The organism is Streptomyces sp. adm13(2018), assembly GCF_008042145.1.
GTDB lineage: Bacteria > Actinomycetota > Actinomycetes > Streptomycetales > Streptomycetaceae > Streptomyces.
In genome coordinates, this window is the sequence record NZ_RDBH01000080.1 from 33615 (window position 1) to 91285 (window position 57671).

40 protein-coding genes and 3 pseudogenes (1 of these 43 only partly in view) are annotated in these 57671 nt (G+C 73.1%); 23 read left to right on the forward strand and 20 right to left on the reverse strand.

Annotation, left to right across the window (positions count from 1 at the left end):
- The first annotated feature begins 83 nt into the window (after nucleotides 1-83).
- Nucleotides 84-1601: a fatty acyl-CoA synthetase gene (locus EAO70_RS06955; protein ID WP_148002130.1), complete on the forward strand. Its 1518-nt coding sequence runs from the start codon at nucleotides 84-86 to the stop codon at nucleotides 1599-1601.
- 118 nt (nucleotides 1602-1719) lie between these two features.
- Here EAO70_RS06955 and paaK read toward each other — a convergent pair whose 3' ends face one another.
- Nucleotides 1720-3009, reverse strand: a complete 1290-nt coding sequence (gene paaK, locus EAO70_RS06960; RefSeq protein ID WP_148002131.1) for a phenylacetate--CoA ligase PaaK — start codon at nucleotides 3007-3009, stop codon at nucleotides 1720-1722.
- Nucleotides 3010-3203: 194 nt separating this feature from the next.
- Between paaK and EAO70_RS06965 the strand changes: the two genes are divergently transcribed.
- On the forward strand, nucleotides 3204-4421 hold the full coding sequence (locus EAO70_RS06965; protein WP_148002132.1) for a cytochrome P450: 1218 nt from the start codon (nucleotides 3204-3206) through the stop codon (nucleotides 4419-4421).
- Nucleotides 4422-4529: 108 nt separating this feature from the next.
- Nucleotides 4530-5303 (forward strand): GNAT family N-acetyltransferase, encoded by a 774-nt coding sequence (locus EAO70_RS06970; RefSeq protein WP_187283768.1) that lies wholly within the window; start codon nucleotides 4530-4532, stop codon nucleotides 5301-5303.
- Between the two features lie 16 nt (nucleotides 5304-5319).
- Here EAO70_RS06970 and EAO70_RS06975 read toward each other — a convergent pair whose 3' ends face one another.
- Nucleotides 5320-6135 carry a pentapeptide repeat-containing protein gene (locus tag EAO70_RS06975; RefSeq protein ID WP_148002133.1) on the reverse strand — a complete coding sequence of 272 codons (816 nt, stop codon included), beginning with the start codon at nucleotides 6133-6135 and terminating at the stop codon, nucleotides 5320-5322.
- A gap of 101 nt (nucleotides 6136-6236) precedes the next feature.
- On the opposite strand from EAO70_RS06975, the pseudogene EAO70_RS06980 reads away from it, so the two are divergent.
- The 3 genes and pseudogenes from EAO70_RS06980 to EAO70_RS06990 form a co-directional block, all read left to right on the forward strand.
- Nucleotides 6237-6530, forward strand: a pseudogene (locus EAO70_RS06980) (alpha/beta fold hydrolase); the annotation flags it as partial.
- A gap of 131 nt (nucleotides 6531-6661) precedes the next feature.
- Nucleotides 6662-6820, forward strand: coding sequence for an alpha/beta fold hydrolase (locus EAO70_RS37700; RefSeq protein WP_187283769.1), 159 nt, complete (start codon nucleotides 6662-6664; stop codon nucleotides 6818-6820).
- 145 nt (nucleotides 6821-6965) lie between these two features.
- Nucleotides 6966-7379 carry a VOC family protein gene (locus EAO70_RS06990; protein WP_148002134.1) on the forward strand — a complete coding sequence of 138 codons (414 nt, stop codon included), beginning with the start codon at nucleotides 6966-6968 and terminating at the stop codon, nucleotides 7377-7379.
- Between the two features lie 89 nt (nucleotides 7380-7468).
- Here the strand turns inward: EAO70_RS06990 and EAO70_RS06995 are convergent, their stop codons facing one another.
- Nucleotides 7469-9106 (reverse strand): acyl-CoA synthetase, encoded by a 1638-nt coding sequence (locus EAO70_RS06995; RefSeq protein WP_148002135.1) that lies wholly within the window; start codon nucleotides 9104-9106, stop codon nucleotides 7469-7471.
- A 164-nt stretch (nucleotides 9107-9270) separates the two neighbouring features.
- On the opposite strand from EAO70_RS06995, the gene EAO70_RS07000 reads away from it, so the two are divergent.
- The 8 genes and pseudogenes from EAO70_RS07000 (at nucleotide 9271) to EAO70_RS07035 (ending at nucleotide 18114) form a co-directional block, all read left to right on the forward strand.
- Nucleotides 9271-10080: a crotonase/enoyl-CoA hydratase family protein gene (locus EAO70_RS07000; RefSeq protein WP_148002136.1), complete on the forward strand. Its 810-nt coding sequence runs from the start codon at nucleotides 9271-9273 to the stop codon at nucleotides 10078-10080.
- Between the two features lie 198 nt (nucleotides 10081-10278).
- Nucleotides 10279-10941: pseudogene (locus EAO70_RS07005) on the forward strand (Zn-ribbon domain-containing OB-fold protein); the annotation flags it as partial.
- A complete protein-coding gene (locus EAO70_RS07010) occupies nucleotides 10938-12005 on the forward strand; it encodes a thiolase domain-containing protein (RefSeq protein ID WP_148002137.1) in 1068 nt (355 codons plus the stop codon). The pseudogene EAO70_RS07005 and the gene EAO70_RS07010, both read left to right, overlap by 4 nt.
- Nucleotides 11998-13164: a thiolase domain-containing protein gene (locus tag EAO70_RS07015; RefSeq protein WP_148002138.1), complete on the forward strand. Its 1167-nt coding sequence runs from the start codon at nucleotides 11998-12000 to the stop codon at nucleotides 13162-13164. Before EAO70_RS07010 ends, EAO70_RS07015 begins: the two co-directional genes overlap by 8 nt.
- A 36-nt stretch (nucleotides 13165-13200) precedes the next feature.
- Complete coding sequence (locus EAO70_RS07020) at nucleotides 13201-13626, forward strand: ACT domain-containing protein (RefSeq protein WP_148002139.1); 426 nt, start codon at nucleotides 13201-13203, stop codon at nucleotides 13624-13626.
- A gap of 417 nt (nucleotides 13627-14043) precedes the next feature.
- Nucleotides 14044-17172: an ATP-binding protein gene (locus tag EAO70_RS07025; RefSeq protein WP_410091121.1), complete on the forward strand. Its 3129-nt coding sequence runs from the start codon at nucleotides 14044-14046 to the stop codon at nucleotides 17170-17172.
- Between the two features lie 56 nt (nucleotides 17173-17228).
- Nucleotides 17229-17729, forward strand: coding sequence for a hypothetical protein (locus tag EAO70_RS07030; RefSeq protein WP_033205852.1), 501 nt, complete (start codon nucleotides 17229-17231; stop codon nucleotides 17727-17729).
- Between the two features lie 19 nt (nucleotides 17730-17748).
- Nucleotides 17749-18114 carry an RNA-binding S4 domain-containing protein gene (locus EAO70_RS07035; protein ID WP_148002140.1) on the forward strand — a complete coding sequence of 122 codons (366 nt, stop codon included), beginning with the start codon at nucleotides 17749-17751 and terminating at the stop codon, nucleotides 18112-18114.
- A 53-nt stretch (nucleotides 18115-18167) separates the two neighbouring features.
- Here the strand turns inward: EAO70_RS07035 and EAO70_RS07040 are convergent, their stop codons facing one another.
- The 3 genes from EAO70_RS07040 to EAO70_RS07050 all read right to left on the reverse strand — a co-directional run bounded on the left by EAO70_RS07040 (nucleotide 18168) and on the right by EAO70_RS07050 (nucleotide 23959).
- A complete protein-coding gene (locus tag EAO70_RS07040; protein WP_148002141.1) occupies nucleotides 18168-20366 on the reverse strand; it encodes a terpene synthase family protein in 2199 nt (732 codons plus the stop codon).
- A 159-nt stretch (nucleotides 20367-20525) separates the two neighbouring features.
- Nucleotides 20526-22496 (reverse strand): N-acetylmuramoyl-L-alanine amidase, encoded by a 1971-nt coding sequence (locus EAO70_RS07045; protein ID WP_148002181.1) that lies wholly within the window; start codon nucleotides 22494-22496, stop codon nucleotides 20526-20528.
- 335 nt (nucleotides 22497-22831) lie between these two features.
- Nucleotides 22832-23959 carry an aminoglycoside phosphotransferase family protein gene (locus tag EAO70_RS07050; RefSeq protein ID WP_148002142.1) on the reverse strand — a complete coding sequence of 376 codons (1128 nt, stop codon included), beginning with the start codon at nucleotides 23957-23959 and terminating at the stop codon, nucleotides 22832-22834.
- Nucleotides 23960-24192: 233 nt separating this feature from the next.
- Between EAO70_RS07050 and EAO70_RS07055 the strand changes: the two genes are divergently transcribed.
- Nucleotides 24193-25686, forward strand: a complete 1494-nt coding sequence (locus EAO70_RS07055; protein WP_148002143.1) for a hypothetical protein — start codon at nucleotides 24193-24195, stop codon at nucleotides 25684-25686.
- A gap of 112 nt (nucleotides 25687-25798) precedes the next feature.
- Here the strand turns inward: EAO70_RS07055 and EAO70_RS07060 are convergent, their stop codons facing one another.
- The 5 genes from EAO70_RS07060 to EAO70_RS07080 all read right to left on the reverse strand — a co-directional run bounded on the left by EAO70_RS07060 (nucleotide 25799) and on the right by EAO70_RS07080 (nucleotide 40250).
- On the reverse strand, nucleotides 25799-27277 hold the full coding sequence (locus EAO70_RS07060) for a PP2C family protein-serine/threonine phosphatase (protein WP_148002144.1): 1479 nt from the start codon (nucleotides 27275-27277) through the stop codon (nucleotides 25799-25801).
- Nucleotides 27278-27497: 220 nt separating this feature from the next.
- Entirely contained in the window at nucleotides 27498-29699 is a 2202-nt protein-coding gene (locus EAO70_RS07065) for an AMP-binding protein (protein WP_148002145.1), read from the reverse strand.
- Nucleotides 29696-31267 carry a class I adenylate-forming enzyme family protein gene (locus tag EAO70_RS07070; RefSeq protein WP_261992714.1) on the reverse strand — a complete coding sequence of 524 codons (1572 nt, stop codon included), beginning with the start codon at nucleotides 31265-31267 and terminating at the stop codon, nucleotides 29696-29698. The genes EAO70_RS07065 and EAO70_RS07070 overlap by 4 nt, the downstream gene beginning before the upstream one ends.
- Nucleotides 31264-36930 (reverse strand): non-ribosomal peptide synthetase/MFS transporter, encoded by a 5667-nt coding sequence (locus EAO70_RS07075; RefSeq protein ID WP_148002146.1) that lies wholly within the window; start codon nucleotides 36928-36930, stop codon nucleotides 31264-31266. Before EAO70_RS07075 ends, EAO70_RS07070 begins: the two co-directional genes overlap by 4 nt.
- On the reverse strand, nucleotides 36927-40250 hold the full coding sequence (locus EAO70_RS07080) for a non-ribosomal peptide synthetase (RefSeq protein WP_148002147.1): 3324 nt from the start codon (nucleotides 40248-40250) through the stop codon (nucleotides 36927-36929). The genes EAO70_RS07075 and EAO70_RS07080 overlap by 4 nt, the downstream gene beginning before the upstream one ends.
- A gap of 549 nt (nucleotides 40251-40799) precedes the next feature.
- Between EAO70_RS07080 and EAO70_RS07085 the strand changes: the two genes are divergently transcribed.
- Entirely contained in the window at nucleotides 40800-41804 is a 1005-nt protein-coding gene (locus EAO70_RS07085) for a glycoside hydrolase family 19 protein (RefSeq protein ID WP_222723447.1), read from the forward strand.
- A 193-nt stretch (nucleotides 41805-41997) separates the two neighbouring features.
- Nucleotides 41998-42507 carry a hypothetical protein gene (locus tag EAO70_RS07090; protein ID WP_148002183.1) on the forward strand — a complete coding sequence of 170 codons (510 nt, stop codon included), beginning with the start codon at nucleotides 41998-42000 and terminating at the stop codon, nucleotides 42505-42507.
- 124 nt (nucleotides 42508-42631) lie between these two features.
- On the opposite strand, the gene EAO70_RS37705 is transcribed toward EAO70_RS07090, so the two are convergent.
- Nucleotides 42632-42853 (reverse strand): hypothetical protein, encoded by a 222-nt coding sequence (locus EAO70_RS37705; RefSeq protein ID WP_187283776.1) that lies wholly within the window; start codon nucleotides 42851-42853, stop codon nucleotides 42632-42634.
- Between the two features lie 114 nt (nucleotides 42854-42967).
- Between EAO70_RS37705 and EAO70_RS07095 the strand changes: the two genes are divergently transcribed.
- Nucleotides 42968-43237 (forward strand): hypothetical protein, encoded by a 270-nt coding sequence (locus EAO70_RS07095; RefSeq protein ID WP_222723444.1) that lies wholly within the window; start codon nucleotides 42968-42970, stop codon nucleotides 43235-43237.
- Nucleotides 43238-43593: 356 nt separating this feature from the next.
- On the opposite strand, the gene EAO70_RS07100 is transcribed toward EAO70_RS07095, so the two are convergent.
- Entirely contained in the window at nucleotides 43594-44739 is a 1146-nt protein-coding gene (locus EAO70_RS07100) for an SMI1/KNR4 family protein (protein WP_148002149.1), read from the reverse strand.
- Between the two features lie 499 nt (nucleotides 44740-45238).
- On the opposite strand from EAO70_RS07100, the gene EAO70_RS07105 reads away from it, so the two are divergent.
- Complete coding sequence (locus tag EAO70_RS07105) at nucleotides 45239-46039, forward strand: DUF4239 domain-containing protein (protein ID WP_148002150.1); 801 nt, start codon at nucleotides 45239-45241, stop codon at nucleotides 46037-46039.
- Between the two features lie 370 nt (nucleotides 46040-46409).
- Here EAO70_RS07105 and EAO70_RS07110 read toward each other — a convergent pair whose 3' ends face one another.
- Nucleotides 46410-46934: a peptidylprolyl isomerase gene (locus EAO70_RS07110; protein WP_261992723.1), complete on the reverse strand. Its 525-nt coding sequence runs from the start codon at nucleotides 46932-46934 to the stop codon at nucleotides 46410-46412.
- A 103-nt stretch (nucleotides 46935-47037) separates the two neighbouring features.
- Here EAO70_RS07110 and EAO70_RS38975 point away from each other — a divergent pair, with 103 nt between their 5' ends.
- Nucleotides 47038-47172, forward strand: coding sequence for a hypothetical protein (locus tag EAO70_RS38975; protein WP_261992726.1), 135 nt, complete (start codon nucleotides 47038-47040; stop codon nucleotides 47170-47172).
- A gap of 275 nt (nucleotides 47173-47447) precedes the next feature.
- Here EAO70_RS38975 and EAO70_RS07115 read toward each other — a convergent pair whose 3' ends face one another.
- The 4 genes from EAO70_RS07115 to uppS all read right to left on the reverse strand — a co-directional run bounded on the left by EAO70_RS07115 (nucleotide 47448) and on the right by uppS (nucleotide 52175).
- Nucleotides 47448-48722 carry an amidohydrolase gene (locus EAO70_RS07115; RefSeq protein WP_148002152.1) on the reverse strand — a complete coding sequence of 425 codons (1275 nt, stop codon included), beginning with the start codon at nucleotides 48720-48722 and terminating at the stop codon, nucleotides 47448-47450.
- Nucleotides 48723-49098: 376 nt separating this feature from the next.
- Entirely contained in the window at nucleotides 49099-49596 is a 498-nt protein-coding gene (locus EAO70_RS07125; RefSeq protein ID WP_148002154.1) for a YfbM family protein, read from the reverse strand.
- Nucleotides 49597-49878: 282 nt separating this feature from the next.
- Nucleotides 49879-51378 carry an oxygenase MpaB family protein gene (locus tag EAO70_RS07130; RefSeq protein WP_148002184.1) on the reverse strand — a complete coding sequence of 500 codons (1500 nt, stop codon included), beginning with the start codon at nucleotides 51376-51378 and terminating at the stop codon, nucleotides 49879-49881.
- Between the two features lie 11 nt (nucleotides 51379-51389).
- A complete protein-coding gene (gene uppS / locus EAO70_RS07135; protein WP_148002155.1) occupies nucleotides 51390-52175 on the reverse strand; it encodes a polyprenyl diphosphate synthase in 786 nt (261 codons plus the stop codon).
- A gap of 852 nt (nucleotides 52176-53027) precedes the next feature.
- Between uppS and EAO70_RS07140 the strand changes: the two are divergent.
- The 3 genes and pseudogenes from EAO70_RS07140 to EAO70_RS07150 form a co-directional block, all read left to right on the forward strand.
- Nucleotides 53028-53138, forward strand: a pseudogene (locus tag EAO70_RS07140) (carbonic anhydrase); the annotation flags it as partial.
- Nucleotides 53139-53230: 92 nt separating this feature from the next.
- Nucleotides 53231-54754 carry a SulP family inorganic anion transporter gene (locus EAO70_RS07145; RefSeq protein WP_148002156.1) on the forward strand — a complete coding sequence of 508 codons (1524 nt, stop codon included), beginning with the start codon at nucleotides 53231-53233 and terminating at the stop codon, nucleotides 54752-54754.
- A gap of 124 nt (nucleotides 54755-54878) precedes the next feature.
- Nucleotides 54879-56024, forward strand: coding sequence for a PP2C family protein-serine/threonine phosphatase (locus EAO70_RS07150; protein ID WP_148002157.1), 1146 nt, complete (start codon nucleotides 54879-54881; stop codon nucleotides 56022-56024).
- A gap of 61 nt (nucleotides 56025-56085) precedes the next feature.
- On the opposite strand, the gene EAO70_RS07155 is transcribed toward EAO70_RS07150, so the two are convergent.
- Both EAO70_RS07155 and EAO70_RS07160 read right to left on the reverse strand, forming a co-directional pair.
- Nucleotides 56086-56619: a molybdopterin-dependent oxidoreductase gene (locus tag EAO70_RS07155; protein ID WP_148002158.1), complete on the reverse strand. Its 534-nt coding sequence runs from the start codon at nucleotides 56617-56619 to the stop codon at nucleotides 56086-56088.
- 147 nt (nucleotides 56620-56766) lie between these two features.
- Nucleotides 56767-57671 carry the end of a molybdopterin-dependent oxidoreductase gene (locus EAO70_RS07160; RefSeq protein ID WP_148002159.1) on the reverse strand. 1903 nt of this gene lie beyond the right edge of the window, so only the last 905 of its 2808 coding nucleotides appear in the window; its start codon lies off the right edge, out of view; the stop codon is at nucleotides 56767-56769.

Below are 57671 nucleotides of genomic sequence, written 5' to 3' on the forward strand. Positions count from 1 at the left end.
CGCGCCCACCTGCCCGCCCGCGTCCGTCCGGAGCGGTCGCACGGTACTTGACCTCCCGTCGGGTGCGCGCGGAGGATCGCGCCATGGATCGACTCCTCAGCCGCGCCGTCGACGGTGTCCTGCGCATGAGCGCCCAGCGCGTCCCCGACCGGATCGCCGTCCGCTACGCCGACCGGACCTGGACGTACGCCGAGCTGGACGCGGCCGTCTCCACGGCCGCGGCGGTCCTGCGCGAGCCGCACCACGGCCTCCGTCTGCCGGAGGCGGCCCGGGTCGCGACCTACGGCCACAACTCGGACGCCTACCTGATCGCGTTCCTCGCCTGCTCCCGGGCCGGGCTGATCCACGTGCCCGTCAACCACCATCTGACGGGCGGGGACCTCGCGTACCTCCTGGAGCAGTCCGAGGCCTCCCTGGTCCTCGCCGACCCCGCCCTCGCGGAGCGCGTACCTGACGGGTTCGCGGTCAAGGCGCTGCGGGACGGGCCCGGTTCGCTCCTCGACGCGCTCGCGGAGCCGGAGGAGTACGACGCCGACCGCGACGCCCGGGACTGCGTCCAGCTGCTCTACACCTCGGGCACCACGGCCCTGCCCAAGGGTGCGACGATGTCGCACCGCGCCCTCGTCCACGCGTACGCGAGCGCGATCGAGGCGCTCGACCTGCACGAGGACGACCGGCCGGTGCACGCGCTGCCGCTCTACCACTCGGCCCAGATGCACGTCTTCCTGCTGCCCTACCTCGCGGTCGGCGCCGAGAACACCCTCGTCGACGGCCCCGACCCGGCCGTGCTCCTCGACCTGGTCGAGGCGGGCCTCGCCGACAGCCTCTTCGCCCCTCCCACGGTGTGGATCGGCCTCACCCGCCACCCCGACTTCGCGCACCGCGACCTCTCGGCCCTGCGCAAGGCCTACTACGGGGCCTCGATCATGCCCGTACCCGTCCTCGAAGGGCTGCGCGCACGGCTGCCCGGACTCCGCTTCTACAACTGCTTCGGCCAGTCCGAGATCGGCCCCCTCGCCACCGTCCTCGGCCCCGACGAGCACGAGGGACGCATGGACTCCTGCGGCCGGCCGGTCCGGCACGTCCGGGCCAGGGTCGTCGACGAGAAGGGCGAGGACGTGCCCGACGGCACCCCCGGCGAGATCGTCTACCGTTCCCCGCAGCTCTGCGACGGCTACTGGCGCAAGCCCGAGGAGACGGCGGCGGCCTTCCGCGACGGCTGGTTCCGCTCCGGGGACCTCGCCGTCCGCGACGCCGAGGGCTACCTCACGATCGTCGACCGGGTGAAGGACGTCATCAACTCCGGTGGCGTACTGGTCGCCTCGCGCCAGGTGGAGGACGCGCTCTACACCCACCCCGGCGTCGCCGAGGTCGCCGTGATCGGCCTCCCCGACGACCGCTGGATCGAGGCGGTCACCGCGGTGGTCGTCCCGCGCGGCGAGGTCACCGAGGCCGAACTCCTCGCCCACGCCCGCGCGCACCTCGCCGCCTTCAAGGCCCCCAAGCGGGTCCACTTCCTGCCGGAACTGCCCCGCAACGCCAGCGGCAAGATCCTCAAGCGCGACCTCCGCGACCGGTACGCGGAGGTCGGGCGGGCTTGAGGCGGTGGTCGCCCCGGGCGTCTCGGTGTACGGAAGGCTGTCGCCGCCCGCGTTCCACCGGGGCCGCAGTCGGTGAACGCGTCCCGGGGTCCTGCCGTGGCCGGATGCCGGGGTCCGGCTACGACGCCTTCCGCAGGTCCACGATCCGCTTGATCTTGCCCACCGAACGCTCCAGGGTCTCCGGGTCGACCACCTCGACCGAGACCGAGACCCCGATCCCGTCCTTGACCGCCGCCGCGATCGACCGGGCCGCCTCCGCGCGCTGCTCGGGCGTCGCGTCCGCGCGGGCCTCGGCGCGTACGGTCAGGGCGTCGAGCCGGCCCTCGCGGGTCAGCCGCAGCTGGAAGTGCGGGGCCACCGCCGGGGTGCGCAGCACGATCTCCTCGATCTGGGTCGGGAAGAGGTTCACCCCGCGCAGGATGATCATGTCGTCGCTGCGCCCCGTGACCTTCTCCATCCGCCGGAACACCCGCGCCGTCCCCGGCAGCAGGCGGGTCAGGTCGCGCGTCCGGTAGCGGACGATCGGCATGGCCTCCTTGGTGAGCGAGGTGAAGACGAGCTCCCCCTCCTCGCCGTCCGGCAGCACCTCGCCCGTGAACGGGTCGACGATCTCCGGATAGAAGTGGTCCTCCCAGATGTGCAGACCGTCCTTGGTCTCCACGCACTCCTGCGCCACACCCGGGCCGATCACCTCCGACAGGCCGTAGATGTCGACCGCGTCGATCGCGAAGGCCTCCTCGATCTCCTTGCGCATCGCCTCCGTCCACGGCTCGGCGCCGAAGACGCCGACCTTCAGGGACGTCGACCGCGGGTCCACGCCCTGCCGCTCGAACTCGTCGAGCAGCGTCAGCATGTACGAGGGGGTCACCATGATGATCTCGGGTCGGAAGTCCTGGATGAGCTGGACCTGCCGGGCCGTCATGCCGCCCGAGGCGGGGATCACCGTGCACCCGAGCCGCTCCGCGCCGTAGTGCGCGCCGAGTCCGCCGGTGAACAGGCCGTAGCCGTACGCCACGTGCACCTTGTGCCCGGGGCGGGCCCCGGCGGCGCGCAGGGAGCGGGCGACCACGTCCGCCCACAGGTCCAGGTCGCCGTCCGTGTAGCCGACGACGGTCGGGCGGCCGGTGGTGCCGCTGGAGGCGTGGATCCGCCTGATCCGGGACTGGTCGACGGCGAACATCCCGAAGGGGTAGTGGTCGCGCAGGTCGGTCTTGGCGGTGAACGGGAAGCGCGCCAGGTCCGCGAGCGTACGGCAGTCCTCGGGGGTCACCCCGGCGGCGTCGAAGGAGCGCCGGTAGAAGTCCACGTTCTCGTACGCGTGCCGCAGGGTCGCCCGCAGCCGCTCCAGCTGGAGGGCCGCCAGCTCCTCGCGTCCGAGCCGCTCGCCGCTGTCCAGCAGTTCCGTCATCGCGCCACTCCTCCACGGTCGTAAAACGGACGACCGATCATTCGGTCGATCCGTTCCCGGCCAGTAAAACCGGAGGCACCGGGGGGTTGGCAAGAGGCGCGGGCCAGGTTCCCCGCCCGCATCCCCGTCACACCTTGGGGCCTTTCGGCTCATTCCGTGCGGCGGGGGCGGCCGCTCCGGGGAAGGGTGCCCCCGTGACCACCACCAACGACGCCGACGCCCCGCAGGCCCACTTCTGGGCCGTCCCCGACCTCACCGGACTCGACTTCGACCCGCTGCTGGCCCGGCTGCTGCACGAGGACCCGGTCACCCGGGTCCGGCTGCCGCACGGCGAGGGCCACGCCTGGCTCGTCACCCGGTACGAGGACGTCAAGCTCGTCTCCGGCGACCCCCGCTTCAGCCGGCAGGCCGTCCACGGCCGGTCCGTCACCCGGGTGGCCCCCCACTTCGTCCCGATGGAGGGCGCCGTCGGCTTCGCCGACCCCCCGGACCACACCCGGATGCGCGGGGTCGTCGCCCGTGCCTTCGGCCCCCGGCCGCTGAAGGCCCTGCGGGACCACGCCCAGGAGGTCATGGACCGGCTCCTCGACCGGGTCGAGGAACACGGCGCCCCCGCCGACCTGATGGCACTCGTCCACCGCCCCTTCCCGCTCGCCGTGGCCGGCGCCCTCATGGGCGTCCCGGAGGGCGACCGACCGCTGCTGGCCCGCTGGTCCGACACCATCGGCTCCGCCGTCACCACCGGCCGCAAGGAGGGCGAGCGGGCCAAGGCCGACATGGGCCGCTACTTCACCGAACTCATCGGCCGCAGCCACGGCACCGGCCGCGAGACCCTCGCCGCCGTCCTCGCGGACGCCGTCGACGACACCACCCTCACCGAACGCGAGGCCGTCGGACTCGCCGTCCTCGTCCAGATCGGCGGCGTCCACGCCGTCCGCGGGAACAGCGCCAGCATGGTCTACGCGCTGCTCACCCACCCCGAGCACCTGGCCCGGCTGCGCGCCGAGCCCGCGCTCGTCCCGCGGGCCGTCGACGAGCTGCTCCGCTACCTCCCGCACCGCAACGCCGTCGGCCTCTCCCGGATCGCCCTGGAGGACGTCGAGGTCGGCGGGGTCACCATCCCGGCCGGCGACCCCGTCTACGTCTCCTATCTGACGGCCAACCGCGACCCCGCCGTCTTCGCCGACCCCGAGCGCCTCGACTTCGACCGCCGCTACAACCCGCACGTCGCCTTCGGGCACGGTCCCCACCAGTGCCCCGGCGCCGCCCTGGCCCGCATCGAGGCGGAGGTCCTGGTCGACTCCCTGTGGACCCGCTTCCCGGACCTCCGGCTCGCCCTGCCCCCGGACCGGCTCCGCTGGCAGCGCGGAGCCCTCATCCGCGGCCCGGAGGCACTCCCGGTCACCTGGTGACGGGAGGCGGGGGACGGGAGCCGGGAGCCGGGCGTCCGGCGCCGCGGACCGCCCGGCCCGGCGGAATCCCTTTGCCCGCGCCCGACCCCGAGTGCTGGAGTGACCCGCATGGAACCCCAGCACCTTCGCGACCTGTACGACCGCCAGCTCCGCCGCGAGGCCCGTCCCGACGGACCCGGCTGCCGGATCGAGCGCGTCGGCGACGTCGTCCGCCAGACCGGACCCGCGCACGCCTGGAACGGCGTCCTCTGGTCCCGTCTGACCACCCCCGACGCCGACCGTGCCATCGCCGGACAGATCGAGTACTACGCCGCCGCCGGCCTGTCCTTCGAATGGAAGCTGTACGCCCACGACACCCCCGGCGACCTCGGCGCCCGGCTGACCGCCGCGGGATTCACCGCCGACCCTCCGGAGACCCTGATGGCGGCCGAGGCCGCCGCGCTGCCCGACGGCGTACCCCTGCCCGCCGGCGTCGAACTCCGCGCCGTCACCGACGCGTCCGGGGTACGGCAGGTCGCCGAGGTCCACCAGCGCGCCTTCGGCACGGACAGCGGCCACCTCGAACGACAGCTCCTGGACCGGCTCGCGGCCGACCCCGACACCGTCACCGCCGTCGTCGCCCTCGCCGACGGCGAGCCGGTCAGCGCCGCCCGCCTCGAACTCTGCCCCGGCACCGACTTCGCGGGCCTCTGGGGCGGCGGCACCGTCGAGGCCTGGCGCGGCCGCGGCCTCTACCGCGCCCTCGTCGCCCACCGCGCCCGCATCGCCGCCGCACGCGGCCACCGTTACGTCCAGGTCGACGCGGCCGACACGAGCCGCCCCATCCTGGCCCGCCTGGGGTTCCGGGCGCTGTCCACCACGACTCCCTACCTGTACGGCTGACCGGCGGCCGCCCGGCTCAGGAGGTCCAGTGCGCGGGACGGTCGAACCCGTCGGGAAGGCGGGTCGCGGCGTTCCCGCGCGCCGCGTTCAGCTGGGGCTGCGTCAGGAACAGCGCGCCGGTCAGGTCCGCACCCGACAGATCGGCGTCCCGCAGGTCCGCGCCGATGAGATCCGCGAGCGACAGATCGGCTCCCGTCAGATCGGCGGCGATCAGCAGCGCCCCGCGCAGATCCGTACCGCGCAGCTTGGCCCCGCGCAACCGCTTGCCGATCAGGTCGGCCCCGCGTCGGCTCCTCGGCCTCCCGCCGGCGGTGGCGCGGACCAGCTCGCTCGTCCGCAGAAGCAGCCGGTTCACCTCGGCCCGCACCTCCGGAACCACCAGGGCCACCAGCTCGTCGGCCGAGCCTCCGGTGAGGCCCTCGACCCGGGCGAGCGCCGTCCGCAGCTCGCCGTGGACGGGGCGGGCCGCCGGGCGGTCCAGCGCCTCCGTGAGGTAGCGCAGCAGTTCGTGGAGCTGACGCATCACCTGGAACACGTCGTACATCCGGTCCGCGGTCTCCGGCGCCTCGCGCCAGGAGACCCCGCCGAAGGTCACCTGGGAGACCTGCTGCCCGGCGCCGAAGCAGTCGTACACCGTGCAGCCCTGGAAGCCGCTCGGCCGCAGCCGGGTGTGGATGCCGCAGCGGAAGTCCTCGCGGAGGTTACGGCAGGGCTCGCCGGGCGCCTTGTCCACGGCGAAGTCCGCGGACCGGGCGAAGGGCAGCGCCACACAGCACAGGCCGAAGCAGGAGGCGCAGTCGCCGCGCAGCGCGGATTCCCGGGTCTCGGGCACGGTGGGTTGTTCCTTCGCTGGTCGGGGACGGTGCGACCACCGTACGCGACCGTCGCCGAACCGGTTGCGAAGATCGTCCGGGGGCGGTGAGGATCGGCGGCATGCCGAAGTTCACCTCGTACGACGGAACCGAACTCGCCTACCGGACCGAGGGGAAGGGCGAACCCCTGGTGTGCCTCGCGGGCGGGCCGATGCGCGACGCCGCCTACCTCGGGGACCTGGGGGGACTCACCGCGCACCGCACTCTGGTCCTGCTCGACGCCCGGGGGACCGGGGCGAGCGCCGCGCCGGCCGATCCCGGCACCCACCGCTGCGACCGGCAGGTCGGGGACGTCGAGGCGCTGCGCCGTCATCTCGGTCTGGAGCGGCTCGACCTGCTCGGTCACTCCGCCGGCCGCCGGCCGTACGCCCCGAGGGCCCGCTCGGCTTCGACTGGGAGGTCGTCCCGTCCACCGACGCCCAGCTGAACGCGCCCGACGCCGCCTGGAGTGAGGACGTCACCGCGATCACGGCCCCGACGCTCGTCGTGGCGGGCGACCCGGCCGGCCGTGCGAGCCAGGACCGGCTGCGCCGGCTGGCCGACCGCATCCCCGGCGCCCGGCTCGTCACCGTGGACGCGGGCCACCTCGTGCACACGGACGCGCCCGACGCGTTCCTCGCCGCGCTGCGGAGCTTCGGACTCTAGGGTCCGTCGGGCGCCGGTGGCCCGATCGGGCCAGGCGCGCGGCGCGCCTCGGCCGATCGGGCGGGGGCCGGGGGAGGATCGCGGGGACGACGCCCCTCGGGCGGTGTCCGGCACCGCCCACGGCGCGACACGACAGGAGCCAGGTGTGACCACTCGTCTCAACCCCTACCTCAACTTCTCCGGCGAAGCGAAGCAGGCCATGGAGTTCTACCAGGAGGTGCTCGGGGGGACCCTCACCCTCAACACCTACGGCGAGGCCGGGGGCGAGGCGCCGCCCGGGTACGCCGACAAGATCATGCACGGCATGCTGGAGACGCCCAGCGGCTTCACGCTGATGGGCGCGGACAGCCCGCCCGGCATGGAGCAGACGCCGGGGAACGGCTTCGCGGTGAGCCTGAGCGGTGACGACGCCGGGGAACTGCGCGGCTACTGGGACGGGCTGGCCGCCGGCAGCACGGTGTCGGTCCCCCTGGAGAAGCAGATGTGGGGCGATGTCTTCGGCATGTGCACGGACCGGTACGGGGTCACGTGGATGGTCAACATCAGCGAAGAGGGCTGATCCGGCGCCCGGCCGGGGCGTACGGACAGGTGCCCGGCCCGGCCCGCTCCGGGTCGGGGCACCGGAGCGGGGGGCGGCCGAGGCCCCCCTCAGGCTGGTGACGCCCCCTCCTGGTCCGCCTCCACCGCCACGGTCCGGGCCCAGCGGTAGTCCGCCTTCCCGCTCGGGGAGCGCTGGATGCGGTCGGTGAGCACCAGCTGGCGCGGGACCTTGTACCCCGCCAGACGGGGACGGCAGTGGGCCTGGAGATCCTCCAGGCCGAGCGCGGGCGCGTCCGCGCGGAGCTGGACGACCGCGGCGACGTGGTTGCCCCAGCGGGCGTCCGGCACTCCGGCCACCAGGGCGTCGTACACGTCCGGGTGGGACTTGAGGGCCTGCTCCACCTCCTCCGGGTAGACCTTCTCGCCGCCCGTGTTGATGCACTGGGACCCGCGGCCGAGGACCGTGACCACCCCGGTCTCGTCGACGGTCGCCATGTCGCCGAGGAGCACCCACCGGGCCCCGTCCGCCTCGAAGAAGGTCTCGGCGGTCTTGCCGGGGTCGTTGTAGTAGCCGAGCGGCACGTGGCCGCGCTGGGCCAGCCGGCCGATCTCGCCGGGGGCGACGGGGGTCCGGGTCGCCGGGTCCACGACCCGGGTGCGTTCGTTGACGTGCAGCCGGAAGCCCCGGGCGGGGCCCGAGTCGTCGGTGGCGCGGCCGTTGGAACCGGACTCGGTGGAGCCGAAGTTGTTGAGCAGCAGCACGTTCGGCATCAGCTCCTGGAGCTGGGCCCGTACGGTTTCGGACATGATCGCCCCGGACGAGGAGAGGCTGAACAGGGCGGAGAGGTCCGTGCCCTTCCGTGGTCCGCGCAGCGCGTCCACGAGCGGGCGCAGCATGGCGTCCCCGACCAGGGAGATGCTGGAGACCTTCTCCTTCTCCAGGGTGCGGAGGACTTCCTCCGGGACGTACTTGCGGTGCAGGACGACCCGTTGGCCGTAGTTGAAGGCGATGAACGCGGTCAGGGTGGAGGTGCCGTGCATCAGCGGCGGCGCGGGGAAGAAGGTGATGCCGGCGCCGCCGGCCGCGACCCGCTCGGCCAGTTCCTCGGGGCGCTTCACGGCCTCGCCCGAGGGGTCCCCGCCGAACAGCCCCGCGAAGAACAGGTCCTCCTGGCGCCACAGGACGCCCTTGGGCATCCCGGTCGTCCCGCCGGTGTAGATGATGAAGAGGTCGTCGGCCGAGCGCGGCCCGAAGCCGCGCGCGGGCGAGCCCGCGGCCTCCGCCTCCGCGTACGGGACGCAGTCGAGCGGGGGCGCTTCCCCGGGCGGGGTCCCCACCCGCACGAGGTGCCGCAGCTTCTCCGTCTGCGGCAGCGCCGCCGCGACCCGGTCGGTGAACTCGGCGTCGAAGACGAGTGCGGCCAGGTCGGCGTCCCGGTAGAGGTAGACCAACTCCTCCTCCACATAACGGTAGTTCACGTTGACCGGCACGATCCGCGCCTTGAGGCAGGCGAGGACGGTCTGCAGGTACTCGACGCCGTTGTACAGGTGGAGGCCGAGGTGCTCGCCGGGCCGGATGCCCGCGTCGGTGAGGTGGTGCGCGATCCGGTTGGCGGCCTCGTCGAGTTCGGCGTAGGTGAGCCGACGCTCCTCACCGGTTCCGGGATGGTCGACGTACACCAGTGCCTCGCGGTCGGGGACCGCGTCGACGACCGATTCGAACAGGTCGGCAAGGTTGTACTCCACCGTTCCTCCTGACCCCGGTTCGCACTGACTCGGCGGTCATTAGAGCGCCGACCGGCGAAGGGCGGAAGGGGGTGCGCAGAAGAATCTGACTGGGTGTCAGAAAACTATTGAACTGGGCCCCGTGCTCCTGCAACCTGTTCCAGAACTGGAGACGGGAGACCCCCATGAGTGGCACTGGCGGCACCGAACACCTCGGCATACGGCGCGAAGGCGCCACGCTCGTCCTCACCCTGAACCGGCCCGAGGCCAAGAACGCCCTCTCGCTGCCGATGCTCGTCGGCCTCTACGACGGCTGGCTGGAGGCCGACGCCGACGACGGCATCCGCTCCGTCGTCCTCACCGGCGCGGGCGGTTCCTTCTGCGCGGGCATGGACCTCAAGGCCCTGGCCGGCCAGGGTATGGCGGGCGAGCGGTTCCGGGACCGGCTCAAGGCCGACCCCGACCTCCACTGGAAGGCGATGCTGCGCCACCACCGCCCCCGCAAGCCCGTGATCGCCGCCGTGGAGGGCTACTGCGTCGCCGGCGGCACCGAGATCCTCCAGGGCACCGACATCAGGGTCGCGGCCGCCTCCGCGACCTTCGGCCTCTTCGAGGTCCGGCGCGGACTCTTCCCGATCGGCGGCTCCACGGTCCGGCTGCCCCGGCAGATCGCCCGCACCCACGCCCTCGAGATGCTGCTCACGGGCCGCCCCTACTCCGCGGCCGAGGCCGCCGCGATCGGCCTCGTCGGGCGGGTCGTCCCCGACGGCACCGCGCTCGACGCGGCCCTCGACCTCGCCGAGCGGATCAACGCCTGCGGGCCGCTCGCCGTCGAGGCGGTCAAGGCCTCCGTGTACGAGACCGCCGAACTGACCGAGACGGAGGGACTGGCCGCCGAACTGAAGCGCGGCTGGCCGGTCTTCGACACGGCCGACGCGAAGGAGGGGGCGCGAGCCTTCGCGGAGAAGCGCCCGCCGGAGTTCCGGCGCGAGTGAACGGCACACGGGCCCGCACCACCGCCCGAGTGCACGGGACACGCGCCCCGCACTCCTCCCGCGTGACCGCGACACGGGCCCCCGCGCCGCCGCTGATGCACGGCACCTCCACCCTGACCGCGTTCATCGCCTTCAACTACGGCCAACGGGTCGTCCTGCACCCGTCTCGGTCAGTTCGGCGGTCTCGTACACGGAGGCCTCGTCCGCCTCGACGGCGCCGACACCGCACTCCTGCACGCCCTCGACGCCCCCGGCCCCGAAGCCGTCCGGACCGGCCTGCGGGTCCGCGTCCGCTGGGCCGCCGAACGGTCCGGCGCCATCACGGACATCGCGTGCTTCGAGCCGTACGAGGGCGACCCGGCGACCGGACCCACGCCCCACGACGGCCGCTTCGACGACCCCGTCACCGGCATCGTCGCCGCCGCCCGCCTCGACTACACCTACAGCCCCGGCCGCGCCCAGACCCGCTATCTGCGCGCCCTCGCCGAACGCCGGACCGTCGGAGAGCGCTGCCCCTCCTGCGCCAAGGTGTACGTCCCGCCCCGTGGCGCCTGCCCCACCTGTGGAGTCGCCACCACCGACCAGGTCGAGGTCGGACCGCGCGGCACCGTCACCACGTACTGCATCGTCAACATCAAGGCCGCGAATCTCGACATCGAGGTGCCGTACGTCTACGCCCACATCGCCCTCGACGGCGCCGGGCTCGCCCTCCACGGCCGGATCGGCGGCATCCCCTACGACCAGGTCCGCATGGGCCTGCGCGTCGAACCCGTGTGGAGCGAGGACGGCCGCTACCCCGACCACTACCGGCCCACCGGCGAACCCGACGCCGACTACGACACGTACAAGGAGCTGCTGTGACGCCGCACCGGCCGGACCGAGAGGTGGCGATCGTCGCCTTCGCCCAGAGCGACCACCGCCGCCGCACCGACGACCTCTCCGAGGTCGAGATGGTCATGCCCGTCCTCCACGACGTCCTGCGGCAGACCGGCCTCAAGACCTCCGACATCGGCTTCACCTGCTCGGGCTCCTCCGACTACCTGGCCGGCCGCGCCTTCTCCTTCACGATGGCCCTCGACGGCGTCGGCGCCTGGCCGCCGATCTCCGAGTCGCACGTCGAGACCGACGGCGCCTGGGCGCTCTACGAGGCCTGGGTGAAGCTCCTCACCGGCGAGGCCGACACCGCGCTCGTCTACTCCTACGGCAAGGCCTCGCCCGGCTCCGTCCGCGACGTCCTCACCCGCCAGCTCGACCCGTACTACCTGGCACCGCTCTGGCCGGACTCCGTCTCCCTCGCGGCCCTCCAGGCCCAGGCCCTCGTCGACGCCGGCGCCACCGACGAACCGGCCCTGGCCGCGATCGCCGCCCGCAGCCGCGAGGACGCCACCGCGAACCCGCACGCCCAACTGCCCGGCGCCCGCCCCCAGGGCGACTACCTCGTCCGGCCGCTGCGCACCGGCGACTGCCCGCCCATCGGCGACGGCGCCGCCGCCGTCATCCTCGCCGCCGGCGACCTGGCCCGTGGACTCTGCGCGCGCCCCGCCTGGATCCGGGGCATGGACCACCGCATCGAGGCCCACTCCCTCGGCGTCCGCGACCTCACCGACTCGCCCTCCACCCGCCTCGCCGCCGAACGCGCCGGAGCCTTCGACGCACCCGTCGACACCGCCGAACTCCACGCGCCCTTCACCTCCCAGGAGGTCGTCCTCCGTCGGGCCCTCGGCCTCGACGACGGCGTCCGGATCAACCCCTCCGGCGGAGCCCTCGCCGCCAACCCCGTCATGGCCGCCGGCCTCATCCGGCTCGGCGAGGCCGCCGCCCGCATCCACCGGGGCGACTCCGACCGCGCCCTCGCCCACGCCACCTCGGGCCCCTGCCTGCAACAGAACCTGGTCGCCGTCCTGGAAGGGGAGCACCGTGCCTAAGGAGCCCGTGGCCGTCGTCGGCATCGGCCAGACCAAACACGTCGCCGCCCGGCGGGACGTCTCCCTCGCCGGACTCGTCCGCGAGGCCGCCGTCCGCGCCCTGGAGGACGCGGAGCTGACCTGGGCGGACGTCGACGCCGTCGTGATCGGCAAGGCCCCCGACTTCTTCGAGGGCGTCATGATGCCGGAGCTGTACCTCGCCGACGCGCTCGGCGCGGTCGGCAAACCCATGCTCCGGGTGCACACCGCGGGCTCCGTCGGCGGCTCCACCGCGCTTGTCGCCGCCAACCTGGTCGCCGCCCGCGTCCACCGCACGGTCCTCACCCTGGCGTTCGAGAAGCAGTCCGAGTCCAACGCCATGTGGGGCCTCTCCCTGCCCGTGCCCTTCCAGCAGCCCCTGCTCGCCGGCGCCGGAGGCTTCTTCGCCCCGCACGTGCGCGCGTACATGCGGCGGACCGGCGCCCCCGACGCCATCGGCTCCCTCGTCGCGTACAAGGACCGGCGCAACGCGCTCAGGAACCCGTACGCCCATCTCCACGAGCACGACCTCACCCTGGAGAAGGTGCGGGCCTCCCCGATGCTCTGGGACCCGATCCGCTACTCCGAGACCTGCCCCTCCTCCGACGGCGCCTGCGCGATGGTCCTCACCGACCGGGCGGGCGCGGCCCGTTCGCCCCGCCCGCCCGCCTGGCTGCACGGCGGCGCGATGCGCAGCGAACCGACCCTCTTCGCCGGCAAGGACTTCGTCTCGCCGCAGGCGGGCCGCGACTGCGCGGCCGACGTCTACCGGCAGGCCGGCATCACCGACCCCCGGCGGGAGATCGACGCCGTCGAGATGTACGTCCCGTTCTCCTGGTACGAGCCCATGTGGCTGGAGAACCTGGGCTTCGCCGAGGAGGGCGGGGGCTGGAAGCTCACCGAGGCGGGCGTCACCGAGATCGACGGCGACCTCCCCGTGAACCCCTCCGGCGGGGTGCTCTCCACCAACCCCATCGGAGCGTCCGGGATGATCCGCTTCGCCGAGGCCGCCCTCCAGGTGCGCGGCGAGGCGGGCGAGCACCAGGTCGACGGTGCGCGCCGGGCCCTCGGCCACGCCTACGGCGGCGGAGCCCAGTTCTTCGCGATGTGGCTCGTAGGGGACACCCCGCCCACCGGCTGAACCCCGCCGGACCCCCGGCCGCCTACCCTGGCGGCCATGAACGCGGAACGTGATCTGACCCGGCTGCTCGCCGGGATGCGGCCGGAGCTCGACCCCGCCCGCTACGTCTTCACCACGGTGGACGGCCCCGCCCCGGCCGGGGTCGCCCCCGTGGTCACCGTCGCCGAGGACGAGGGCCTCACCCTCGTGGTGCGCCAGGAGGAGGCGGACGCCGCCGCCCTCCCGTACGACTACGTGGCGGCCCGGATCACGCTGCGCGTGCACTCGGCGCTCGACGCCGTCGGGCTGACCGCCGCCGTCGCCGCGGCGCTCGCCGCGGAGGGACTCAGCTGCAACGTCGTGGCGGGCTTCCACCACGACCACCTCTTCGTGGAACACGCCCGCGCGCGGGAGGCGTTGGCCGTCCTCCTCCGGCTCTCGGCGGACGGCCCCGGACACCCGGGGCGCTCTCCCCGGGGGTGAGGGGGCGCACGGGCCGCCGCCTCCTGACCGCACCGACGCCCCTCCGGCCCCGACGGCCCCGAGGGACAGACGCGTTTCAGCCACCGGCGTATCCCGCGGGCGGGGCGCGGGCGCACCGGCCCGCGCGCCGGGTATCGGACGTTCCGTCCCGCCCCCGCCGACGGGGAGCGGCAGGTCACCCCGTCCGGCACCACCGCCCTGACCACGGCGGACGCGAGCGCCGCCACCGCGACGCGGGCGATCCGCGGCGCTCCCCGCCACGCCGAACGCGCCGACGACGACACGCCGTGCCTCTGCTTGGCCGTTTGACCGTCCCCGCTCACTCCAACGGGCGTACGCTGGGACTTTCGCGGGGCTTCCCGCTTGGCGCACCCCTGACCGTGCGCCTGGCGCGCGCCCCCTGTGTGGGGGTGGAACGTGGCACGTCAGGACGGCAGGTCGACCCGGCAGGGAAGCGGCCTCATCGAGCGTGAGGCGGCGCTCACCGCGGCCGAGGAGGCGCTCGACCTCCTGACGGGTCTCGCGGACGAGCCGCCGTGGCCGGTCGCCGTACCCTCACCGCGCGAGACGAGTGGCCCGCACCTGGTCGCGGTCCCCGACCGCACGGCCGCCGAGGACCCCGATCCGGCGACCGGCCTCCGCACCGCGCACCCCGAATCCGCGCAGGCCCCCGCCGGCCGGGGCGGGCTCCGGCCCGTGCCCGACGGCGGCCTCCCGCCCGGACCCTCCGCCCCGACGACCGCCCGCCCCCAGGTCGTCCGCCGCGGCGGCATCCTCGCCTACGCCGCCCCCGCCGGCCTCGGCAAGACCACCCTGCTCACCGAGATCCGTCGCCGGGCCGGAGCCCGCGGCTGCACCGTGCTGTCCGCGCGTGGCGGCGACCAGGAACAGCGGGTCGCGTTCCACGTCGCCCGGCAACTCCTCCAGCCGCAGCTCGCCCACGCCTCCGACGCCGAACTGCGCGAACGCCTCGGCTCCTGGTACGACATCGTCGGACCCGCCCTCGGGCTCCGCGCCTCCGCCGAGGGCTCGCCGCCCGACCCGCAGGGCCTGCGCGACGGCCTCGACTGGGTCCTCACCCATCTCGCCGTACGCCGGGCACCCCTCGTGGTCGTCCTGGACGACGTCCACTGGGCCGACCCCGAGTCCCTCGGCTGGCTCGCCGCGTTCGCGCCGCGCGCCGAAGAGCTGCCCATGCTCCTCGTCGTCGCCTACCGCCCCGACGAACTCCCGGAGGAAGGTGTGGAGTTCACCGGGCGCCGGTCCGGGCAGCGCCCCCTCGACCTCGCCCCGCTGACCTCGTCCGCCGTGGCCCGACTGGTCCGCGACCGGGTCGGCGAGCACGCCGACGACCGCTTCTGCCGCGACTTCTGGTCCGTCACCGCGGGCAACCCCTTCGAGGCGGTCGAACTCGCCGCCAAGGTCCGCGACCGCGGCCTCGAACCCACCGCCGACGGCGCCCATGAACTCCGCGACCTCTCCGCCGCCCTCAAGGGCGCCGGACTCGTCACCCGGCTCGAACGCCTCGGCCCCGCCACCGTCCGTCTCGCCTGGGCCTGCGCCGTCCTCGGCACCGAGATCTCATCCGAGCTGGCGGGCTCCGTCGCCGGTCTCGGCGGCGAGGCGGTCGCCGACTGTGCCGCCCGCCTCCGCGAGGCACGCGTCCTCGCCGAGACCGAAGGGGCCGACGAACCCCTCCAGTTCGTCCACCCCCTCATCGCGACCACCGTCTACCGCTCCATCCCCGACGCCACCCGCGTCGCCCTGCACGGCAAGGCCGCCTCGGCCGTCGTCGACGCCGGACTCGGTCCCACCGCGGCCGCCCGACACCTCCTGGAGACCCACCCGGAGGGCGACCCCTGGGTCGTCCACCAGCTGCGCGCCGCCGCCGGGGAGAACCTCCGGGCCGGCGCCCCCGACGCGGCCCGCCGCTTCCTCGCCCGCGCCCTGCAGGAACCGCCCGCCTACGACGACCGGGCCGCCGTCCTCTACGAACTCGGCTGCTCCTCGCTGCTCACCGAGCCCGCCACCACCGTCAACCACCTGCGGGCCGCGCTGGAGGAGCCGGTCGCCGACCCGGCCCTGCGCCACGGCATCGTCTACCGCCTCGCCCAGGTCCTCGCCCACAGCGACCGGCTCGTCGAGGCCTCCGAACTCCTCGGCGAGGAGGCCCGGAAGGCGACCGACGCCCGCAGCCGACTGCGGATGCAGGCCGAGAAGTTCATGTGGGACGCGCTGCGCGCCGACGAACCGGAGTCGCCCGCCCGGTCCCGGCGCCTCGCCGCCCTCGCGGACCGCCTCACCGGCCGGGACGTCACCGAGCGGTACATCATCGGACTCCGCGCCTGGGACGCCACCCTGCGCGCCGAACCGGCCTCCGTCGCCCTCAGGGAAGCGGAGCGCGCCCTCGAAGGCGGCCTCACCTGGGCCGACGAGAGCCGTGGCTTCGAGGTGCCGGTCCTCGTCGCCCTCCTCCACCTCTACGCCGACCGTCCCGGCCGCGCCGAGGAGCTGTTCGCCGCCGGAACCGCCGAGTTCGAGAAGCAGGGCTGGCGCGGCGCCCACCTCGCCTTCGCCTACACCCTCATCGGCTACATCCGCTTCCGCCGCGGCCGGCTGATGGAGGCCGAGGACTTCGCCCGCGCCGGACTCCGCCTCGCCGAGCGCGTCGGCGCCCGCACCCCGGCGCTCTGGTACGCGACCGGCGTCATGATCGAGGTGCTCATCGCCCGAGGCCGCACCGACGAGGCCGTGGAGGTCGCCCGCGAGCACGACTTCGGCGAGCCGTTCCCCGCCGCGGTCACCATCCCCGACTGCGAGACCGTCCACGCCGAACTGCTGCTCGCCACGGGCCGCACCAAGGAGGCGGCCGATGCGCTGGCCGCCGTCGGCCGACGCCTCGACCCGCGCGGCAAGCGCAACCCCTCCTGCTGCCCCTGGCAGCTCCACCTCGCGCTCGCCGAGGCCGCGACCTCCCCGGCGAAGGGCCTCGCCACCGCGCAGGAGGCCGTCGCCCGCGCCCGCCAGTACGGGGCGCCCTCCGCGATCGGCCAGGCGCTCCGCGTCACCGCCGAGGTGTCCGAGCCCGCCGATCGTGTGAAGCTCCTGGAGGAGTCCGTCGACTGGCTCGACCAGTCGCCCGCCGCCTACGAGCTGGCGCGCTCCCTGGTCGCCCTCGGCGCTGCCCTGCGGCGCACCGAACGCGCGGCGGAGGCCGCCGAGCACCTCTACCGGGGGCTGGAGGCCGCCCAGGACTGCGGGGCCGACGCCCTCGTCGAGACGGCCCGCGCCGAGCTCGCGGCCGCCGGACTGCGGCCCCGGGCCCTGCACCCCGCCGGCACCGACACGCTCACCGCCCGTGAGCGCGCCGCCGCCGACCTCACCGTCCGCGACCAGGACGCGGCGGCCATCCTCGGCGTCGACGGCACCGCCGTGGCCCGGCTCCTCTCGGCCGTCTACCGCAAGCTCGGCACCGACCGCACCGGCCTCGCGGAGGCCCTCAGGAACACCGGACGGGAGCCCCGGGACCCGGCGGGACAGGGCTGACCGCCCGGACCCGCCCGGCGCGTCGCATCGTGCGCCGGGGCACGTACCATGGCCGTATGTCCTTCCTCCGCCGCCGTAGCGCCGCCACTCCCGCGGGCCCGGACTTCGATGTCCTGGCCATGGACCCGGGGGACTGGCCCGGCAATCTCGGCGCCGGCCTGCTGCCCGCGCCCGACGGCTCCTGCCAGGGCGTGTTCCTCCGGTACGACCTGTTCGGCGGCCGCGGTCCCGCGATGATCATCGGCAACCTCCCCGAGGGCTCCCCGGCGCGCGAGCTCGCCGACGGCCAGATCCCCTTCGAGGTCGCCCAGCTCCTCGCCGCCCTCGAGAACGACGAGCCGGTCGAGGTCCTCGACGCCGAGGACGTCCCCGTGATGCAGGGCGACAACCTCCTGATCGTCCGGCGCCTCAAGCTCTCCGAGAGCCGCATCTCCTGCGTCCAGTTCGACCGCAGCGACAACGTGCTCGTCACGATCGCCAGTTGGGACCGGCCGATCACCGACGACCTGTACGCGCTGCTCAAGCCGCTGCCCGCCGAGCTGTTCCAGCAGGGCTGACGGGAAGGGCCGGGGGCCGATGAGCGCACGCGTCGACAGCTGGATCTGGGCGGTCCGCCTCACCAAGACCCGCGCCCAGGCCGCGGCGGCCTGCCGGGCCGGCCACGTCAAGGTCAACGGCGAACGGGCCAAGCCCGCCCAGTCGGTGAAGCCCGGCGACGAGGTACGGGTCTTCCACGGCGGCCGGGAGCGGATCGTCGAGGTCAAGGAGCTCCACACCAAGCGGGTCGGCCCGCCGGTCGCCGTCGAGGCGTACGTCGACAACAGCCCGCCCCCGCCGCCCCGCGAGCACGTGGCCGTGGCCGCCGTGCGGGACCGGGGCGCCGGGCGCCCCACCAAGCGCGACCGCCGCGAGCTCGACGACCTGCGCGGCCGCCGCACCTGACCGACCGGGCGCGGAGCCGCCCACCGGACCGCTCCGCATCCCGCCCGCGCCGCTCAGACCCTCACCACGCCCAGCAGGTCCGCCACCCGGGCCGCCGACGTGCCGAGACCGGTCGGGCCGCGCCGCAGCAGCGCCGCCCCGCTGCCCGCGTACACGTCCGCCGCCCCGTAGCGCCGCACCTTCCGGTGCCAGTTCAGGATCCCGGCGAGCCAGTCCTCCAACTCCCGCAGATACGCCTCGAAGGCCGCCCGCCCGGCCGCGTCGAGCCCGAAGTCCTCGTACATCAGGGGGACTTCACGTGCCTTCAGATGCTCGTACTGGCGCAGTCGGCCCCGCATCAGGTCGTCGACCATGGCCACGGCCGTCGGGTAGTCGCAGCCGAAGAACGTCTGGAGCACCAGGACCCCGTTGTGGACCTCGCCCTCGACCTCGATCTCCTTCTGGTAGGAGAACAGGTCGTTGATCAGGGTGGCGTAGTCCATGACCGCGTTCTCCAGTGCCCGTACCGTCCCCGAGCGGTACAGCTCCGGCGGCAGCACCTCCTGGTGCCGCAACCGGGCCATCAGCGTGGTCAGTTCGGAACCGAAGGTGCTGCGGCGCATCTCGATGTAGTCGACGGGGTCGGGCACCCGGTGCTGCGCCTGGTTGTGCAGCTCCCACAGCCAGCTGTCCAGCATGACGTCGAGCGCGTGGCGGAGCTGCGCGCGGGCCTCCACCGTCATCGGGTCCGCGGTCCGGGCCCAGAGGTCGGCCAGCGAGCGCTCCAGCGGGTTGACGGCGAACGCCGCTCCCGCGGCCGGATCCTCCACCGGCAGACAGGACTTGAGCCGGTCGGTCTGCTCCTTCGCGCCCCGCAGGTTCCGCGGGCGGCCGAAGACGGCGGGGTAGTAGTCGTCGCCGTAGGTGCCCCAGGTCAGCCACTCGGCGCTGAGCTCCAGCTCTTCCCGGGTGGCGTCCGGGTCGAGCCCCGCCGAGCAGAGCGCCAGGTCGAAGCCCTCCGCCGTCGGCCGGTCCCAGATGTCGTCGAGGAGACCGAACCGCTCCGCCCAGTCGAGCGACCGCCGGCGCGCCTCGGCGTGGTGCGGGCTGAGGGCGAGCGGGTACGGCAGGTCGAACTCGGGGAGCAGCGAGGCCCCCACCCGTTGGTGCGGCACATGGGTGAGGGACCGCAGCCGTGATGCCGCGGGCCGCCCGAAGAGGGTGCGGATGTCGAGCGCGGAGGTGCCGAGGACCCCGTCGAGGTGCGAGGGGCCGCCGACCATGCCCTCGTTCATGTACCGGCTGGAGCGCATGTGCCACTCGTGGCCGCCGGACTGCCAGTCCTGCAGCCCCTTCGCGTACGCGGCGACGGCCGCGCACTCGGCCGCGTCCAGGCCCTGCTCGGCGGCGAGCAGCGGCACTTCGGTGAGGGCGGTGTTCTCGAACTGCTGGAGCCGTGAGGTCAGCAGGTCGTTGACGGCGTCCGCCGCCTCCTGGGTCGTGCAGCCGAGGAACTTCTCCAGGACGAGCACGCCGTTGCTGTTCTCGCCCTCGTCCTCCACCTCGCGCTGGTACGAGAACAGGTCGTTGCGCAGGTGGACGGCGTCCGAGAAGGCGTCCCTGAGGCCCCGCAGCGGGCGGGAGTACGCGACCCGGGCCGGGACCTCGGCCCCCGCCGCGTACTCGACGAGCCCCGCCGACCAGGGCGCGCCGCCCACCTTGCGCCGCATCTCGATGTACTCGACGGGGTTGGCGATCCGGCCGTCGTTGATGTTGTCGAGTTCCCAGAGCGACTCGTTGAGCAGGTGCTCCGTGGCCTCCGCGAACCGCACCCGCCAGCCCTCCGACATCGAGGGGACGGTCCGGAGCCAGAGGTCGGCGAGCCCCGCCTCGACCGGGTTGGTCGGCTGGGGCATGCCCGCCGCAGGGTCGGCCGGCATGAACAGCGGCAGCCGGTCCAGGTACGTCTTGCCGCCCGCCCGATCCTGGGGCCGCTTGAAGACCTCCAGGAAGTGGTCGTCGAAGAAGAAGACCCAGGTGTACCAGTCGGTGACGAGGTCGAGCGCCTCCTCGCCGCAATCGGGATGGGTGTACGCGCAGAGCAGCGCGTAGTCGTGCGAGTCGAGGTCGTGCTGCTCCCAGACCCCCGAGCCCTCCAGCATCCCCATCGACCGTGCCCAGTCACGGGTGTGGGTGCGGGCGGCCTCCACATGGGGGTTGAGCCGTGCCGGATACGGGACATAGAAATCCGGCATAACGAAGGGCTGAGGCATCTGCTGGTGGGCCTTCCGGTGAGCAGGGGGTGTGTCGGGCCCACCTTTACCCGTGACCCGTACGGCGCACGCGATCTCCTGAATAGTCCTATGAACGCCGGAGAGGTGATGCCGGACCGTTCCTCCGGCACCACCCCTCCGCTTTCGGCCAGACCCCGGTCAGGCCAGGGAGACCCGCACGTCAGCAGCCTTCACGAAGGCCACGCGATGGCCGAACTGGATCTGGTAGTACTCCTCCTGGCCTCGAACGACCGTATGCCCGCTGCTGTCGAACACCGGAGCGAAGTAGTACTCGCCGGGGGTCCGGTCGCCCACCACGTACCGCTGGCCGGCGAGCAGCGCGTACGGCAGCGGGGACACCGCCTGCACCGGCACACCCGCCGGATACGCCGAGGCCTCCGGGTACGCCCGCCCGTACACCGGCACCGACGCCAGGCCCGCGCGGGGCGTCAGCACGAGCCCCCGCGCGTTCACCGCGGTCGGCTCCTTCACCGGATTGCGGAACCAGGCCCTCTGCCCGAGGTACCAGACCGCCGTCCAGTCGCCCCTGCGCTCCGCCACCGCGAAGCTCTGCCCGGTCGAGGCGCGGGCACCCGTGTCGTTGACCCCGGTGGTCGAGTCCTGCCCGCCCGGACGCAGTCCGATGTCCTTCACCAGCGGCGCGTCGGCGCTCGGCGCGGTGTGCAGGCGCACCGCCCCGCTGCCGTGCGGCGCGCACGCTTCGCCCGCCGTGACGCAGCCCGTGTAGACCGGCCGGTGGTCGCCGTAGTCGGGCCGGATCGTCACCACACCGGCCCGGGGACCGGCGCTCGGGGCGATCGGCCGGCCCAGCAGCTCGAAGTAGTGGGCCCAGTCCCAGTACGGCCCCGGGTCCGTGTGCATGCCAGCGATCGTGGACGCCACCGTCCCCGGCACGTTGTCGTGCCCGAGGATGTGCTGCCGGTCGAGCGGGATGCGGTACCGGGCGGCGAGATGGCGCACGAGCCGCGCCGACGATCGGTACATCGCCTCCGTGTACCAGGAGTCCGGCGCGGTGAGGAACCCCTCGTGCTCCAGGCCCACGGACTTGGTGTTCACGAACCAGTTGCCCGCGTGCCAGCCGACGTCCTTGAGCGCCAGGTGCTGGGCGACGTGCCCGTCGGAGGAGCGCAGCGAGTACTGCCACGAGACGTACGTCGGATCCTGCACGAGCTGGAGGGTGACGTCCCAGGTGGCCTCGGTGTCATGGACGACGATGTAGTCGATCGACTGCGAGGCGGGTCGGTTCGCCTTGTCGTGGTTGCCGTAGTCCCCGTCGCCGAACTCCTCGTACGGCGCCGGGATCCACTCGCAGGCCACCGTACGCGGGCACTCCACGGGACCGCCGGCGGGCCGCCTCAGGCCCAGGCCCGCGAGCTGCCCCGTGTCGGGCGCGACCGCCGGAGCGGCCGCGAGGGACACCACCTGCCCGCTGTCCGTCGTCCGCGACGCGCCGGACCGGATCACGTCGAACACGTCCCCGGCGTACGTGGCGGCGGTCGCCGAGTCGTCGGCACCCGAGTACGCCGCCACCGCCCCGTACCAGTCGGCGGGATCCGTGCTCGCCGGCCGGCCCGACTCCCGCTGCGCGGCGGCGAGCAGCGCCGCCCCGCCCTCGATGTTGGCGGCCGTACGGGTCCGCAGCTCCCCGGCCGGGATCCCGGACAGCGCGGCCGCCCGCTCCAGCGTGCGCAGCCGCGCGGGCAGCGCCGAGGCCTGCGGCACGGCGGCGGGCCGGGCAGCCCCCGCGCCGGTCCGCGCGGCGCGCGAGGAGTCCCCGCGCGCGTCCTCCGTCCCCTCCGAGTGATGCGGGGGCGCCTCCGTCAGGGCCGTGACCGCGTCCGTCAGATGCATCGGCCCGTAGCCGCCGGTCACGCTCGGCGCGCCCCCGTGGGCGTCCCACCGCGACTGGAGGTACGAGACGGCGAGCAGCACGCTCTCCGGTGCGCCGTGCCGCGCGGCCGCCCGCGCGAACTGGTCCTGGAGGGCGCCCGACGCGGCCGCCTCGGCACCCGCGGGCGGCGCGGCGGACAGCAGCGGGAGCAGCAGGGCGGCGCAGGCGAGGACACCAGCCGTCCTCGGCGGACGGCGCCGTGACGGGGATCCTGGCAGACCTGAGGACACGGAACGGGGCAAGGCAGCCTCCAGAGGCGGGGGGTGGCACCGGGGCGTGCGGGGACCGAACCCGTACAGGGGTATCGGCTCCCGGACGATCCGTCAATCACGCCTGCCGCAGCTCAAGTTCCCACGTCAGAGCGGGGATGGAGGCCATCCGGCGGAGTTTCGCGGAGACGGGTCCCGGGCCTGGGACGCGTCAGTGGAGTGGACCAATGCACCGGGCGTACCGGCGACGGCGTCCGGCCGCGGCGGGAACGCCGGTGCGCCGCGTCCCGGTGTGTCGGCACCGGGCCACGGCGCACCCCCCGTTGCGTCGGTGGGACCGCCCTTCAGCGTGTCCCGACCGCCGCGCGCACGGCCCGCCGTGCCATGGCGCAGTCGTCGTGCAGCCGCCTCAGCAGCAGCCGCTGTTCCTCGCCGGGCGCGAGCGCGCCCGTGGGCACCGGTACGGAACCGGCCGGCGGAGCCTCCTTCATGGTGCGCTGCACCGCCGTCTCGTAGGTCCGGATCTCCCGGGTCAGCACGATCATCAGGTTCACCAGGAAGGCGTCCCGGGAGGCCGCCCCCGCCTGCTGGGCGAGCTGGCTGATCTGACGCCGGGCGAGCGGGGCGTCACCGAGCACCGCCCAGAGGGTCGCCAGGTCGTAGCCCGGCAGATACCAGCCCGCGTGCTCCCAGTCGACCAGGACGGGTCCCGCGGGGGAGAGGAGGACGTTGGAGAGCAGGGCGTCACCGTGGCAGAACTGGCCCATGCCCTGGCGGCCGCCCGCGTGCGCCAGGCCGTGCAGCAGCTTCTGCAGGTCGTCCCGGTCCCGGTCGGTGAAGAGACCGAGCTCGTGGTAGCGGGCGATCCGGGCGGCGTAGTCCAGCGGCGCGTCGAACGTCCCGGCCGGCGGTCGCCAGGCGTTGAGCCGGGCGATCGCGCCGAGCGCGGCCCGCACGTCGGCCCGGGGCGGCGCCTCGACGGGGTGGCGCGAGAGCGCCGCCGCCCGTCCGGGCATCCGCTCGATCACCAGCGTGCAGTTCTCCGGATCGGCCGCGATCAGCCGCGGCGCCCGCACCGGCGGACGGTGGCGGACGAAGGAGCGGTAGGACGCTATCTCGTGCTGGAACCGCTCGACCCACGCGGGGGAGTGGTCCAGTAAACACTTCGCGACCGCCGTGGTCCGCCCGGTCGTCCCGACGATCAGGACCGAACGCCCGCTGCGCCGCAGCACCTGGACGGGGTTGAACTCGGGGCAGATGCGGTGGACGGAGGCGATCGCGATCTTCAGCTGCGCCCCCTGGGGGCCCGACAGATCGATTCTTCCGCTGATCGGCTGGGTACCCGTGCCGGCCACCCAGCGCCGCGGCCGGACGGCCTGCGGGGCGGGAGCGAGGTAGGGCCCGCCGCCCGCCGGGACGATGCGGTGCTGCGGCCGGGGCGGGGCGGACACGGAGGACGATGCTGTGTACATGGAGGTGACAGATCCCTTCGTGTGCCGACGAGTTGCGTGCGTCGCCCCGCCCGCCCCCGGTCCGCACCCTGGGGAATGAGGGCCGGTCGGCGGGGCGGGGTGGCGCATTCCTACCTGACACCCGCCCGCGGGTGGCGGAACATCTCGCGCACCCTGGCGAAGCCTGGCGAATTGTCGCGGGGCCTATGACAGCGGGCTACTGTCAACTCAGCCGAGAACCTGGGGGCTTAGACGTGACCGGACACACCAACACCCGCCTGGCAGACCTGTTCGGCCTGGCCGGCTGGTCCAAGGGCGAACTCGCGAGACTCGTCAACCGGCAGGCGGCGGCCATGGGCCACCCCCAGCTGGCGACCGACACCTCGCGGGTGCGGCGGTGGATCGACCGGGGCGAGACCCCGCGCGATCCCGTCCCCCGGGTGTTGGCAGCACTGTTCACCGAGCGACTCGGCCGTGTCGTGACCATCGAGGACCTCGGGTTCGTACGACACGGGCGCAGCGGAAAGCGGCAGGACGTCAGGAAGACGGAGAACCCTGACGGGCTGCCCTGGGCACCCGATCGTACGGCGGCGGTCCTCACCGAATTCACGGGAATGGACCTCATGCTCAACCGACGCGGCCTGGTGGGCGCGGGTGCCGCGCTTGCCGCCGGCTCCGTACTCAGCAACGCCATGCACGACTGGCTGCAGACCGACCCCACTCGCCAGGGTGCCCCCCAGCGGGCCACCGATCCCCTCCACGCCGACCCCGCCGGGTTCGACCGCTACGAGGCCGCCCCCATCGGGTCGGAGGAGATCGAGGCGCTGGAGCACTCGGTGGAGGTGTTCCGCGCCTGGGACGCCTCCCGGGGCGGCGGCCTCCAGCGCAAGGCGGTGGTGGGCCAGCTCAACGAGGTGGGGGGCATGCTCGCCTACCGCCACGCCGACCACCTCCAGCGGCGCCTCTGGGGCGTCGCGGCCAACCTGGCCGTCCTGGCGGGCTGGATGTCCCACGACGTGGGCCTGGAACCCACGGCACAGAAGTACTTCGTGATCGCCGCCCACGCGGCCCGCGAGGGCGGCGACCGGCCGAGGGCCGGCGAGGCCCTGTCCCGCGCCGCCCGCCAGATGGTGCACCTGGGCCGGCCCGACGACGCCCTCGACCTCATGAAGCTGGCCAAGGACGGCTCGGGCGAACGCGTCCTGCCCAGGACCCGGGCCATGTTCCACACGATCGAGGCGTGGGCGCAGGCCTCGATGGGCCGGGGCCAGGCCATGCGCCGCACCCTCGGCGAGGCCGAGGACCTCTTCGTGTCCGACCGGCACGACGAGGAGCACCCCAGCTGGATGCAGAACTTCGACGAGGCCGACATGCACGGCATGCAGGCGCTCGCCTACCGCACCCTGGCCGACCACGATCCCGCCGCGGCCGTCCCCGCGCAGCGCCACGCCAAGCTGGCGCTCGAACTCCGGCGCGGTGGTCACGACCGCTCGAAGCTCTTCGACCACATCTCGCTCGCGTCGGCCTGCTTCATCGCCGACGACCCCGAGCAGGCCGACCGGTACGCGCGGCTCGCCCTGATGTCCATGGGGGAGACCTCGTCCCACCGCACCTGGGACCGGCTCCGCGAGATGTACCGGCTGACCGGGCAGTACGCCGGGTACGCGAGGATCGAGCACTTGCGCGAGGAGATCGAGCTGGCCCTGCCCCGGTCACCGGTCAACCGGCCGAGGACGGGACAGGCCTGAGGCGCGAGACCGGGACGGTCCTGCGGAAGAACGGAACAGGCCTGCGGAACGAGAACGGGGCAGGCCCGAGGAGCCGGGCGCCGGGCCGCGTCATCCGGCTGGTCCGGACGGTTCAGTGGCCGACCCGGACCACCATCACGCAGGCGTCGTCCTCACGCTGCTCCTCGCCGAACTCCTCGACCACCGCGCGGACGCCGTCCTGGGCGTCCCGCGCTCCGACGAGCCGGGCGCCGAGGGCGAGCAGCCGTCGGGTGCCCGTGTCGTCGTCGGGGCGGCTGCCCCGGGTGAGCCCGTCGGTGTGCAGGACGAGCAGGTCGCCCGGGACCAGCGGAGTCTCGGCCTCGCCGTACGCCGTTCCCGCCGTCGCTCCGAGGAGGACGCCCTCGGGGCGGTGCAGGACGTGCCCCGTGCCGCCGCGGAACAGCAGCGGGGCGGGGTGGCCGGCCTGCGCCCAGGTCAGCTTCTGGGTGACCGGGTCGTAGCGGCAGCACATCGCGCTGCCGAGCGCGGGCTGGACGGAGGTCTCCAGGAGCTGGTTCAGATGACCCATCAGGGCGCCGGGCCTGATCCCGGCCACCGCCATCCCGCGCAGGGCGCCGAGGAGCATCGCCATCGAGGAGGTCGCGGCGACCCCGTGGCCCGTCAGGTCGCCGACGGTGAGCAGAGCGTCCCCGTCGGGCAGGGCCAGCGCGTCGTACCAGTCGCCGCCGATCAGCCCGGTGCTGGCGGCGGGGAGGTAGTGGGCGGCCACGTCGAGGGGGGCGGGGCCGTCGTGGGCGAAGCGGAGCGAGCCGCGCCACGGCGGGAGCACCGCCTCCTGCAGTTCGACGGCGACCCGGCGCTCGGTCTGCTCGATGTGGCGGCTGCGCTCCAGGTTGTCCCGGCTCTCGCGAACGGCCCGCTCGCTGCGCCGCAGTTCACTGACGTCGCGCAGCACGGCCCACATCGAGGCGGTGCAGCCGTCGGAGTCGAGGACGGGCTCGCCCGTCATGTGCACGGTGCGGACGGAGCCGTCGGTCCGCACGATCCGGAACTCGCCGGCGATCGGCTTTCCGTCGATCAGGCAGTCCGTCACCATGCCCTGGAGGACGGGCTGGTCCTCGGCGAAGACCATCGTGGGCATCTCGTCCAGCGACAGGGGGCCGCTCTCGCGCGCGCGTCCGAAGATCTGGAACAGCTCTTCGGACCAACTGATCTCGTCCGTCAGCAGGTTCCACTCGGCGCTGCCGACCCGGGACAGCAGGGAGCCGGTGCGCTGCGGCGGAAGCTCGCCGTACGCGGTGCCGGGGTCGGTGGCGAGCGCGGTGTCGAGGGCACGCTCCGCGGGCGCCTCGGTGGCCGTGTTTCCGGTCTGTTCGGGAACGCCTGCCCGGAGCTGTCCCAAGTGGGCGCCGAGGTCGTCGAGTTGGTGGACGGCCAGGTCGCACAGGGCGCGCTGCCAGCGCTGCTGGGGGTCGTCCTCGTTCTCCACGGCGTCCTGGCGTACGGCGACGAGCTCGCCGCGCAGGCGGCGGGTCTGCGAGATCAGCGCGTCCACCGCGCCCGGCTCCGGCTGCTGGGCGGGGTGATCCGCGAACAGTGGGGACGGCATGTCGTACTCCGATACAGGCGCGGCGCGGCCGGGCCAGGTGGGGAAGTGAGGCCCGCACCCGACTGTCGCACAGCCCGGGACGGCCCGTAAGGGATTCGGCAACACTCGATCCGGTGGTGCTTCCGGCATATGTCAAAGGCCCGGCGAATTTCAGCCGTTGGACGACGGGTTACGGTGCGGGGGTGGTGAACGACGACGGAAACGGCACGGTGAGCACGCGTCACACCCGTAACTGCCGTACCAGTCGCCCGGTCGCGGCCGTCAGCCGGGCGGCGAGCGGGGCGGGCAGTGCTTCGCCGCCGACGAGCGCCGTCACGACGGGACCGGTGCGGTCGAGACCGGCTTCGAGGAGCAGCCGCCATCCGCTCGGTGTCGCCTGCACGTGGGTGACGCCCTCGTGGCGGATCAGCTCGAGCAGGGCGGGTCCGTCGCGGTGGACGCCCTCGGGAACGAGGACGACGCGTCCTCCCGTCGTGAGGGGCAGCAGCAGCTCGACGGCGGCGATGTCGAACGACAGCGAGGTCAGTGCCAGCCAGCGGTCCTGCGGGCTTGAGCCGAGCCGTTCGGCGAGGCTGCCGAGGACGTTGGCGAGGGCGGAGTGGGGCACCTCGACGCCCTTGGGCAGGCCGGTGGAGCCGGAGGTGTAGAGCACGTAGGCGGGCTGGGACGGTTCGGGGAGCGGGAGTGACGGGACGGGGGCGCCCGCCCTCGGGGCGAGGTCCGCCGGGGTGAGGTCGCCGGCGCCCTCCGGGGTGTGGGTGATGCGCAGGGCGAGGCCCGCGTCCTCGCGGACGAAGGCCAGCCGTTCCGCCGGATAGGCGGGGTCGAGCGGCAGGTGGGCGGCCCCGGCGGCCAGCGTGCCGAGGACGGCGACGAGTTGGTCGAGACCGCGTGGGAGTCCGATCCCGACGAGTGTGCCCGGTCCGGCGCCGTACCGGCGGAGTCCGGCCGCGGAGTGCGCGACCCGGTGGGCCAGCTCGGCGTAGGTGACCTGCTCGCCGTCCGCGACGACGGCGATCGCGTCCGGGGTCTCCTGTGCTCGGGCGGCCAGCAGCGCGGGGACGGTGCGTGCGGCGAGTTCCGGGCGCGGCGCGGGTGCGGCGAGCTGGTCGCGCAGCTCGTCCCCGTCGAGCAGGGGCAGGTCCCCGAGGAGCGTCGTGGGGTCGGCGAGGGCTCCGTCGAGCAGCCGTGTCCAGTGGTCCACGATCCGGTGGACGGCATCGGTGGTGAGGCATCCCGTGCCGTCCGCGTCCGGGTCGCCCTCCTCGGCGGCCTGCCCGAAGGGCGGCGCGGTCCGGAACTGAACACTGCCGTGGATCCCGTCGTCGTCGTCGACGAGTTGGAGGTGCAGGAGGTTGCGGACGGTGCCGGAGAAGCCGATCCAGCGCGTCTTGACGGTCACCGCCCCGAAGTCCGGCGGGGCCGCTGCGGGCCGGCGCCGGTAGCTGAGGGAGAGCGGGGCCAGCGCGGTCCGGGGAGAGAGGCCCCGTACCACCTGCCCGAGGGGGACGGACCGGTGCGGGTACAGGGCGCGCAGCTCGTCCCGGACCGTTCGCACCCAGTCCTCGAACGGCAGCCGGAGCGGCCGCCCCGGACCGGTGGCCTCGATGCGCAGGGGCAGTTCGTTGACGGCGAGTCCGATGCCCACCGGCGTGCCCGGAGGCCTGAGGGACAGCTCCACCGCCGTGGTCGGGGCGGGGTTTCCGTAGCGGAGGAGCAGCGCGTGCCAGGCGGCGAGGAGGAGTTCGAAGCGGGTGACGCCGAGTTTGAGGGCGGCCTCCGCGAGGGCGGCGCGACGCCCGCCGTCGAGCCGGAAGGGCACCTCCGCGCCGGGGGCGGCCACCATGCCGCCGTCCGGGGGCGGGACGAAGCCCGGCAGGACGGGCGGGCACGGGGTGTAGCCGCGCTCCTCCCAATAGGCACGGGCGGCGACGAGAGCCTCCGGCCCGGCCGTCTGCGGCCGGATCTCGGGAGCGGGCGGCAGAGGATCGCCCCGGTAGGCGGCGGCGAGGTCTGCGACGAGCCGGTCCTTGGACTGGCCGTCGAGGACGAGGTGATGGGCGGAGACCAGGAGCACGTGGTGTTCGGGGCCGGCGCGGAAGAGAGTGAAGCGGCAGAGGGGACCGGTCTCGGTGTCGAACGGCGCCGCGCGCTCCTCGGCCAGGGCGGCGTCGAGTTCCCCCGGCGCGCAGTCCACGTGCCGGGGGTCCGGCACCTCGCACGGGCGGACGGAGGCGTCGGGCCCCGGCGTGCTCGACAAGGCCGGATGGTGCGCGGCCACCGTCCGGCAGGCGAGGTCGAGGGCCTCGGTGTCGAGCGGCCCGGTGAGATCGACGGTGAGGGACAGCTGGTAGGCGCCACCGGTGTCGAGCATGCGCTCGGTGAGCCAGATGCCGTGCTGGGCCGGGCTGAGCTGGGTCATGGGGTGGCCTCGCGGTGGTCGTGGGTGAGGGTCCGGCGCAGCTCCCGCTTGAGGACCTTTCCGCCCTCGTTGCGCGGGAGCCGGTCGAGGAAGGTGACGGTTGCGGGGAGTTCGTGGACGGCGAGCAGATCGAGCAGGAAGGTCCGCAGGGCGGTCGCGGTCAGGCCGTCGCGGTCTCCGCCACTGCCCACCGGGTCCGTGCCGCGCGGGACGACGGCGGCGGCGACGACGCTCCCGAGGACGGGGTGCGGGACGCCGATCACGGCGGCGTCGACGACGTCGGGGTGGGTGAACAGGGCGTTCTCGACCTGGAGCGTGGACACCTTGTGGGCACCGGACTTGACCACGTCGCGCTCGCGGTCGAGCAGGTGGAGGAAGCCGTCCTCGTCGACCCGGCCCAGGTCGCCCATCCGGGTCCAGCCGCCCTGGAACACGCCGTCGTCGTCCCCCAGGTAGGTGCGCGGAGATGCGGGAGAGCGCAGCCAGAGCTCGCCGGGCTCGCCAGGGGGCAGCGGGCGTCCCGTGTCGTCGGTGACGCGGAGGTCGGCCAGTGACGCGGGGCGGCCCGGTGACTCCGGCCGGTTCGCGTCGAACAGCAGCGTGATCTGGGCGGGGGCCGCCTCCGTCGACGTGTAGTAGTTGACGATCTGAGCCGGGGCGAAGGCGCGGCTCAGCCCGAGTGCCACCGGCTGCGGCAGGGCCGCGGCCGTCGACCCGACGAGGCGGACGGTGTCGAGACCTCCGGAGTCGGCGGCGGCCGCCAGGGCCGGCGAACCGAGGAGTTCGATCGCCGTGGCGGGGACCACGAAGACGCTGCCGACATGGTGCTCTGCGACCGCCCGCAGGAACCGGGCCGGGGTGAAGTGCGGGGCGGTGACGCAGCTCGCGTGCGCGTTCAGCGCGTTGACGAGCATGGTTTGGCCTGCGTTGCTGCCGACGGGAAAGGCGTGCAGGAAGGTACGGGAGTGACGCAGTGGACGGCGCCGCTCATCGCGGGTGCAGCCGTGCACCAGGTTCGCGTGCGTCGCCACGACACCCTTGGGCGCTCCGGTCGTGCCCGAGGTGGACAGGATCTGAGCCGGCGCCGCCGGGTCGGGCAGGGGCAGGTCCGGGGCCGTGGGGTGCCCGGCCGCGTCCTCCTCCGTGAGCCCCCGCACGCCCGGAGGAGTCCCCGGTGGCAGCCCGGGGCCCGCGTGCACCAGGAGGCGGACCCCCGCGCTCGTCAGGACGTGCCCCAGGGCGACGGGCGGCGTCCGGTCGGAGAGCGGTACGGCGACTCCACCGCCCCGAAGGACGGCGAGGAAGGCCACGGCGTACTCCGTCCACCGGTCCGCTCCGAACCACAGACCGACCCGGTCCCCGGTGGCGAGGCCGGCCGCGCGCAGAGCGGAGGCCAGAGCGCCACTGCGGTCCTGCCATGCGGCGAAGTCCAGTCGTGCCGGTCCGTTGATGATCGCGGTGCGGTCCCCGTGCGCGGCGGCCCGGTGGGCGAGCAGCTCCGGCAGAGTGGCGGGCGGGGCCGGGACGGGCCCCGCGGGAGCGCGTCCGGACCCGGGTCGGCGTATCACGCGGCGCCCGCCTTCGCCCGCCGGTCCGCGGCGGCCCGCGCCCGCTCCCGCAGGCCGACCAGGTCGTCCGGTTCCGCGTCCGGGACGTCGCGGTCGAAACGGGCCAGTGACGGCAGGCGCAGTCCGAGGGCGACCAGCCCCGCCATCGCGAGCCCGAACAGCACGTACATCAGGGCGATGCCGCGCCCGGGCCCGGTGCCGACGAGCGGACCGAAGACCGGGGCGAGTGCGCCGCCCGGCTCCATCAGCGGTCCGAAGAACGCCGAGCCGAGCGGGGCGACGACGCCGTGCCCCAGCGGCAGCGTGGACCACGCGATCAGCGTGTTGAGGGCGAACACCCGACCGTGGAAGCGCTGCGCCACCTTCGTCTGCACGATCGTCGCGTAGATCCCGTTGACGAGGGCGAGGGAGAAGGACATCCCGAAGGCCCCGAGCGCGACGACCCACAGGTTCGCGCGCAGCCCGGTGACGGCGCCCGCCAGGGCGAGGAGCCCGGCGAGGGCGAGCATGCCGCGCAGCCGGTGCCGGCGGGGCCCGCCCCAGAAGCCCATGGCCACTCCGCCGAGGAGCGCCCCGGCGCCCCCCGCGACCGCCACCCGGGCCGCTCCCCCGAGGTCGTCGAAGGTGAGGACCAGCGGGGTGGTGAGGAGGAAGAGGGGCGAGAGGAAGACGTTGAGTCCGGCGAACCACAGCAGCATGGAGCGAAAGCCGCGGTGCCGCCACGCGTGGGCGAAGCCGTTGCGGATCTCCGCGACGAGGGACTCGCGCCTGGTCCAGGGCAGTGTGCGCGGGAAACGGACCGCGAGGAGGATGCCGATGGCTGTCGCGTAACTGATCACGTCGATGACGAGGATGCCCCGCAGCCCGATCGCCGCCATGAGTGCGACGGCGGCCAGTGGGACGACGAACTGCGCTGTTCCGAAGGCGAGTTGAACGATGCCGTTCGCGTGTCCCAGATAGCGCTTGGGTACGAGTTGCGGTACGGCCGAGGCATAGGCGAGCCGCTGGAAGGTCAGGGCGACGGAGAGGACGCCGAGCAGGACGTACACCTCCCACGACCGCAACTGGCCGGTGAGGAGCAGGACCAGCAGACCGGCCTGGGTGGCGCCGGCCGCGACATCCCCCACCAGCATGACCCTGCGCCGGTCCATCCGGTCCACGAGGGCCCCCGCGAGCGGTCCCACGAGGATTCCGGGGAGCATGGCGACGACCGCGTACAGCGCGTACCTGGCCATCGACCCGGTCTCCAGCAGGATCCAGATCGGCAGGGCGAACTCGGTGAGCGCGGATCCGATGATGGACGCGAGCTGACCGCCCGCCACCAGCAGGAACCGTCCCATCGCGGGTTCGGGACCGCCGTCCGAGGCCGAAGCCACGGACGGGCCGTCTCCTGCTGGAACGGGCCCCGGTCCGGTGTCGGGTCCGGTGGCCGCGGGCGCGGCGGCGTCGGAACCGGTCTCGCCATGGAACCACCAGGAGCTCTCCGGGCTCGCCGTCGGCAGTGTGGTCGTCGTGCCGTCCAGGACCGCGCGGTGCACGGTCGTGACGGCCTCGGCGACCTCCGCGGCCCGGTAGGTGATGAAGAAGTGGCCTCCCTCGTCCAGTACGGCCACGGCGGAGCGCTCGGCCAGCAGCAGCCACTCGCGGTAGCGCTCCTGGTAGAAGTCGGCGGCCGGATCCCGGTCGCCCACCAGCGAGACGAGCGGAGCCCGCAGGCGGGGTCCGCCGTCGGCGACCTCCGCGATGGCCCGGGTGAACCAGTCCTCCGCGGCCCTCGTGTCCCGGCGCATGTTGCCGATCACGAACCGCACCTGTTCCTCGTCGAGCTCGGACGTGTCGACGCCCATGCCGGTCAGCCAGTTGGCGTATGTCCGGTCACCGACCAGGGGTTCGAGCGAGGCGATCTTCCCCAGAGCGGTCAGGAGGCGGCTGCGCGGTTTCGCGAAGGGGTACTGGGCGCCGGCGTACACGCCCTCCAGCTCCCTCCCGGACGCCTCCAGGGAGCGTGCGACGGCAACGGCGAGGGCCGTGCCCACGGCGCAGTGGCCGTAGACGACGAGGGGTCCCTCCACCCGCTCTCGGACCTCCTGCGCGATGCCGGTCGCGAGGGCGTCGAAGGAGAGCCGCTCCTCGGTCACGCCGAGGTCGTGCCCGGGGATCGAGACGGCCCACAGCTCGGTGTCGGGGGGCAGCGCGTCGGCGACGGGCTGGTACACGACGGCGCTGCCGCCCCCGTACGGGACGCAGACCAGGGTGAGCCGGCGCCGCTCGGCGGGGACCGCCCGGGTGAGCCGGTGCAGGAGGGACCGGGGGCCGCGCTCCCGCTCGTCCCGGGCGGCGACCGCGGCGAGTTCGCGGACGGTGCGGTGGGTGAACAGGTCCATCACGCTGATCGGCTCGGCCCCGGCCTCCGTCAGCCGCTTGCGCGCCTTGGCCACGACCTGGGTCGCGAGGAGCGAATGCCCGCCGAGGTCGAAGAAGTCCTCGTCCGCCCCCACCCGGGGCAACCCCAGGACCTCGGCCCAGATCCCGGCGAGGAGGATCTCGGCCGGCGTCTCCGGTGCGGCGGCCCCTGCCGCGCGGTGGACGGCCGGCACCGGCAGCGCCCGCCGGTCCAGCTTGCCGTTCGGGGTGAGCGGCAGCTCGGGCACCACGGTGAACGCGGTCGGCACCTGGTGGTCGGGCAGGCTCCGCCGCAGTGTGGCGCGCAGCGCCGCCGGATCGGGCTCGTCGGCTCCCTCGGCGGTCACGACATAGCCCACCAGACGCCTGTCCCCGGGCCGGTCCTCGCGCAGCACGACCGCCGCGTCGGCGACACCCGGCTGCGCGCGCAGCGCCGCCTCGGTCTCGCCGGGCTCGATGCGCAGCCCGCGGAGCTTGACCTGCTGGTCGATCCGGCCGAGGTGTTCGAGCGTCCCGTCCGGACGCCGCCGCGCCAGGTCCCCGGTGCGGTACAGCCGCGCCCCGGGAGGGCCGTAGGGGTCGGGGACGAAGCGCGTGGCGGTCAGGCCCGGTCTCCTGTGGTAGCCCAGGGCGACGGCCGTCCCACCGATGTGGAGCTCCCCGGGGGCACCGGGCGGCACGGGACGCAGCAGCTCGTCGAGCACGTACAGGCGCGTGTTGTCGATGGGCAGGCCGATCGGTACGGTCTCCATCGCTCCCGCGCACTCCCAGGCGGAGACGTCCACCGCGGCCTCGGTCGGCCCGTACAGGTTGGCCAGGCGCAGGCCGGGCAGCCGTGAGGTCAGCTCACGGGCCGTGTCGGGGGGCAGTGCCTCGCCGCTGCACACCACCCGCCGAAGCCCCGTACAGCGCTCCACGCCCTCCTCGGTCAGGAACGTGGTGAGCATGGCCGGTACGAAGTGGGCGACGGTCACGCCCGCGGACACGACGAGGTCGCGCAGGTAGCCGCTGTCCTTCTGCCCGCCGGGCCTGGCCAGCACGATCCGCGCACCGGTGGTGAGCGGCCAGAAGAACTCCCAGACCGAGACGTCGAATCCGATCGGAGTCTTCTGGAGGACCGCGTCGTCGGGCCCGATGGGGTACGCGGCCTGCATCCACTGGATCCGGTTGGCGATGGCCCCGTGGGTGTTGGGCACGCCCTTGGGCCGCCCGGTCGAGCCGGACGTGTGGATGAGGTACGCGGTGTCCTCCGGCCGGGGACCGTGGGGCACCTCGCGGGCGCGCGGCCACTCGGCGGGGTCGTCGAGCAGCAGGACGCGGGCGGCGCAGCCGTCGGGCGTGGCGAGCCCGCGCTGAGTGAGCAGGACCGGGGCCTCGCTGTCGGCGAGCAGGAAGGCCAGACGCTCGGCGGGATAGTCCGGTTCCAGAGGGGTGTACGCGGCTCCGGTGCGCAGCACTCCGAGGAGTCCTGCGACGAGTTCCGGAGAGCGCTCGGCGCTCACGGCCACCAGGTCGCCGGGGCCGACGCCCTCGGCGGCCAGTCGGGCGGCGACACGGCCGGCCAGGGCGTCCAGGGCGCGGTACGTCAGGGCGGGCCGGTCCTCGACGGCGACCGCGACGGCGTCCGGGGTGCGGGCGGCCTGCTCGGCGAAGAGGGCGGTCAGGGTGGTGGCGGGCCGGTCGACGGCGGTGTGGTTGAACCGCTCCGTCTCGAACGCCCGCTCCTCGTCGGTGAGCGTCTCGAGGCCGGAGAGTCGCGTGTCCGGCGCGTCGACCACCGCGTCGAGCAGCCGTCCGAGATGGGCCGCGACAGCGGCTACGTCCTCCTCGGCGAACAGGTCGGTGTTGTAGTTGAAGGAGCCGTACAGCCCTTCCGGCCACTCCTGGAGGAACAACTCGATGTCGAAGCGCGTGCCACTCGCCCGCACGCCGAACGGCTCCACCCGCAGGGGGAGCGCCGGACCGGTGTCGTCGCGCTGGACGGCGTAGTTCTGCACGGCGAGGACTGCCTGGAAGACCGGGGGCCGCGAGACGTCCCGTGGGGCGTTGAGCTCGCTGACCAGTTGGGCGAACGGCAGTTCCTGGTGGGCGTACGCGTCGAGGCAGGTCTCGCGGGTCCGGCGGATCAGCTCGGCGAACGTCGGATCGCCTTCGAGTCGCGCGGGGAGCGCGAGGACGTTCACGAACATGCCGACCAGTGGCTCCAGCTCGGGTTCTGGCCGGCCGGCGACCGGTGAGCCGACGGCGAAGTCACGCTGCCCGGAGTACCGGGACAGCAGCAGCTGGAACGCGGCCAGGAGCACCATGTGCAGCGTGGCGTCGTGCCGGTCGCCGAGGGCCGCCAGCCGGTCGAGCAGGGCCCGGTCCACGGCGAAGGCGTACCCGGCACCCTCGAAGGTCTGGCGGGAGGGCCGCGGCAGCGAGAACGACAGTTCGAGCGGCTCGACCCCGGCGAGCTCCCGGCTCCAGTGCGCGAGCTCGCCCGCCAGCCGCTCCCCGCTCAGACGATCGCGCTGCCACAGGGCGAAGTCGCCGTACTGTACGGCGAGTTCCGGCAGCGGGTCCGGCGCACCGGCCACCCGGGCCGCGTAGCTCCGCAGGATCTCCCCCAGGAGCACCTCGCTCGACCAGCCGTCGCTCACGCTGTGGTGGACGAGGAGCAGGAGCACATGGTCATCGTCGGCGAGCCGCACCAGCAGCGACCGGAACAGGGGCCCCTTCTCGAGGTCGAACGGAACCGCTGCCGCCGCGTCCACGATCCGCTCGGCGGAAGCCTCGTCCGCGGCCTCCGTCAGGGAGAACGCCGCCGGTCCCGGCGGGTCGACGACGAGCAGCGGCCGCCCGTCCTCGGTCGCCGGGTAGCGCGAGCGCAGCGTCTCGTGGCGGGCCGTGCTCGTGTCGAGCGCGGCCCGGAAGGCGTCCGCGTCCAGCGTGCCGCGCAGTCGCCGCACGACGGGGATGTTGTACGCGGAGGTCCCGGGCGCGAACTGCTCCATGAACCAGAGGCGTTCCTGCGCGAAGGAGAGCGGCACGGGGGTTCCGGGGACCCGGCGCGGGACGACGGCCTGGTGTCTGGCCCGCGATGCGATTCGGCGCCGGAGCAACTCGCGCTTGGCGTCGGAGAGGGCGGGCCTCGGAGCATCCGTGCTGCTGGGGGACGGGGCACGGGACGGTCCGGGAACCGCGGCGCCGGTGTGCCCGGGTGCGGGCCCGTGCTCCGGGGACGGTGTGGCCGGAGTCGTGGTGTCGGCGGTGCTCATGACGTCGGTCGGTTTCCTTCCAGGGCGTCCTGGGCGGCGAGGAGTTCGACTGCGGCGGCCTCGGACAGGCTGTCGATCTCGGCGACCAGAGCGGCTTCGACGGCCTGTGCGAAGACGGCCACCGTGCGGTGGGTGAAGAGCGTGCGCAGCGGTACGGCCAGGTCGATCGCGGCGCGCAGGCGTGCGACGACCCGGGTGGCGAGAAGCGAGTGCCCGCCCAGGGCGAAGAAGTCGTCGTGCGCGCCGATCCCGTCGACGCCGAGCACCTCGCGCCAGACGTCGGCGACCAGTTCCTCGACCTCCGTGCGGGGCGGCACGTGAGCGGCCCGCGGCGCGGCCGAGGCACGGGGGGCCGGCAGGGCGGCGCGGTCGAGCTTCCCGTTCGGGGCGAGCGGCAGTGCGTCCAGGAGCACGAAGGCGTGAGGGATCGCGTGCGAGGGCAGGACGGCGGCGAGCCCGTCTCCCAGCGAGCCGGGATCCGGCACGGGGCCGTCGGCTGCGGGGACCACATGCGCGACGAGGACGTCCCCGCGCACGGTCACCACCGCCCGCCCGACGCCCGGGAGCGCGTGGAGCGCGGTCTCCACCTCCCCGGGCTCCACCCGGTAGCCACGCACCTTGACCTGGTCGTCGATGCGCCCGAGGAACTCGAGCACCCCGTCGGCCCGCCGCCGCACGAGGTCGCCGGTCCGGTAGCGGCGGGCGCCCGGCGGCCCGTCGGGGTCGGGCACGAACGCGCGGGCGGTCGCCCCGGGGCGACCCAGGTAGCCGTCGGTCACGCCGGCACCGCCGACGACGAGTTCCCCCGGAGTGCCCGGGGGCACCGGACCGCCGTGCCGGTCGAGGACCGACACGGTGGTCGCGCCGACCGGACACCCGATCGGCGGACGCGTGATGCCGTCCTGATCGGAGAGGACCGCCGTGGTCGCGATGATCGTCGTCTCGGTGGGCCCGTACGAGTTGACCACCCGCACCCGGTCGCCGAACTCCTTCCGCCAGGCGGCCACGGCGTCCGGACGGACCTGGTCGCCGCCCAGCACGAGCAGGCGCAGCCGATCCGGCCAGGGAGTCTCGTCCAGGTCGGCCACGAGGTGGTGCCAGTACGGTGTGGACAGGTCGAGCACGGTGATACCGGCGGCGTACGGCTCGGCCAGCTGGTCGGGGAGCGTGACACCGGGGCGTGCCGTGACGAGCACCGCGCCTGCGGCCAGTGCGGGGAAGATCTCCTCGGCGCTGGTGTCGAAGGAGAGCGTCGCGTATTGCAGCACCCGGTCCTCACCGGTGAGGCCGTAGCCCTCGCGCATCCACGCGACCCGCGCGGCGAGTGCCCGGTGCGGCACGAGCACCCCCTTGGGGCTGCCCGTCGACCCGGAGGTGTAGATGAGGTAGGCCGGGTCGTCGGGTACCGCCTCGGCGGGCGGTCCCGGCTGGGCCTCGGGTGCGGGCTCCGACGGGTCGGGGAACAGGGCGAGCGGTTCGAGTTCGGCGGCGAGGTCCCCGGGAAGGCCGGCGGGCAGGTCGCCGTCGGGGGTGACGAGCAGTGAAGTGCCGCTGTCCCGAAGCATGAAGGCGAGTCGGGAGGCGGGGTACGAAGGGTCGAGCGGGAGGTAGCCGGCACCGAGACGCCACACCGCGAGCATGGCGACCACGGCCCGCGGCCCCCGGGGCAGGCAGAGCGCGACCAGGTCTCCGCGGGTGACACCGCGCGCGGCCATCCTGGCGGCGAGCAGCCGGGAGGCACCGGCGAGCGCGCCGCGGGTGAGCGCCTCCTCGGGACCGATGACGGCCAGGGCGTCGGGCGCCTCGGCCGCGGCCAGGTCGACGCCACGCAGCACGGTCGAGGGCGCGGTGTCAGCGAGGTCGGGGCCGCGGGACCCGCCCGAGAGCAGCCGGAGCTCGCCCGCGTCGAGGAGCGGCAGTCGGTGGACCGGGGTGTCGGGGGCGGCGAGCGCGGCCCGCAGAAGGGTCTCGAAGCGGGACGCGAACGCGGCGACCGTGGGCGCGTACAGCAGGTCCGTCCGATAGCCGAAGACGACGTGCAGGTCGTCTCCGTCCGGCCGCACGTCCAGGCCGAGTTCGAACTTGACCGCGGTGTGCCCGCCGTCGACCTCGGCGCATCTCAGACCGGCGAAGCCGCGCTCGCCGAGCGCGCCGCCCTCATGGGTGTGGACGGCCATCAGGGTCTGGAAGACGGGTGTGCGTCCCGCGTCCCGCTCCGGCCGCAGTTCCTCGCTGAGGCGCTCGAAGGGGATGCGCCTGTGGGTGAGTGCGCGCAGCCAGTCGGAGCGCGTCCTGCGCAACGCCTCGGTGAAGGTGGGCGCGTCGGCGAAGTCGGCCCGCAGGACGAGGGCGGAGGAGTAGTAGCCGATCGTCCGCTCGCTGTCCACGGTGTCCCGCGCGGCGACGGGGATGCCCACGCAGAAGTCGTCCTGTCCGGTGCTCCGGTGCAGCATGCTCAGGTAGGCGGTGGCCAGGACCATGAACGGCGTGACGCGGTGTGCGCGCGCGAAGGCGTCCAGCGTCGGCCCGATCCCGTCCAGCACCCTGGTGTGGTAGGCACCCGAACTGCTCGGCGCGGTCGGACGGGGCAGATCGAGCGGGAGCTCCAGGGCGGGTGCGCCGGTCAGGGCCTCGCGCCAGTACGCCAGCGCGGCGGCGGCCTCGGGACCGTCGAGCCATGCGCGTTCGGCTGCGGCGTGTGCCCTGTAGGAGGACACGGCCGGGAGGGCGGGGTCGCGCTTCTCGCCGTAGGCCGCGTAGTGGTCGGACAGTTCGGCCCCGAGCAGACCCAGCGACCAGCCGTCCGCGACGATGTGGTGGAGGACGAGGCAGAGCAGGTGCTCTTCGTCGCCGACCCGCAGCAGTGCGCCCCGTAGCAGCGGCCCGGTGGCGAGGTCGAACCCCGCGTTGGTGAGTGAGGCCAGCGCCTCGGCGGTCTCCTGCGCGTCGCCACCGCGCAGATCGCGCTGGTCGAGAAGGACGGGCGCCTCTGCCGCCACGACCGACGCCGGCTGCCCGTCCGTGGAGGGGAATCGCGTACGCAGTGCCTCGTGCCGAGCGACGACGCCGTCGAGCGCCTGCTGAAGCAGCACGGGGTCGAGCACGCCGCGCAGTCGCAGCACGTACGGGATGTTGTACGCGGGATCGCCCGGCTCCAACTGGTCGAGGAACCACAGTCGTTCCTGTCCCACGGACAGGACCCCGGTGTTTCCGTCCACGACGTCGGCCGACGGCTCGGCCCCCGAGGTCACCACATGGACTCCTGTTCGGTGCGTGGGCACGCCGCCCCGGGGAGCACCGCGCGGAAGGGAGAGGGGCATGCCTGAAGGAAGGGTTCAGGAACGGGAAGGAAGGCGTCCTTGGGGGTGGGATCCCCCGCAGGGGGTCGCCGCCATGACGTCACCGATGCTAGGGAGGGGCCCGACGCAAGGTCAATGGTCTGGACCATGCGATCCGGTGCGACTCGGCCACGGCGAAGGGATCACCGCAGCTCAGAGCGCCGCATGAAGGAAAGGATTCAGCCATCGACCGTTCGAAACCACCGAACTACACCCCGAACGGACGGCCGACACGCGAGCTTCCGACCGGGACTCCCCGCGGTACGTTCTCGACCGCGGCCGCAGCGCGGCCGCCGCCGACAGAGGCCTCTCGCAGACGAGCCGCTCCGGCCCGGCGCCGGCGACGCGGTCGTACGGCGCGGGCAGAAATGTAACAGGGTTTGGTCTAGACCTTGACAGGTCCAGACCAGTGGACTTGAGTCTGGGCGACTTGACCACCCCCTTCGAAGGAGTGATCACTTGTTCAGACAACGGATCTCGGCGTTCCTGGCTGCTCTGGCCGTAGCGGTGGGCGTCGCCGTCCTGGGGCCGATGACGGGCACAGCGTCGGCCGCCTCCTGTACGGCGGGCTGGAACTCGTCGGCGGTCTACACCGGTGGGATGACAGCCTCGTACGGCGGGCGCAACTGGCAGGCCAAGTGGTGGACGCAGGGCGAGACCCCGTCCACCGCGGGGTCCGGGGTATGGGCGGACCAGGGCTCATGCACCGGCGGCTCCGGCGGCGGCGGAACGACCGGCTGCGACCATCCCGCGTGGGTCGCCGGACGCGCCTACGTCACCGGTGACATCGTGAAGTACAGCAACGGCAACTACTACAAGGCATCGCACGACAACCCGGGCTACGACCCGGTGATCAGCACCTGGTACTGGGACCCCTACACCTGCACCGGTGGCGGCGGAGGCAACCCCGACCCCTCCGGATTCGTTGTCTCCGAGGCCCAGTTCAACCAGATGTTCCCGAACCGGAACCCCTTCTACACGTACGCCGGCCTGGTCGCCGCCAGCAAGAAGTACCCGGCCTTCGCCGGTACCGGCAGCGACACGGTGAAGAAGCAGGAGGCCGCGGCCTTCCTCGCCAACGTCTCCCACGAGACCGGCGGTCTCGTCCACATCGTGGAGCAGAACACGGCGAACTACCCGCACTACTGCGACACGAGCCAGTCCTACGGCTGCCCCGCCGGCCAGGCCGCCTACTACGGCCGCGGCCCGATCCAGCTCTCCTGGAACTTCAACTACAAGGCCGCCGGTGACGCCCTCGGCATCGACCTGCTGAACAACCCCTGGCGCGTCGAGCAGGACCCGGCCGTCGCCATGATGACCGGCCTCTGGTACTGGAACACCCAGAACGGCCCCGGCACGATGACCGCGCACAACGCCATGGTCAACGGCGCCGGCTTCGGCCAGACGATCTGGGCGATCAACGGCAGCCTGGAGTGCAACGGCCGCAACCCGGCCCAGGTCCAGAGCCGGGTCACCAAGTACCAGCAGTTCACCCAGATCCTCGGCGTCCCCGCGGGGTCGAACCTGTCCTGCTGACCACCTCCCTCCCCGGCCCGTACCCGGCTCGCGCGCGGCCCCACGAGACAGGCCGCGGGCGGGCCGTCCTCCGTCAGCCGGTGTCCCGCTCGGCATTCAGCCGAGACGAGCGCCACGCTGGACCACTTGCACGTCCGCGGCACCGACGACATGACTGTCCCCAGAAAGTGCTGGAGAATCCGGTGTCGTGACCATGGGCATCTCCGGCTTCGAGCCAACCTTCCTCGTCGGGCTCGAAGCCGTCCGCGAGCATCACCGACCACGGTGGGCAGAGCTGGGCGGGCGACGGCTGACCGGGTTCGCGCTCGTGCGCTTCGCCGAGGACGGGGAATGGTTCGCCGACTGCCCGGTGGTGTTGGACTTCGAGGGCGTGCGGGTCGAGATCTGTCACTGGAAGTTCGACGAGCTGTCGATCGGCTGGAACGCCATCGACACCACGGCGGCGATCACCGGCTGGGAGTGGTCAGAGTTCACGCCTGTGTGGTCCAGCGCCGACGAACGGCTCGAGCCGTTCGTCGGCCAGAAACTCCGCGAAGCCTCCCTCCTTGAGTGGCGCCTGCCAGGGCGGGACCTCGCCGATGGCACCATCGCCGTGGAGTTCGCCTTCGCAGCGGGTCGCTTCCGCATCTGCAACGGCCTCGATGAGAACACCATCGAGGTAGGGGCGCCGCAGACAGACTTCGTGAGGCATCGGCTGGGCTGACGCGGAGCGGCCGATCACGCTGCCTTCATCTTGCAGTCGACGACCGGCAGTTCCCCTTCGGAATGCCCCAGGCGGGCCGCTTGTCCTTCTCCTCCTTGCGCCTCAGCATGTGACCGGCGGTGAACTACTCGGTCCCGCCGGTGCCGGCATCCGGCGGGCGTTCGTCCACCACTCCCCCCGCGTCGTCCAGGGCCGCGGGCGGCGTCGGCCACAACGTCTCCTGGTCGTAGTCCGGGCAGACCCAGTCGAGGGCGATGTCGATCTGCCCGTCGAGCGGTTCCGGGGTCGGGGCTTCAAGCCGCTGCTCCAAGGCGCCGAGGCGGGCGCGGGTCTCAGGCGTCGTCATACACATCCTCCTACCCGGCCGCGCAGTCGGCCTCGCCGCAGGACCGATAATCTTCCCCACTCTGCCAGAGGACCTACATCGCGTTGCCATCGGCACCTGGCCGGTGCCGCCGGCATGCGTAGCGCCGGGCGCAGCCGACGCTACGTCTTCACGCTGTGGGGCTGTATCGCGCTGATCAGCGGAGGGGCGGCGCTGGCCGGGTACGCGTTGCTCGGCGGAGCGTCCGGGACGGTGATGGCGCTGATCACGGCCGTGGCGGGCGGGGCGATCCTCGCCATGATCGCCGACACGATGATCCCCGAGGCGTACAGCAAAGTGCACCTACTGACAGGACTGGTTACCGTGACCGGGTTCCTCTCCGCGTTCGCACTGGCCCACCTGTAGTGCCGCCGGGGGACGCCGCACCTTCGCGCACCGGTCGGCCGACCTCACCCCCTTGCCTGCAGACAAGCGAGCTTGCGCCGGGCGAGGTTCACCGCGTCCCTCCCCCTGACCGTGGGCTCGGGTGCAACACGAGATGCTGTGTGCGTCGCAGAGCTTCGGCCGGAACGGCGGTGCGTCACGATCGTGTCAGGGATGGCCCACCTCCTTCTCGGATGTCCTGCCGCAGGTAGGCGCCCCGAGCCTCGCGACCACCCGGCGTCGCGGCATGCGCCCTGGCTCCGCACCACGCGGACGGGTCACGTCATCAACTCGATGTGCGGATGCTCGGGCTCCGCCGGGCAGAGCGAACCGTTCGGTCAGCTCGGGTGTTCCGCGTGCTGGGCCGCGTACCAGCTGGAGTCGATGGCGGGGTTCCTCAAGGCTCCCCAGAATCGCTCATCAGGTAGCGGCGGCAGCGGCGGATCACCCAGGTCGGCATGAAGATCCGCGCGCCAGTCGAGCGTGATGCGGCTGCGGAGTTCCGCGCTCTCACACACGGACCTGTAGGGGGACCCCCAGATCCCGAGGACCATTCGCTCCACGGCCCACCTGCGAGTGCTGTCCCCGGCGGCGTCGGCCTGCGCAAGCACGCTGCGCAGTCGCAGGGCGAGCGGGCTGGTCTGGGTGGGCTGCGGCGGGGCCGCACCCCGCTCCCACGCGTCCAGGGCTGCTTCGACCTCCCGGTAGTCGTCGAGACCTGTTTCGACCGCCAGTCTGCGCAGCTGCTTCCGCGCAGCTTCAGCCACCCGCTCGAACGGCAGGATCGCGATCAGCGCACCGAGCTCCTCGTGCCCCTCCAGATGGCTCACGTGAAGGAGGTCGCCGGGGCTGAGGGACAGGTCCAGCTCGGGCAGATGCTCGTCCGGGGCGGGCAGGGGCTCATCGGCCCTGTACTTCGGCCTGGCGGGCGGCGGCCCCTCCCAGAACAGCCGGCCGTTGAACGTGACGACCCCCGCGGCCTGGCCACGCTCGAGCTGGTCGGCCAGTTCAGCCAGGTAGTCGCCCAGCGACTCGGCCTTGCCGAAACGGGTACCGGTCTCGTCGAAGAACCGTCCGACCGCACCGAAGGATTTCCGCGCTGTCCGGCAGTCCGTCACCAGACCGTCCGACGTCACGTCGTAGGCGGCGAACTTCACATAGCCGGGCAGCCAGTAGTCCTCTGCCTCCCCGCCGGGCCCTTGGTCGATGCCACGCATGAACCCCGTAGCACCGGCGATCTCGCTCAGCCCGAGCAACCGGTCACCCGTGTCTAGGCGGAAGGCTTCACGGCCCTCCGTCACCCCGTTGTGGCGGAGAAGCGAGGCGACCAGGTCGGGAGGAAGAGTGACACCGAGCTCCGCCTGAGCTGCCGCGATCTCGTCCGCATCGGCGGGGGGCCGCAGCGTGGCGAAGGTACGGGGCGCATGCTCGTGCAGCCAGGCATCGATGCGCCCCCATGAGGCATGGACCAGTTCTGCTGTCATATGACTGACCCTAGAGTCCGCCACCGACAGTGGGAGAAGCCGTAGTCGTTCCAGCACATGCTGCTGCAATTCCACGGACCGGACCGGACCGCATCGGATCCGCGGACGCGCCTCGTCGTGAGGAGTGCCGCGGACTGAGCCGCCTCCTCCTGTGCGCATGCGCATCGTCACCACTCCCCCGGCCGCCACGGTAGCCGCAGCCCTGTGATGACCAGTCCTCGCCTCGGCGCACACCGGCAACGCCGACCCCTTCGGCGAGCAGAAGCGTGTGGTGATCGTTCGCAGGGCCGGTAGCCGCGACCGGGCCCCGCAGGTCACGCCGGCCCCCGCACGCCGAAAGGAGCAGGCCGGCGGCCTGCTCCGGACGGCCGAAGAGGCGTCGCTCGTGCGAAGGCGAGGGAACGTTTCCGTTCTTCCGTCCCTCGCAGCCGACCCGGCACGCTCCATTCCGCCCCCGCCCTTCCCGGGCAATCCTCACTCTCCCCGGAGGTGGCCCCTCGTGGTCCTCGTCATCGTCGTCGCCGTGATCGCCCTGCTCGCGGGCCTGGCCGCGAACCGCTGGCTGCGGCCCCGACTCGTCAACGCCGACGACGACGAGGGCATGGCCGTCAAGGACCTCGTCGGCCCCCTGCTGACCATGACCGTCCTGCTGCTCTCCTTCGTCCTCGTCACCGCCAACGGCTCTTACGGAAAAGCCGAGGTCGCCGCCCGCGGCGAAGCCCGCGCCCTGGACCAGCTCGTCGAGACCGCCGAATACGCCCCCGCTCTGCAAAGGGGCAAGATCCAGGCCGATGCGGTCTGCTACGCCCGCGCGGTACGCGTGCAGGAGTGGCCCGCCATGTCGGACGGCGACGGCTCGCCGGCCCCGAGCGTCTGGTCCACGAGCTTCCGGGAGACCTTCGAGACGATGGAGGGCGAGTCGGCCTTCGGCATGCTGGTGGCTGCCGACAACAGGCGCTCCGACGAACGTGAGGAGCGCCTGACCCAGGCGACTTCCAGCATTCCCCCCACCATCTTCTGGTTCCTGCTCGCCACCCTGGTCATCACGGTCGCGGCCCTGGGCATCTGCCTGCCCCGCAGGAACAACCGGGGTCAGATCATCACTCTCGTCGTCATCACCGCCCTGTTGACCACGGCCCTGGTCATCATCCGCGACGTCGACCGCCCCTTCGGCGGCATCATCGACATCCAGCCCACCGCCATCGCCGTGGTCGAGCGCCAGGCCCGACGCGACTTCACCGCCCACCACCCCGCCGCCGAAGTGCCCTGCGACGCCGACGGTAACCGCCGAACCGCCTGAACGACCGCCCCGGCCACCAGGCCTCCACCATCTGTGGGCCGCGCACCGGCCGTCTACGCGAGCCCTACGGGTTCCTGGGTGGACGCGCGACCCTCAACGGCACCTCGATGGTCGCTCCTGCCGTTGGGCCGGCGGCGGACAGGTCGGCGGGGGGAGCGAAAGCAGGGCTACCCCACCTGTTCCCACAGGCCGTCCAGCCCTGCCCCCACACCCACTACGCCGGATTCGGCAAGGCAAGGCGCGGTCCTGAGCGGGTTCTGCCGGCCAGTGCGCCCGGTCCCCTTATCGTGCGCACTGGCGCGACCGTCGGCGGCGCCAGTGCGCGGGGGGCTGGGCCGGCCCGTCGATGCTGTCGCCACCGGGTGGTGCGTCAGTAGAGGCAGGACGGCCGGACACGGAGCAGTTCGGTGCGCAGTGCGGGGGTGCCGTCGACGGGCGCCGGGTCTTCAGCAGTCGGCACGATGCCCCCGGCGGCGATCTTGTCGAGGGTTGTCAGGCCTTCGGGGCCGACCGTGCCGAACACCGTGTAGTTCGGCCGCAGTGCGGAATCGCCGTAGACGACGAAGAACTGCGAGCCGTTCGTGTCCGGACCGGCGTTGGCCATGGCCAGCAGTCCGCGCTCGTACAGGCGGCGCGTGCCGGTCGGATCGGTCGGTGCAGGCGGCAGGTCCACCGGGAGTTCGTCCTTGTACTTGTAGCCGGGCCCGCCCTCCCCCGTGCCGGTCGGGTCACCGCACTGGAGGACCTTCAGGGTCGGATACGCCGTCAGACGGTGGCACACCGTCCGGTCGTAGAACCGGTGCCGCGCCAGGTGCAGGAAACTCTGCACGGTGCACGGCGCCTTGGCGCGGTCCAGACGAAGAGGGAGCGGACCCTGACTGGTCGGCACGGCCACGGCGACCGTGCCTCGGCTGGGAGTACGCTTCGGGTCGGGCGGCAGTCCGATGCGCCGCGCGGCCGGCTCGTCCGGGGTCTGCGTGTACTGGCAGGGACCGTGCGTGGTACGCGGCGGAGCCACGTTCGAGGAAGCGGCGGCGACGCTCCCCCCGGAGACGACCAACGCCACGGCCGTGAACACGCTGAGCAGTAGTCGGCTCATCTCGTACGCCCTCCCGAAGATCTCCCGGTTCTGAAACGGTCGCAGTCTAGGACGTCGGCGCCGGCCACCGGGAGCGTACGGGGAAAGAGCGACCGGTTGCCACCGTTTCTGCGGTGAGCGACGCTCTACGCCGCAGGGGCCACGAGCGCCGCGACCGTACGACCGTTCGCCCTACGAGACGGTGGTCGGCACCGCGTCTTGAAGTCCGTGCAGGGGCGGCGTACGGCTCCACGCGGCGTTGAGGTCACGTCCTGCGCTGTCGGCCCATCAGAGCTCACGGAAGGCCGTCCCTCGAGGCGCCGGTCGGGTTCATCGGCGGTTTTCGGGATCGGGGGACAGCCAGGTGAGGGCCGCGGTGGTCATCGCCTCGACGCCGGTGGAGAGGGTGGGTTCCACGACGGGCGCGAAGTGCGGGGAGTGGTTGGAGGGAATGTCGCGGGCGGTCGTCCCGGCGGCCTCCGCCTTCGCGAAGGTGTCGGGGTCGATGCCGCCGAAGAACCAGTAGCAGATCGGGGCGCCCGAGGCGGTGGCGAAGGTGCCGCAGTCCTCGCTGCCGGTCGCCGGGCCCGGGTCGAAGACCCGCTCGGTGCCGAAGTGTTCGCGGAAGGCGGTGGCCGTGCGGTCCATGGCGTCGTCGTCGTTGACCAGGACGGCGAACGTCTCGATCGGTTCGATGTCCGGGGTTCGGGTGGCACCGGCCGCCGCGGCCTCGCCCTCGATGATGCGTCGTACGGCGGCGAGGACGGTCTTTCGGACCTCCTCGGTGTACGTGCGGATGTTGAGTTTCAGCTCGGCGGTGTCCGGGATGACGTTCTGCGTGGTCCCGGCGTTGAGGACCCCGACGGTGACGACGGCGGTGTCGCTGCCGGCGATCTCACGCGAGACGACGGTCTGCAGCCGCATGACGGTGGACGCGGCCATCACCACGGGGTCGATCGCCGCCTCGGGGCGCGAGCCGTGTGCCCCCTTGCCGTGCAGCGTGACCTTGAGCGCGTCGGTGGCGGCCAGTGCCGGGCCTGCGTGGCAGCCGAGCGAGCCGGCCGGGAAGGGGCCGACGTGCTGGCCGAGGACGACGTCCGGCTTGCCGGTCCGGTCGAAGAGACCGTCGTCGACCATGGCCCGGGCTCCGGCGCCGGTCTCCTCCGCGGGCTGGAACACGGCCGTGACGGTGCCCGTCCAGTACGCCCGGCCGCCTGCCAGCAGGTCCAGTGCGCCAAGGAGGCAGGCGACGTGCATGTCGTGTCCGCAGGCGTGCATGACGCCGTCGGTCCCGCTGGCGTAGGGCAGGCCGGTCTGTTCGGTGACGGGGAGGGCGTCGAAGTCGGCGCGCAGCAGGACGTGGGGGCCGTCGCCGTTGGCGAGGACGCCGACGACACCCGTGCGGCCCACGCCGGTGGTGACGTCCAGACCGAGCGCGCGCAGGCGCTCGGCGATGAGGCCGGCGGTACGGGTCTCGGCGAAGGACAGCTCCGGATGAGTGTGCAGGTCCCGGTAGAGGTCGGCGAGGCCCTCCCTCAGGTCGGGCAGTCTCGCGAAGACGGCAGAGCCCGGGGCCGTGCCAGGGGTGCTGCCCGCGTTGCTCATGTGCTCATGTTCCGTAGGTGGATCGGGGGTGGCCTGCGGACCGGGCCGTTCGAGTGACGGGGAAAGGAGACGGCGACGGCGAGCGTGCCGTTCAAGCGGCTCCGCACCCGCTACGAACGGCGCGCAGACCTGCCTCGGGGACTGCTCCACCTCGCCCGCAGCCTCGCCGGGAGGCCGCTGCGGCTGCCAGCGCCGCTTTCCCTCGGGTGTGTGTCGACGCGCCGGCCCACGTTGCAGCGACAGCAGTCCTCGCCATATGGCTTCTCCTGTGCCGGCAGGGGCCATCCTTCGGCCTGAAATGCCTGGCCCGCAGCACGACCAAGGTCGGCAGACTCCACTCCCCCTGGCCCCGCGGGAAAGGGGTGCCCGAGTCGGCTCAGGAGATCCAGAGGAGCATCGCGTCGCCCTCCTTGGCTGCTGCGCGCAGGTAGTTCCCGAGGTCGGCCCAGTGGGCGGCGACCCAGTCCGGTTCCTCGCCGCGCTCCCAGACGATCTGCGGGTAGACGTTCGCCTCGGCCAGATCGGCCGGGGTGACACCGTCGGTCAGACTGCCGGGAGCGTGGGCCTCCAATGCAGCCACGGCGGCGCGCACCCGCTCCGCGGTCAGGAGCCGGGGCGGGCCGTACCCCCAGTCCTCGCCCTCCGGCCAGGGCAGGTCCGCTTCTCCGAAGACCACGTCCACCGGGAAGCCACGCCGGCTCAGCAGGAAGTCGAGGGCGTGCCATGCCTTGTCCGTCTCATGCACCCGCGCCGCGCCGGCCGCGTCGTCGCGGTCGTACCGCGCGTGCGCCTGCGCGGCCGCCCACCCGGGGTCCTGCAACGCGCGGTCGAGTTCAGCCGGAGTGAGGCGGAGGTACTGCCCGATCATGCTCATGGACCACACCCTAGGAGGCGACACTGACAGGACCGACGGGTCGTGCCGTGTCCGTGGATCTTGTCGTGTCCGTGGATGCGGAGGCCGACCAGATCCAGGTTGGCCTTGTCGTCGTCGGCGACATGGGGCGTCGACCTCACCACCCTCGGCCAGGGACCAGCTGACGGCGGGATCGCCGCGACCTGCCCGGCGGCGGCCGGCTCCAGGCTCTCCCCCTCCCCCGCCGCCGTGCGCTGTACGTCGAGAACGGTCGCCCTGCGACGTCCGCGAGAGTCCCCGGCCCTACTCGCTGGCCAGGAGTGGGTCGTAGGCGGAATGACTCTGCCGGCCCGTCATGAAGGCGAGGAAGTCCTTGATGAACGCCGCTCGAGAGTAGGTTCCGTTCGCGTCGAGGAGTTCGCGTCGGAAACCGGTGCGGAACAGCGCGCGGTACTCGTCGGCGTCGATGGTCTGGTCGCCGTCGGCGTCGGTCGCGTCGAACAGGACCTCGGCCACCCGGATCAAGGCCGGTCCGGCGAGGGAAGGCGCGGCCTGGGCGTACTCCTCGCGGCTGATCCGGCCGTCGCCGTTGGCGTCGAGTTCCGACTGGAGTTCCCGCCACCAGGCCGCGTACGCGTCGAAGAGCCGTGTCTCCTGCGGTTCGTCCAGGTCGAGGCGACCCGATAGTTCCCGGGCCATGGCCGCGAGGTCGGGCCAGTCCAGGTAGCCGTTGCCGGTCTGGTCCAGCACCTGGTCGAAGAACTCTCCGGCGGTGCGCCGGAGCGTCCCGTCAGCCGCCGCTGCCCGGGGCGGGCGCGCGGGCTCGTCCGGGAGCGGGGTCATCAGGCGTAGGAACGCGCCCAGGCGCTTGATTCCCTCGCCGGCCGAGGCCAGTGCCCTGATCCGGGGGTCGTCGCTGTCGGGGGACTGCGAGAGGAGCCCGATGAGCGTTTCGGCGGTGATCCATCCTTCGGGCAGGATCCGTGCCGTTGCGAGGGCCAGGTAGGCGGCCTGGGTCAGCGCCTGGGCCCCGGGGACCTCCGTCAGGCCGGCCCGCCTGCGGAACGCTTCGGGCAGTGAGGCGACTGTGATCATGCCGATCGTGGGTCCGGCCAGCGCCCGGGCTCCCGCCCACAGGGTGGGGACGCCCTCCAGCAGCGGTGGTGCCGGAAGGTGGTCGAAGAGGCGGTAGAGGATCGTTCGCAGCGCTTCGGTGTTCTCCAGCTCCTCCTCGACCACCCGGTCGTAGTACGGCCAGAAGTCCTTGAGGGACGCGGGGAGCGCGGTGGAGGTGGGATCCATCAGCCGCAGGAACGCCTGGAACTGTTCGTACAGCTCCTCCATCGCGTCCTGGTCGAGGGCCCGTCCGCTCCAGCGGAACATGGTGACCGTGCTCTCGAACATGGTGGCGACCACCCAGGCCCGGGCGGCCGGGTCCAGAGCGTCGTAGGGCCGGTTCGCCGAGTCGGTGCCGTTCAGTCGGGAGTGCAGCCGGTTGAGTCGTGCCGTCTCTCGTGCTCGCGCCACCGGGTCCGGTCCGGTCATGATCCTGAAGCTGCGCAGGGTGTTGTTCAGCCGTCGCCAGGGCCGTGTCACGAAGGTGGAGCTGTCCGCCAACGCGGCGCCGATGGGAGGGTAGGCGGCTTCCAGGACGGTCGCCCTGATCATGGCCGCGGCCCAACAGGGATCGTCGAAGAGTCCGTTGAAACGTGTCTGCGGCCCGAAGATGTGCGCCGGGCCGGCACCGTCGCCGTCGTCGAGTCCCTCGGCCGCGGGGGGCTCCGGGGCCTGCTCCTCGCTCATGGTCGTCTGGCTCACGGTTCCAGGTCTCCTTCCGGGACCGCCGACAGGCCGCCGAAACGGCGTTGCCGACGCTGATAGGTGTGCAGGCACTCCATGAAGTGCGTGGCGCGAAAGTCCGGCCAGAGCACGGGCGGGAAGACCCACTCGGCGTAAGCGACCTGCCACAGCATGAAGTTGGAGATGCGCTGCTCGCCCGAGGTGCGGATCACCAGATCCACATCGGGGGTGTCGGGGAACGGCAGGTGGGCGGCGAAGGACGCCTCGTCCACGGTCTCGGGCGGCGCTCCGCTGCGGATCAGCGAGCGTGCCGCCTCGACGATGTCCCGCCGTCCGCCGTGGTCGAACGCCACGGTCAACGTCATCCCCCGGTTGCCGCTGGTGAGCGTCGTGAGGTCGGCGAACTCGCCGGCCAGCCCCGACGGGATCCGTGGGTCGGTGTTTCCGAGGAAGCGGACGCGGATGCCGCGGGCGTGGATCAGCGGCGCGTGTTTGCGGACGACCCTGCGCACCAGGTGCAGAAGGTAGTCGACCTCGTCTTCGGGCCGGCTCCAGTTCTCGGTCGAGAACGCGTAGAGGCTCAGCCACCGCACCCCGGCCGACCTCGCGGCCTCGATGACGTCGATCACCGTCGTCTCGGCCGCGCGATGGCCCGAGGTTCGCGGCAGATCACGCTGCGCCGCCCAGCGGCCGTTGCCGTCCATCACACACGCGACGTGACGCGGTACCGATGCCGTCGCCCCGGGTCGCCGGGGCGCGGCCACGGACGGGGTGGGACTTCCGACGATCCGCCTCACCATGATCGGGACTCCTTCGACGTGCCGGCCCGCCGTACGGACCACCGACGCCGATCCTGATCCATCCTCGCCCGGCTTTTCCCGAGAATCGAGATCTTTCACCCGATCCGGAAGCCAAGCCCGTTTCGCCCGGGCGCCCCCTGGGGCTCACCGCTCCAAGCAGCGGTCGGCGGCCTGCACCCGAGTCTCCTGTGTGTCCCGTCAACCGCGCGGCGGTCGCCGGCCATCGCGTACCGGCAGGCGACCATCCCCTGCTCCTGACCCTCGCCGGTCTCGTCGCACCACAGGGGCAGCACACCAGCCCCGGCCGTCCCAGGGGGCAGGCCGGCGCCACGTCGAGCAGCGGCTCACCCATCGCGATCGAACCGGCGGCGAGCGGAGCCGCAGCTCTGAAGGCATGGGCAGCCGCTCGTCGTGCAGGGCGGCGGTGTTGCGCACCGTCCACATGTGTGGGCCCTCGGACGTCCGAAGGCGGGTGTCAGGTGGGGGTGTTCCAGTGGGTGTGCATGTCGAGGGGGGTGGTGGGACAGGCGGACGGATGACATCTCGGTGCGCCTCCCTCTGGTAACACCATCATCAGACTTCACCAAAGCAAGCCCAACAGTGAGTCAAGGAAGAGTAATACGCGCAAGTGAACGGCGTCCTGCAACACCCTGCCTGTGCGACGGTTTTCGAATGGAATCGGCCTGATGTTGACGCGAACGGCGGCATCGGGGCGGGGCGGCCACCCGGTCGAGACCGCAGGCCTCCCACGACGCCGCCACCCTGCAGGTGTTCCGCTGCTGACGGACGGTGCCCACCCGCGCCGACCTGTCAGCCCGACGCGCCCCCACGGCACGCCAGGAGGAATCATTCATGCAGCCCCTCATCGTCACCGCCCGCCGATTCGGACAGCGCCCTGAGGAGTTCGCCGCACCCGTTGCGGGCCAGTCCCCGGCCGTCCCGTCCCCCACCTGCTCCGACTCCGGGGGCGTCCGCGGCCCCGTCCACCCCGCTGCCGTCCCGGAGCACCGCTCCGCGGCCGACCCCTTCGACGCGCTGTGAGGAAGGACGTCCGGATGCCCCGCTCCCTCCCCTTACCGCGGCACGACTTCCTGCGGCAGGACTTCGCGGCCTCGCTCGTCGTCTTCCTCGTCGCCCTCCCGCTCTGCATCGGCGTCGCCGTCGCCTCGGGCGTCCCCGCCGAACTCGGCCTCATCACCGGCATCGTCGGCGGCATCGTCACCGGCCTGATGCGCGGCAGCAGCCTCCAGGTGTCCGGTCCGGCCGCCGGCCTCACCGTCCTGGTCTACGAAGCCGTCAGCGCCTTCGGCCTCGCCGCGCTCGGCGTCATCGTGCTGGCGGCCGGCCTGCTCCAGATCGCCATGGGCCTCCTCCGGTGGGGCCGCTGGTTCCGTGCGATCTCCCTCTCCGTCGTCGAGGGCATGCTCGCCGGCATCGGCCTCGTCATCATCGCCGGGCAGCTCTACGCCGCGGCCGGCATCACCGCACCCGACTCCGGACTCGACAAGCTCACCGGCCTGCCGGGCGCCCTGTTCGGGGCCCTCGGCGACCGCACGGCCCTCGTGTCGCTCGCGGTCGGCGCCGGCACCGTCCTGCTCATCGTCGGCTGGCGCCGCATGCCGCGCAGGGCGCGGGCGGTCCCCGGCGCCCTGGTGGCGGTCCTCCTCGCCGCCCTCGCGACCGCCGTGCTGGACCTGCCGGTGGCCACCGTGAAGGTCGGCGGCGTCCTGGAGGCCGTCCACCTCCCCGGCACGGAAGCACTCTCCTCGCTCGCCGACCCGGCCCTCATCGGGACGATCCTCGCGTTCGCCCTGATCGCCTCCGCCGAGTCGCTCTTCAGCGCGGCGGCGGTCGACCGGCTCCACTCCGGACCGCGCACCGAGTACGACAGGGAACTGGTCGCCCAGGGCGCGGGCAACACGCTCTGCGGGCTGCTCGGGGCCCTGCCCCTCACGGCGGTCATCGTGCGCAGCTCGGCCAACGTCGAGGCCGGCGCCCGGACGAAGGCGTCCCGGGTGCTGCACGGGGTGTGGCTGCTGCTCTTCGTCGCCCTGCTGCCCAACGTGCTCGCGTACATCCCGCTGGCCGCGCTCGCCGGGATCCTCGTCCACGCCGGATGGAAGCTCATCCCGTTCAAGGGCGTGGTGACCCTGTGGGGCCGCCACCGGGGCGAGGCCCTCGTCCTGGTGGCCACGGCGGCGTCGATCGTCGCGGTCGGCATGTTCGAAGGCGTGCTGATCGGTCTCGTGCTGTCGGTGGCCAAGGCCGCCTGGGAGGCCTCCCACCTGCGGATCGAGCAGACCGACGACGGACGGGAGGCGGTCCGCGTACGGCTCCAGGGGACGGTCACCTTCCTCCGGCTGCCGCAGATACTCGACAGCCTGGAAGCCCTGCCCGGCGACCGGCGGGTGGTCCTGGACCTCTCCGGGGTCCACCACCTCGACCACGCCTGCCGCTCCGCCCTGGAGACCTGGGCGGAGCGGCACGGCGGGGCCGACGCCGAGGCGGTCCGGGCGGCCACGGCCCCGGAGCGGACCGAGGAGGAGGCGACCCCGGCCCGGGTGAGCAGCGCGGGCTGAGTCCCGGGACCTCCGGTGGGAGCGACGCACACCCGCCCCCACCGGAGGTTCCTCACGCCCACGCCACGCGCCCCGGCCGGGTCCGCGGAGTGCGTGGCGCACTCCGGCATAGGAGCCTGGTGGTGTGGTGAAGCCAAGGAAGCCGGCCGACGGCGCGGACCCGAGGAGCTGGCTGCGCGGGGCCCCACCGCCCCGCTGGGTCCGGGTCCTGCCCGTGCTGCTGCTCGTCGGCGTCGGGGCGGCCTCCCTCTCCGAGTCCGTCCCCCTCGACATCGGCTTCCTGCTCGGCGCGGTGCCGCCGCTGGCCGTCCTGGCCTACGGACCACTGGCCACGGCGCTGCTCGGCGCCTCCACGATCGTGCTCCTGACCGTCCCGTTCTTCCATCTGAACCGGCCCGGCAGCACCGACCTCTTCACCCTCGGCTTCGTCGCGACGCTCAGTATCTTCGTCTCCTTCGTCCGCGGGCGCCGCGACCAGCAGCTCGACCTGGAACGCGCCGTGGCCGAGACGGCGCAGCGGGCCATCGTCCCGGACGTGCAGCGCACGGTCGGACCGGTGCGCTGCGCGAGCCTGTACCGCGCGGCCGAACGCGGCACGCTGGTCGGCGGCGACTTCTTCGACGTCCGGGCGGGCCCCCACGGGGTCCGGGCGGTCCTCGGTGACGTACAGGGACACGGCCTGTCGGCGGTCGCGACGGTCGCGTCCGTCATGGGCGCCTTCCGGGAGGCGGTGCTGGACGACGTGGACGCGGAGTCCATCGCGGCGCGGCTGGACCGCAGGCTCGTGGTCGACTCCGCGGCCACGGAGCACGCGGAGCTCTTCGCCACGGCCGTGCTCCTGGACTTCGTGCCGCACGGGCGGGAGGTCCGCGTCCTGGCCTGCGGCCATCCCCCTCCGGTCCTGCTACGGGGCGACGCCGTGCGCACCCTGGAGCTCGACCCCGGGCCGCCGCTCGGCCTGGGCCTCGCCGACGTCCTGCCCGGCACCGCCGCCACGGTGTCGCTCAAGCCCGGGGACCGGCTGCTCCTGGCCTCGGACGGCGTCCTGGAGGCCCGGGACGCCTCCGGTGCCTTCTACCCCTTCGCCGAGCGGCTGGCCCGGATGACCGATGTCGACCCCGACCGGCTGCCCGATGCGATCTGGGCCGACCTCAGCGGCTTCGCCCCCAAGATCCAGGACGACGTCACCCTGCTGGTCCTGACCCTGGACGCGCCCCACCCGGACCGCGCTGACCTCCTGAACCGCACGGACCGCGCTGACACCGGCTGACCCACCGGCGCTCCCGACCCCAACCTCGGTGCGCGGGGGCAAGCCGTGCCCCGCCCCGCGCTCAGGCCACCGGCAGGACGGGCGGCAGCGGCTCGGGCAGCCCCGCGGGCAGGCGAGGGGCGCCGATCCAGATCCCGGTGACCGCGCTGACGTAGCGGGCGCCGCAGCGGTCCGACGGCACGACGAGCTGCGTCCCCGCCGTGTCGAGGTCCACGTCGTCCATACGGGTCGCGAGCAGGACGGGGGCGTTGCCGAAGTCGGCGTCCAGCTCCGCCCACGACAGGACCGTGTGATGGCCGTCGCCGCCGTTCACCGTCACCAGGAAGCGGGAGCGCTCCTTGCGGCGGGCCGAGTCGAAGCCGGGCCGCGCCGCGGCAAGCACCTCGCGCAGCAGCGGTCCCGCGAAGGTGTGGTGCTGCGGTCCCGCCGTCGCGCAGTCGAACATCACCTCGGCCCGGTGCTGCTCCCACCCCTCGCGCAGGTCGGCGACGGTGAGGAGGGCGGGGGCCGCCACGTCCCCCCGGACGGCGAAGGATCCGGGGGGCGCGGACGCGGTGACGGGCATGGCTGGGGATGCGGCGATCGGTCGGCTCATGGTCGGGCCCCTTCGTGCGGTCGTTGCGGCGGCTGCGCGCGGTGATGCCCGACCGCGGAACCCGAGAACCTCGTTTGCCACGTCGACTCCGGCGGGTGCTCGGCATTTGTGAGCTTGATACGAGATTCGGGCTCCTATCCTCCCGGTCTATCGACCGACATCCCGCCCCTTCCGGTCGAGGGCCAGCCAGACGCGGTCGCGGGTCACCGGAAGCTCGGTGAAGCGGATGCCCGTGGCGTCCCTGAGGGCGTTGGCGAAGGCGGGGGCGACGGGGTTGAAGGGGCTCTCGCTCATCGACTTGGCGCCGAGCGGGCCGATGGCGTCGGAGGTCTCGGCGAAGTGGACCTCGGTGCGCGGGACGTCCGCGTACTGGGGGAGGCGGTAGCGGCGGAAGGCGGCGGTGGTGACCTCGCCGCGTTCGTCGATCCGGACGTTCTCGAAGAGGGTCGCGCCGAGGGCCTGGGCGACCCCGCCCTCGACCTGGCCCCGGCACTGCATGGGGTTCATGACCTTGCCCGCGTCGGCCGCGTGCACACTGCGCAGGATGCGGATCTCCCCCGAGTCGGGGTCGACGGCGATCCTGAACCACTGCGCGTTGAAGGCCACCGAGCGCGGCGCCCCGCCCCAGTGCCCGTCGGCCCCGAGTTCCTCCGCCGCGCCGAGCGCGTGCGCCGCCTCGTACAGCTCCTTGAGGGTGACGGTCCGCCCGGCGCAGTCCACGGACTCGGCGCCGAGCGTGCAGAGGTGCCGGGCGACCCCGCTGTGCCGGGCGGCGAGGGTGCGCAGCCGTTCGGCGAGGGAGCCGGCGGCGAGGAGGACGGCCTTGCCGGCGACGACGGTGCCGGCGGAGCCGAACGCGCCGGTGTCGTGGCGGACGACGTCGGTGTCCGACTGGCGGACCGTCAGCCGGTCCTCGGTGGTGTTGAGGGTCCCCGCGGTGATCTGCTTGTGGACGGTGGTGGTGCCGTTGCCGAACTCGGCCGTGCCGACGGCGATGTCGTACGTGCCGTCCTCCAGCAGCGAGACCCGGGCGTCGGCGTAGTGCCCGCCGG

Excerpts from the sequence above, each read along its gene's own strand:
- EAO70_RS37705 (WP_187283776.1), bottom strand. The coding sequence starts at position 42,853 with ATGACGACGCCTGAGACCCGCGCCCGCCTCGGCGCCTTGGAGCAGCGG.
- EAO70_RS07125 (WP_148002154.1), bottom strand. The coding sequence starts at position 49,596 with ATGAGCATGATCGGGCAGTACCTCCGCCTCACTCCGGCTGAACTCGAC.
- EAO70_RS07145 (WP_148002156.1), top strand. The coding sequence starts at position 53,231 with ATGCCCCGCTCCCTCCCCTTACCGCGGCACGACTTCCTGCGGCAGGAC.
- EAO70_RS07060 (WP_148002144.1), bottom strand. The coding sequence starts at position 27,277 with ATGCCGTCCCCACTGTTCGCGGATCACCCCGCCCAGCAGCCGGAGCCG.
- EAO70_RS07020 (WP_148002139.1), top strand. The coding sequence starts at position 13,201 with ATGAACGCGGAACGTGATCTGACCCGGCTGCTCGCCGGGATGCGGCCG.
- EAO70_RS07095 (WP_222723444.1), top strand. The coding sequence starts at position 42,968 with ATGCGTAGCGCCGGGCGCAGCCGACGCTACGTCTTCACGCTGTGGGGC.
- EAO70_RS07085 (WP_222723447.1), top strand. The coding sequence starts at position 40,800 with ATGACGGGCACAGCGTCGGCCGCCTCCTGTACGGCGGGCTGGAACTCG.
- EAO70_RS06970 (WP_187283768.1), top strand. The coding sequence starts at position 4,530 with ATGGAACCCCAGCACCTTCGCGACCTGTACGACCGCCAGCTCCGCCGC.
- EAO70_RS07090 (WP_148002183.1), top strand. The coding sequence starts at position 41,998 with ATGGGCATCTCCGGCTTCGAGCCAACCTTCCTCGTCGGGCTCGAAGCC.
- EAO70_RS07030 (WP_033205852.1), top strand. The coding sequence starts at position 17,229 with ATGTCCTTCCTCCGCCGCCGTAGCGCCGCCACTCCCGCGGGCCCGGAC.
- EAO70_RS07080 (WP_148002147.1), bottom strand. The coding sequence starts at position 40,250 with ATGCCCCTCTCCCTTCCGCGCGGTGCTCCCCGGGGCGGCGTGCCCACG.
- paaK (WP_148002131.1), bottom strand. The coding sequence starts at position 3,009 with ATGACGGAACTGCTGGACAGCGGCGAGCGGCTCGGACGCGAGGAGCTG.
- EAO70_RS07115 (WP_148002152.1), bottom strand. The coding sequence starts at position 48,722 with ATGAGCAACGCGGGCAGCACCCCTGGCACGGCCCCGGGCTCTGCCGTC.
- EAO70_RS07155 (WP_148002158.1), bottom strand. The coding sequence starts at position 56,619 with ATGAGCCGACCGATCGCCGCATCCCCAGCCATGCCCGTCACCGCGTCC.
- EAO70_RS07000 (WP_148002136.1), top strand. The coding sequence starts at position 9,271 with ATGAGTGGCACTGGCGGCACCGAACACCTCGGCATACGGCGCGAAGGC.
- EAO70_RS07065 (WP_148002145.1), bottom strand. The coding sequence starts at position 29,699 with ATGACCCAGCTCAGCCCGGCCCAGCACGGCATCTGGCTCACCGAGCGC.
- uppS (WP_148002155.1), bottom strand. The coding sequence starts at position 52,175 with ATGGTGAGGCGGATCGTCGGAAGTCCCACCCCGTCCGTGGCCGCGCCC.
- EAO70_RS07130 (WP_148002184.1), bottom strand. The coding sequence starts at position 51,378 with ATGAGCGAGGAGCAGGCCCCGGAGCCCCCCGCGGCCGAGGGACTCGAC.
- EAO70_RS07100 (WP_148002149.1), bottom strand. The coding sequence starts at position 44,739 with ATGACAGCAGAACTGGTCCATGCCTCATGGGGGCGCATCGATGCCTGG.
- EAO70_RS07050 (WP_148002142.1), bottom strand. The coding sequence starts at position 23,959 with ATGTACACAGCATCGTCCTCCGTGTCCGCCCCGCCCCGGCCGCAGCAC.
- EAO70_RS07035 (WP_148002140.1), top strand. The coding sequence starts at position 17,749 with ATGAGCGCACGCGTCGACAGCTGGATCTGGGCGGTCCGCCTCACCAAG.
- EAO70_RS07075 (WP_148002146.1), bottom strand. The coding sequence starts at position 36,930 with ATGAGCACCGCCGACACCACGACTCCGGCCACACCGTCCCCGGAGCAC.
- EAO70_RS06955 (WP_148002130.1), top strand. The coding sequence starts at position 84 with ATGGATCGACTCCTCAGCCGCGCCGTCGACGGTGTCCTGCGCATGAGC.
- EAO70_RS07040 (WP_148002141.1), bottom strand. The coding sequence starts at position 20,366 with ATGCCTCAGCCCTTCGTTATGCCGGATTTCTATGTCCCGTATCCGGCA.